General features: G+C 58.5%; 47 protein-coding genes and 6 pseudogenes (2 of these 53 running past the window's edge). 25 read left to right on the top strand and 28 right to left on the bottom strand.

Annotated features, from left to right (window positions below; translation table 11 throughout):
- Together leuC and leuD are read left to right on the top strand one after the other, a co-directional pair.
- Window positions 1–655: the 3' portion of a 3-isopropylmalate dehydratase large subunit gene (gene leuC, locus ACVWVY_RS18490; protein WP_456627711.1), read on the top strand. Its footprint begins 752 nt before the window's first position; the window shows 655 of its 1407 coding nt (coding positions 753–1407); its start codon lies beyond the left edge, outside the window; the stop codon is at window positions 653–655.
- Between the two features lie 10 nt (window positions 656–665).
- Window positions 666–1286: a 3-isopropylmalate dehydratase small subunit gene (gene leuD / locus ACVWVY_RS18485; RefSeq protein ID WP_456627710.1), complete on the top strand. Its 621-nt coding sequence runs from the start codon at window positions 666–668 to the stop codon at window positions 1284–1286.
- A 2954-nt stretch (window positions 1287–4240) separates the two neighbouring features.
- Here leuD and ACVWVY_RS18480 read toward each other — a convergent pair.
- The 4 genes from ACVWVY_RS18480 to ACVWVY_RS18465 all read right to left on the bottom strand — a co-directional run bounded on the left by ACVWVY_RS18480 (window position 4241) and on the right by ACVWVY_RS18465 (window position 7195).
- Complete coding sequence (locus ACVWVY_RS18480) at window positions 4241–4486, bottom strand: hypothetical protein (protein ID WP_456627709.1); 246 nt, start codon at window positions 4484–4486, stop codon at window positions 4241–4243.
- A gap of 1429 nt (window positions 4487–5915) precedes the next feature.
- Window positions 5916–6131 carry a hypothetical protein gene (locus ACVWVY_RS18475; RefSeq protein WP_456627708.1) on the bottom strand — a complete coding sequence of 72 codons (216 nt, stop codon included), beginning with the start codon at window positions 6129–6131 and terminating at the stop codon, window positions 5916–5918.
- A gap of 60 nt (window positions 6132–6191) precedes the next feature.
- A complete protein-coding gene (locus ACVWVY_RS18470; RefSeq protein ID WP_456627707.1) occupies window positions 6192–6470 on the bottom strand; it encodes an ATP dependent DNA ligase in 279 nt (92 codons plus the stop codon).
- A gap of 299 nt (window positions 6471–6769) precedes the next feature.
- Window positions 6770–7195 (bottom strand): hypothetical protein, encoded by a 426-nt coding sequence (locus tag ACVWVY_RS18465; RefSeq protein ID WP_456627706.1) that lies wholly within the window; start codon window positions 7193–7195, stop codon window positions 6770–6772.
- Window positions 7196–7449: 254 nt separating this feature from the next.
- Here ACVWVY_RS18465 and ACVWVY_RS18460 point away from each other — a divergent pair, with 254 nt between their 5' ends.
- From ACVWVY_RS18460 to ACVWVY_RS18445, 4 genes are all read left to right on the top strand, one after another.
- Complete coding sequence (locus tag ACVWVY_RS18460) at window positions 7450–7779, top strand: hypothetical protein (RefSeq protein WP_456627705.1); 330 nt, start codon at window positions 7450–7452, stop codon at window positions 7777–7779.
- Window positions 7780–7871: 92 nt separating this feature from the next.
- Window positions 7872–8171 (top strand): hypothetical protein, encoded by a 300-nt coding sequence (locus tag ACVWVY_RS18455; protein ID WP_456627704.1) that lies wholly within the window; start codon window positions 7872–7874, stop codon window positions 8169–8171.
- Window positions 8172–8295: 124 nt separating this feature from the next.
- The gene (locus tag ACVWVY_RS18450; RefSeq protein WP_456627703.1) at window positions 8296–8484 is read left to right on the top strand and encodes a hypothetical protein; all 189 of its coding nucleotides are present in this window, start codon (window positions 8296–8298) and stop codon (window positions 8482–8484) included.
- 178 nt (window positions 8485–8662) lie between these two features.
- A complete protein-coding gene (locus tag ACVWVY_RS18445) occupies window positions 8663–9001 on the top strand; it encodes a hypothetical protein (RefSeq protein WP_456627702.1) in 339 nt (112 codons plus the stop codon).
- 38 nt (window positions 9002–9039) lie between these two features.
- Here the strand turns inward: ACVWVY_RS18445 and ACVWVY_RS18440 are convergent, their stop codons facing one another.
- The 4 genes and pseudogenes from ACVWVY_RS18440 to ACVWVY_RS18425 all read right to left on the bottom strand — a co-directional run bounded on the left by ACVWVY_RS18440 (window position 9040) and on the right by ACVWVY_RS18425 (window position 13080).
- A complete protein-coding gene (locus ACVWVY_RS18440) occupies window positions 9040–9381 on the bottom strand; it encodes a hypothetical protein (protein ID WP_456627701.1) in 342 nt (113 codons plus the stop codon).
- Window positions 9382–9854: 473 nt separating this feature from the next.
- Window positions 9855–10349, bottom strand: a complete 495-nt coding sequence (locus ACVWVY_RS18435; protein ID WP_456627700.1) for a DUF4142 domain-containing protein — start codon at window positions 10347–10349, stop codon at window positions 9855–9857.
- A 352-nt stretch (window positions 10350–10701) separates the two neighbouring features.
- Window positions 10702–11488 (bottom strand): annotated as a pseudogene (locus tag ACVWVY_RS18430) (SDR family NAD(P)-dependent oxidoreductase).
- A gap of 257 nt (window positions 11489–11745) precedes the next feature.
- The gene (locus ACVWVY_RS18425) at window positions 11746–13080 is read right to left on the bottom strand and encodes a hypothetical protein (protein ID WP_456627699.1); all 1335 of its coding nucleotides are present in this window, start codon (window positions 13078–13080) and stop codon (window positions 11746–11748) included.
- 371 nt (window positions 13081–13451) lie between these two features.
- Between ACVWVY_RS18425 and ACVWVY_RS18420 the strand changes: the two genes are divergently transcribed.
- Window positions 13452–13658: a hypothetical protein gene (locus ACVWVY_RS18420; protein ID WP_456627698.1), complete on the top strand. Its 207-nt coding sequence runs from the start codon at window positions 13452–13454 to the stop codon at window positions 13656–13658.
- A 38-nt stretch (window positions 13659–13696) separates the two neighbouring features.
- On the opposite strand, the gene ACVWVY_RS18415 is transcribed toward ACVWVY_RS18420, so the two are convergent.
- The 5 genes from ACVWVY_RS18415 to ACVWVY_RS18395 all read right to left on the bottom strand — a co-directional run bounded on the left by ACVWVY_RS18415 (window position 13697) and on the right by ACVWVY_RS18395 (window position 18284).
- Window positions 13697–13942 (bottom strand): hypothetical protein, encoded by a 246-nt coding sequence (locus ACVWVY_RS18415; protein ID WP_456627697.1) that lies wholly within the window; start codon window positions 13940–13942, stop codon window positions 13697–13699.
- 381 nt (window positions 13943–14323) lie between these two features.
- Complete coding sequence (locus ACVWVY_RS18410; protein WP_456627696.1) at window positions 14324–14488, bottom strand: cold-shock protein; 165 nt, start codon at window positions 14486–14488, stop codon at window positions 14324–14326.
- 192 nt (window positions 14489–14680) lie between these two features.
- A complete protein-coding gene (locus ACVWVY_RS18405; protein ID WP_456627695.1) occupies window positions 14681–15088 on the bottom strand; it encodes a hypothetical protein in 408 nt (135 codons plus the stop codon).
- 135 nt (window positions 15089–15223) lie between these two features.
- A complete protein-coding gene (gene uvrA / locus ACVWVY_RS18400; protein WP_456627694.1) occupies window positions 15224–17755 on the bottom strand; it encodes an excinuclease ABC subunit UvrA in 2532 nt (843 codons plus the stop codon).
- 97 nt (window positions 17756–17852) lie between these two features.
- A complete protein-coding gene (locus ACVWVY_RS18395) occupies window positions 17853–18284 on the bottom strand; it encodes a hypothetical protein (protein ID WP_456627693.1) in 432 nt (143 codons plus the stop codon).
- 1642 nt (window positions 18285–19926) lie between these two features.
- Here ACVWVY_RS18395 and ACVWVY_RS18390 point away from each other — a divergent pair.
- Window positions 19927–21096 carry a sensor histidine kinase gene (locus ACVWVY_RS18390; RefSeq protein ID WP_456627692.1) on the top strand — a complete coding sequence of 390 codons (1170 nt, stop codon included), beginning with the start codon at window positions 19927–19929 and terminating at the stop codon, window positions 21094–21096.
- A 303-nt stretch (window positions 21097–21399) separates the two neighbouring features.
- A pseudogene (locus ACVWVY_RS18385) lies at window positions 21400–21660 on the top strand (DUF3551 domain-containing protein); the annotation flags it as partial.
- Window positions 21661–22143: 483 nt separating this feature from the next.
- Here ACVWVY_RS18385 and ACVWVY_RS18380 read toward each other — a convergent pair.
- The 4 genes and pseudogenes from ACVWVY_RS18380 to ACVWVY_RS18365 form a co-directional block, all read right to left on the bottom strand.
- Window positions 22144–22287: a hypothetical protein gene (locus ACVWVY_RS18380; RefSeq protein ID WP_456627691.1), complete on the bottom strand. Its 144-nt coding sequence runs from the start codon at window positions 22285–22287 to the stop codon at window positions 22144–22146.
- A 10-nt stretch (window positions 22288–22297) separates the two neighbouring features.
- Window positions 22298–23938: pseudogene (locus tag ACVWVY_RS18375) on the bottom strand (NAD(P)H-hydrate dehydratase).
- Between the two features lie 75 nt (window positions 23939–24013).
- Window positions 24014–24625, bottom strand: coding sequence for an HAD family hydrolase (locus ACVWVY_RS18370; RefSeq protein ID WP_456627690.1), 612 nt, complete (start codon window positions 24623–24625; stop codon window positions 24014–24016).
- A 113-nt stretch (window positions 24626–24738) separates the two neighbouring features.
- Window positions 24739–24969 carry a hypothetical protein gene (locus tag ACVWVY_RS18365; RefSeq protein WP_456627689.1) on the bottom strand — a complete coding sequence of 77 codons (231 nt, stop codon included), beginning with the start codon at window positions 24967–24969 and terminating at the stop codon, window positions 24739–24741.
- Between the two features lie 1013 nt (window positions 24970–25982).
- On the opposite strand from ACVWVY_RS18365, the gene ACVWVY_RS18360 reads away from it, so the two are divergent.
- The 8 genes and pseudogenes from ACVWVY_RS18360 to ACVWVY_RS18325 all read left to right on the top strand — a co-directional run bounded on the left by ACVWVY_RS18360 (window position 25983) and on the right by ACVWVY_RS18325 (window position 36158).
- A complete protein-coding gene (locus ACVWVY_RS18360; RefSeq protein WP_456627688.1) occupies window positions 25983–26174 on the top strand; it encodes a CsbD family protein in 192 nt (63 codons plus the stop codon).
- Between the two features lie 177 nt (window positions 26175–26351).
- A pseudogene (locus ACVWVY_RS18355) lies at window positions 26352–26724 on the top strand (ATP dependent DNA ligase); the annotation flags it as partial.
- 781 nt (window positions 26725–27505) lie between these two features.
- A protein-coding gene (locus ACVWVY_RS18350; protein WP_456627687.1) for an IS3 family transposase occupies window positions 27506–28638 on the top strand; the annotation gives its coding sequence in 2 pieces (ribosomal slippage) (window positions 27506–27761 and window positions 27761–28638; 1134 coding nt in all).
- A gap of 1593 nt (window positions 28639–30231) precedes the next feature.
- Window positions 30232–31692 (top strand): HlyD family secretion protein, encoded by a 1461-nt coding sequence (locus ACVWVY_RS18345; RefSeq protein ID WP_456627686.1) that lies wholly within the window; start codon window positions 30232–30234, stop codon window positions 31690–31692.
- Window positions 31689–32915, top strand: a complete 1227-nt coding sequence (locus ACVWVY_RS18340) for a hypothetical protein (RefSeq protein WP_456627685.1) — start codon at window positions 31689–31691, stop codon at window positions 32913–32915. Before ACVWVY_RS18345 ends, ACVWVY_RS18340 begins: the two co-directional genes overlap by 4 nt.
- Complete coding sequence (locus tag ACVWVY_RS18335) at window positions 32915–34891, top strand: glycosyltransferase family 2 protein (protein WP_456627684.1); 1977 nt, start codon at window positions 32915–32917, stop codon at window positions 34889–34891. Before ACVWVY_RS18340 ends, ACVWVY_RS18335 begins: the two co-directional genes overlap by 1 nt.
- A 406-nt stretch (window positions 34892–35297) precedes the next feature.
- Window positions 35298–35759, top strand: a complete 462-nt coding sequence (locus ACVWVY_RS18330; RefSeq protein ID WP_456627683.1) for a phasin family protein — start codon at window positions 35298–35300, stop codon at window positions 35757–35759.
- 207 nt (window positions 35760–35966) lie between these two features.
- Window positions 35967–36158 carry a hypothetical protein gene (locus ACVWVY_RS18325; RefSeq protein WP_456627682.1) on the top strand — a complete coding sequence of 64 codons (192 nt, stop codon included), beginning with the start codon at window positions 35967–35969 and terminating at the stop codon, window positions 36156–36158.
- 194 nt (window positions 36159–36352) lie between these two features.
- On the opposite strand, the gene phaP is transcribed toward ACVWVY_RS18325, so the two are convergent.
- Entirely contained in the window at window positions 36353–36991 is a 639-nt protein-coding gene (gene phaP, locus ACVWVY_RS18320; RefSeq protein ID WP_456627681.1) for a TIGR01841 family phasin, read from the bottom strand.
- 425 nt (window positions 36992–37416) lie between these two features.
- Here phaP and ACVWVY_RS18315 point away from each other — a divergent pair.
- The 3 genes and pseudogenes from ACVWVY_RS18315 to ACVWVY_RS18305 all read left to right on the top strand — a co-directional run.
- Window positions 37417–37599 (top strand): annotated as a pseudogene (locus ACVWVY_RS18315) (alpha/beta fold hydrolase); the annotation flags it as partial.
- Between the two features lie 16 nt (window positions 37600–37615).
- Window positions 37616–37986 (top strand): annotated as a pseudogene (locus ACVWVY_RS18310) (Hsp20 family protein); the annotation flags it as partial.
- A 1421-nt stretch (window positions 37987–39407) separates the two neighbouring features.
- Window positions 39408–40040: a Phasin protein gene (locus tag ACVWVY_RS18305; RefSeq protein WP_456627680.1), complete on the top strand. Its 633-nt coding sequence runs from the start codon at window positions 39408–39410 to the stop codon at window positions 40038–40040.
- A gap of 897 nt (window positions 40041–40937) precedes the next feature.
- On the opposite strand, the gene ACVWVY_RS18300 is transcribed toward ACVWVY_RS18305, so the two are convergent.
- The 5 genes from ACVWVY_RS18300 to ACVWVY_RS18280 all read right to left on the bottom strand — a co-directional run bounded on the left by ACVWVY_RS18300 (window position 40938) and on the right by ACVWVY_RS18280 (window position 47090).
- Window positions 40938–41372, bottom strand: coding sequence for a hypothetical protein (locus ACVWVY_RS18300; RefSeq protein ID WP_456627679.1), 435 nt, complete (start codon window positions 41370–41372; stop codon window positions 40938–40940).
- Between the two features lie 168 nt (window positions 41373–41540).
- A complete protein-coding gene (locus ACVWVY_RS18295) occupies window positions 41541–42014 on the bottom strand; it encodes a hypothetical protein (RefSeq protein WP_456627678.1) in 474 nt (157 codons plus the stop codon).
- 571 nt (window positions 42015–42585) lie between these two features.
- The gene (locus ACVWVY_RS18290) at window positions 42586–43044 is read right to left on the bottom strand and encodes a hypothetical protein (protein WP_456627677.1); all 459 of its coding nucleotides are present in this window, start codon (window positions 43042–43044) and stop codon (window positions 42586–42588) included.
- A gap of 47 nt (window positions 43045–43091) precedes the next feature.
- Window positions 43092–43370: a hypothetical protein gene (locus tag ACVWVY_RS18285; RefSeq protein ID WP_456627676.1), complete on the bottom strand. Its 279-nt coding sequence runs from the start codon at window positions 43368–43370 to the stop codon at window positions 43092–43094.
- A 615-nt stretch (window positions 43371–43985) separates the two neighbouring features.
- Window positions 43986–47090, bottom strand: coding sequence for a DEAD/DEAH box helicase (locus tag ACVWVY_RS18280; RefSeq protein ID WP_456632242.1), 3105 nt, complete (start codon window positions 47088–47090; stop codon window positions 43986–43988).
- A 299-nt stretch (window positions 47091–47389) separates the two neighbouring features.
- On the opposite strand from ACVWVY_RS18280, the gene ACVWVY_RS18275 reads away from it, so the two are divergent.
- Window positions 47390–47647, top strand: a complete 258-nt coding sequence (locus ACVWVY_RS18275; protein WP_456627675.1) for a hypothetical protein — start codon at window positions 47390–47392, stop codon at window positions 47645–47647.
- 952 nt (window positions 47648–48599) lie between these two features.
- Here the strand turns inward: ACVWVY_RS18275 and ACVWVY_RS18270 are convergent.
- From ACVWVY_RS18270 to ACVWVY_RS18255, 4 genes are all read right to left on the bottom strand, one after another.
- Window positions 48600–48941, bottom strand: coding sequence for a hypothetical protein (locus ACVWVY_RS18270; protein WP_456627674.1), 342 nt, complete (start codon window positions 48939–48941; stop codon window positions 48600–48602).
- On the bottom strand, window positions 48938–49105 hold the full coding sequence (locus ACVWVY_RS18265) for a hypothetical protein (RefSeq protein WP_456627673.1): 168 nt from the start codon (window positions 49103–49105) through the stop codon (window positions 48938–48940). Before ACVWVY_RS18265 ends, ACVWVY_RS18270 begins: the two co-directional genes overlap by 4 nt.
- A 334-nt stretch (window positions 49106–49439) precedes the next feature.
- Window positions 49440–50129, bottom strand: a complete 690-nt coding sequence (locus tag ACVWVY_RS18260; RefSeq protein WP_456627672.1) for an NAD(P)/FAD-dependent oxidoreductase — start codon at window positions 50127–50129, stop codon at window positions 49440–49442.
- Window positions 50126–50344, bottom strand: a complete 219-nt coding sequence (locus ACVWVY_RS18255) for an FAD-dependent oxidoreductase (RefSeq protein ID WP_456627671.1) — start codon at window positions 50342–50344, stop codon at window positions 50126–50128. The genes ACVWVY_RS18260 and ACVWVY_RS18255 overlap by 4 nt, the downstream gene beginning before the upstream one ends.
- A gap of 89 nt (window positions 50345–50433) precedes the next feature.
- On the opposite strand from ACVWVY_RS18255, the gene ACVWVY_RS18250 reads away from it, so the two are divergent.
- The 4 genes from ACVWVY_RS18250 to ACVWVY_RS18235 all read left to right on the top strand — a co-directional run bounded on the left by ACVWVY_RS18250 (window position 50434) and on the right by ACVWVY_RS18235 (window position 54838).
- Entirely contained in the window at window positions 50434–51342 is a 909-nt protein-coding gene (locus ACVWVY_RS18250) for a DUF72 domain-containing protein (protein WP_456627670.1), read from the top strand.
- Between the two features lie 66 nt (window positions 51343–51408).
- Window positions 51409–52692 carry a DUF892 family protein gene (locus ACVWVY_RS18245; protein ID WP_456627669.1) on the top strand — a complete coding sequence of 428 codons (1284 nt, stop codon included), beginning with the start codon at window positions 51409–51411 and terminating at the stop codon, window positions 52690–52692.
- A 1150-nt stretch (window positions 52693–53842) separates the two neighbouring features.
- Window positions 53843–54304, top strand: coding sequence for a low affinity iron permease family protein (locus ACVWVY_RS18240; protein ID WP_456632241.1), 462 nt, complete (start codon window positions 53843–53845; stop codon window positions 54302–54304).
- Window positions 54305–54838 carry a DUF1003 domain-containing protein gene (locus tag ACVWVY_RS18235; protein WP_456627668.1) on the top strand — a complete coding sequence of 178 codons (534 nt, stop codon included), beginning with the start codon at window positions 54305–54307 and terminating at the stop codon, window positions 54836–54838. It abuts the gene before it with no gap.
- Between the two features lie 726 nt (window positions 54839–55564).
- On the opposite strand, the gene ACVWVY_RS18230 is transcribed toward ACVWVY_RS18235, so the two are convergent.
- Window positions 55565–57671 carry the 3' portion of a LuxR C-terminal-related transcriptional regulator gene (locus ACVWVY_RS18230; RefSeq protein WP_456627667.1) on the bottom strand. 143 nt of this gene lie beyond the right edge of the window, so 2107 of the gene's 2250 nt are visible here — the last part of the coding sequence; its start codon lies beyond the right edge, outside the window; its stop codon occupies window positions 55565–55567.

The following is a 57671-nucleotide window of genomic DNA, read 5'->3' as shown; positions in this document are numbered from 1 at the left end:
GGACGGCACGCTCGACCAGGCGATGGACGATTGGAGCCAGCTGAAATCCGATCCCGGCGCGCAGTTCGACCGCGAAGTGTCGATCGACGCGACGGCGATTGCGCCGTTCGTCACCTGGGGCACCAGCCCGGAAGACGCGCTGCCGATCGACGGCAACGTTCCCGACCCCGCACGCGCGCAAAATCCGGAACGCGCGAAATATATCCAGGGCGCCGTCGACTATATGGGGCTGGAGCCCGGCAAGAAGCTCACCGAGATCCCTATCGACCGGGTGTTCATCGGCTCCTGCACCAATGCGCGCATTGAGGATCTGCGCTCGGCGGCGGCCATTCTCGCTCATCGCGTCAGCAAGGTGCCTGGCCTGGTGTCGCCGGGCTCGTCCAGCGTCAAGCGACAGGCAGAACAAGAAGGCCTCGACCGGGTATTTCGCGACGCCGGATTGGAATGGGCGGATTCCGGTTGTTCGATGTGCGTCGGAATCAACGGCGACTTGGTCGCCGCCGGCGAACGCTGCGCCTCGACCACCAATCGGAATTTTCGCGGACGCCAGGGCGTCGGCGCGCGCACCCATATCATGTCGCCGGCGATGGTGGCCGCCGCCGCGGTCTGCGGTCATCTGGCCGATATCCGATCGCTGCCGGCGCGCAAGGACTGAAGGAGAGGCGATGGAAAAATTCACCCGCGTTACGGCCGCGGCCTGTCCACTCCCGGCTGAAAATATCGACACAGACCAGATCCTGCCGGCGCGTTATCTCAAGCTGCCGCGCAAGGGCGAACACGGCAAGGTCCTGTTTCACGATTTGCGCTTCGACGCCGCCGGCAACGAACGACCGGACTTCCCGCTCAATCGGCCTGGCTGGCGTGACGCAGGGATTATCGTGGCCGGGCGCAATTTCGGCGGCGGCTCCTCGCGCGAAGCCGCGGTCTATGCGCTTTACGACTATGGCATCCGCTGTGTGATCGCACCGTCGTTCGGGGATATCTTTTCGCAGAACGCGACCAAGAACGGATTGCTGACCGCAGTCGCAAGCGAAGCCGAGACCGGCGCGCTGATGACGGCGTTGATGCGCGGAGCAGCGCCGGCGGTCACGGTCGATCTCGAATCGCAATCGATCGTGTGCGGCGAATGGCGATGTCGATTTGCGATCGACCCCGCGCGCCGAACCCGGCTGCTGAACGGCTGGGACGACTTGGATGTCACGATTTCATTTCGCGAGCAGATCAGTACGTTCAAGGCCGCCGACCGCAAGGCTCGGCCCTGGGCGGTTCCCTCGCGGGCGCCGTAGTGGCCTGAGGCGGCGGTGCTAAAGCTCGAAGCGCGAACGAAACTGTAAAATGAGCTGTAAAACGGTTCGCGGCCTTGCAGCAGCTGACGGCTAAGTCCTTGCAAGGGTGGTGGGCGCACCAGGGCTCGAACCTGGGACCCGATGATTAAGAGACATCCGCAAGCTGCTTTGATTCAATACGTATTCCGACCTGTTCACGTTTTGAGCAGCATTGAGATCACTATGGAATTTTCCTTTGTCGGAATACAAGGAAGTCGTGAAAGAGTGATCGAATTGAACCGGGGAGCTGGGGGAGTCGAGAGACCGCTACCGCCATTACCACACGGCGCAAATCTACGAATTTTCTTCGATCGTCCGCCTCGGAGCCATGACCTCCGACAGCAACCTATTGCAGACCAGCCTGACAGAACTTGAACGGCAGTTTGTCCAAAAACGCTTGACCGAAGAGCAATCAAATCTGGAGAGCTTGGCCACCTCCCTCCTTTCGCGAGCCGAAAGCCGGTCCTCCGGACAGCCGCTTGGCTTAGGCGGTCTGGGCCCGCGCATTGCAACCAATATTCCTGGTTGGCGTCAGCAAATATGACATAGCTTGCATTGCGGTCGTGATGCGCGTCGCGCTCTACGTCACGGTTCGGTTGACCTGCATACTGCTTTCCGCTGGATACCTGATAGCTCTATCGTGGTAGTGGCCTGATTTGGCATTTCCCTCCAGTGGTCAGTTTTGACCAGCGCTTTCCGTTCGTAGAGCGCACACTCAACCCATCACCGCCCCGGGCATTTATCGGTGATGAGAACGCTCGGTCGCGCTCCCGCCTTCCTCAGGAAAGGAAAGGCGCGCATATGACTTGGCCTCTTAAACACATTGCGCGGCAGGACTGGACGCACGCGCTCGCCATGGCAGCCAACATAGCCTTAGCGGGCGGCGCGATCTGCATTCTGCTGTTCGCGATGTAGACCCCGCCCCTCCATGGAGAGCTTCGAATTTCCTTCCGGGAACATTGGCGACGCGGACGGCTTGGACTTGTTGGTGCTTCGATAGCCCGGCGAGCTCAGCCATCTCTTGTCGGGTGGGGGGACGAAAGCAAAGTATGGTCGCTCTCACTTTGCTTTGCAGAATTATCCGGGCGCCCACGATGCCCTCCGGTCGCCCTCGCTCCATTTTCGTCGCAGGTTGCGACGAAATTCTCTCGGTGATCCTGACCCACTCCGCCACCTGCTCGTCGCGCTCCAGCTTGGCGAGTTCGGGCGCGGTGCAAGAAAAAGCCCTGCGCTTGGGCGGCTTGGGCGATCGCAGTCACAATCTGTGCGGCCGGATGCGTTGCGGTTCGATCGGGGATGGCCGCAGCAGGCTCACACGAGTTGCATCGAATGCCGGCCTAACTCTCAAAGCTATAAATGATGAGCGTAGGTTGAACGCTCAGACCATTTCCTATCGCATGGCGGCAACACCGCCGCGGTTTCCATCGCGGAACGGAAAACCGGACTCCTCAAGCATTATGGTTTGGATCAGTCTTTAGAAACCGGAGCCGGCGGCTCGTCATTTCATCATGGATTGGAATATTGCCCGGCTAAAGCCGCAGTGCGCCAATGCCTGCGGCTATTTATTGTCTAGCGTTACTGTCCTCGCTTCAAAATCAAAACGGCCCTGGCGCTCTTGCCACACCAGAGCCGCACCCCGGGCTCGGTCACGGGTTTTCCTCCGGCCGGATATCTAAACCGGAAGCCTGAATCGACTCCAGCAAAGCTACATCGTTCCAGAAGTCGGCCAAGCTCCGCTCGACGCTATTCTTGCGTCGCCGTTTAGGAGCTTTGGGACACCTTGAGCGTTGAAGTCTTTACCCGGGGCAGGATCGCGAAGGCTGGGAGTTTCGGATTGTGAGCGTTATTCCTCTCGACCTGCAAAGAAAGTTCGAGCAGCGGTGGGCCGCCAGGTTTTTGCGGCCACCGCCGCCTCGAGCGCAGCGGCCTGAAAGCCAGAGTAAGCAGCTTGCCGCAACCAAAATCAAAAGAAAACTCGCCAGGTTGAAGCGGCGGGTTTAGGGCATTACCGACGGGTGTGGGCGCGGAACCGAAGCCCCGCGCCCTTGTTCGCGGCAGCCGTCGGGCATGAACCTGTCCCAGCCCGCAACCGCCGAAGCGAGCATTGATCGCCAGCGGCCCTAGCTTTTCGAACGCGCGCACCTGGGAACCGGTTAGGTCACAGAAATGGCCCCAGCTCGGGGCTCAAAGCTGAGGCCATTCTCTGGGAGGAACGGTGCAGGCCCCTCCACGGCGCCCCGTTCAAAGCAAAGCCAGCATGTTTCGATGACTGAAGCTGTTCAATATTGATCATCAGAAAAATAATCTGGGGCCTATTCTGCCTTCATACCGGAGAATGGCACCGTGAAGCTGAGGAATACGGCAGCGACCAGCGCGAGATTATCAAGAAGCTTCGCAAGCATCTCAGTTGAAATAGCCGCCTCAGTTGGCGGCCCGCACACGACGTTGCCGGGGCAACACACGTCGGGCCATTGCCACTCGTCACGCATCCCGCCTTTAGGAACGGGCACGCACTGCCCACGTTGATGGAAGCGCCACGCCCCTCCGCATGGCGCATTGGAATGACGGCCCCAGCGTTCTGTCCCCCACGAGCTGGGGCCGTTTCTTATGCTGATACCAGCAGAGGCGCCAGATCGGGAAAAATAGGCAATCAATAGGAACGCGGGGCTGCGAGCGGAGTCGATTCTCAGCTTCCGGTTTTTGCCCCCGAAGAATCCCGCCGGAAGAAAAGCTCGGGGTTGGCGGCCCCAGCTGTCGGTTGAGATAGCTGGGGCCATTTTCCTTCAGAATGGCAAGTCGACCACCAGATGTTACGCCACGAGCAAGTAGGCCAAGCGTATAGGGTCGTGCCATGACCGTGCTCATCTACATTGATACGAAGAGGAAAACGGTCCTGAAGGCGTTGCGTTCGAATATCAGATTTTGGAATGAAAGCGGCCGCCAGCTGAGTTGGCATGCTTTGCTAATGGCGTCTCTTGGAGTGCCGCAGCATTGGCTAATTTATCGTATTCGAGGGCGATTCGAAGCAGCCTGAATTTCTGCTTGTCATCAATCCAAACACGGTCAGCTTGTACCATCGTTGCTGCCGCCCGGTCGCGCCAGTACTTCGAAGTCAATTTTGTGGGGGGATCGATCTGTTCGAAACGCCAGCGTGCCTGCATGACGCGCTCTTTCCGCTAGAGGAAGGCGGGAGCGCATACGGCGTTCTCAGCACCGACAAATGCCCAGAACCGCTCGGTGATGCCGCTTAACATTCAGGAAGCTGATCCGTTCCAAAGTGGCTTGGTCTATGAACCGTGGCCTTCAGAAAACGCTTTGGGCTTCCGGTTCTAAAGCCCCCAAGCCCCCATCGGAAGAAAGGCGGGCCCGGCTTTTCCCAATTAGCCCGGGCCGTCGCTCATTCAAAAGCCGCCAGCGTGACCCGGCGAGCTCTCCATCTTGGCGTCGGCCGACGCAGCGCTAGTCGCTGCTAGCTTGACGAGTATGGTGCCCTTGCTGCACCCACCTCAGCACATCCTCAAGCCATACGTCCGGCCCGGGATAGATCCGCATATTGGAACGAACCGGCTCCAGGTTAGTGCCGGGCGTTTGCTTGATGGCCCTCATCGCAGAGCGGATAAGCCGAGCTGTATATCCTCAAATCGCTCAATCTCGGCCTGCCTCTCGTGATCGAGTTGACCGACGAGCGTGTTCAACTCATCGAGCGCGCGCGCGAGCTGCACGAGCGCTCCGGCCGCGCTGATTGCTTGCGTAAATCCGATTTGCGTTTCGATCGAAAGCCGCCACTCGTCTAACAGTCTAGCGGCGAATTCCCTTTTTTCCTTGAGGTCGATGTCCTTCTCCCGGCTCCAGCTCCCGGAATTCCGCTTCCGAGGCGCTAAGTGCATCCCATATCGTGAGCAGTTGCTCTGACACGGAGCCGACTGGATCAGCCACGGCAGTAGCAGTCGGCGAGCCCATTCCGGGAGGTCGGATAAAACAACGGCCCTTTTCTATTCAGCGACAAGGCCACGCCCGCGGAATACACCGCCGGCTTGAGCTTGCGCTATCTCGCGGCTGGCTCAAATTGCATGAGAGCGGCACGTTCGTGAGGCTCACGCAAAATGGCGCGGACATGTTCGCTTAACGCACCCCTGTGCGTGTCGGGGATCGTTGGCGATCACTCCGCTCGTATTGGGTTCTTCCATTCCGTTGGCATGTTGGCACTCCCACGGCATGCCAACGCCGCATTGACAGCCAAGCTTCAGACCAAGCTCTGTTTGGATGGGTCTCGCAAACCCAGCCGATGCCAAAACAAACCTTGCACACAGATCAAGCACGTCGTGTCCGCGAAATTCTTTCGCCGCGAAGGTACTTCACGCCTTCGATGGTGAGCTTGTGCGTATTGCCGATAAGCTAGACCCGATGGAGATGGAGATGGTGGAGCCGAACAAATGGACCGACAGCCCTCTCGCAAGTCCCATCTCCGAGACAGTCCTTAAACGAGCTGCGCAGCTGAGACCTTTGGACAGAGAAAGTGCGCGGGCCTGGCTCCAAAGATCGCCAGCATACCGCGCGCCCATGACGGCCCCCTTAGAGGGATACGGCCGGCTATGCCGCTTTCTGATGATGAAGTCGTTCGTATGCGGTGATGGCGCGGTTTGAAAGCATTAGTGTACGCCGCTCACCGCTGAGGATTTGCGTCTGAATGTTCCGAAGGAGAAATTCGGCCGCTTGTTGTTGGTCGAATATTTCGCCCGACGCGCCAAGGAAGTCCCAGGCGATTTGGAGCGAGGTTTCAACGAGGCTCGGTAACGGTTGTGCCATGCGCTCTCAACGCCGGGCAGACCGCTCAGTTCCTCTTCAAGCCCTTGAATGAGCTGGCCCTCAAAAGGCCCTCGGAGGTGATGTGCGATATTCGATATCTGCGGTGAAAATAGGCTCAACCCACGTTGCTTTGGGTTTCTTGAGCGGCTTACTCAATTTACTCTTTGGACTCACGACGGTGTCGAGCGCCTTGCGGATCTGGCTTGACGTGGTGCGATTCCAGCCCGTCCCGACCTTACCTATGTAGATAGGGTCCTTCCCTTCCTTCTTGCCGAGGTAAAACGCGGCTACGCCCGTGGGATCCTTGATGAACCCGATAACCGGAAATTTTCCCGTCATCACGGTTTTGATTTTGAGCCCGGCCTCAGTCCGCTCATCGGTACGGCGCGTCCGCCGGCTTGGAGATGATGCCTTCCCAGTTCAGCCTGGCGGCGTGCTCAAATATCTCCTGTCCGTCTCCGGTCAGATGCTCTGAGTAGAGTATCGGCAGTTCAATGTTCTAGCAGCGCTTGCTTGCGCTCAATTTGAAGGACAGCACGAAGATCTCCGTTACGCCACAGAAGGTCGAAGGCGTAGTAGACCAACCGGTGCTGGGGAAACGTGGTCCTTCCTGACACCAACCATGCTGCGCTGTTCCTTCACCGCTCCTCGTCCGGATGCACCCACTTGTAAGGCGTGATCACACGCGCCTCCGTCAGTTTGATCATCCGTACCGGCGGCGCCGAGCGACCTTTCCGACATGACCTGCACTTCAGTGAGGCTTCCAGCTTCCATATGGGCGTGTCCCGCGGCCGACGGATGGTATCGAGCGGCAGGCTCGCGCGGGTCTTGCAGCGATTGCACTCGACCTCGAGCCAGCCCAGACCGCCATTGAGGCATTGCCCGATCGTCGGTGACGGCTGTGCGGGCCCGCCGTATCCCTCCATGCGAACTGACCAAGCTTCAGCCTCCGCTCTATCAGCTTCCCGACTGGCCTTCTGCGCGGCTTCCCGGGCGCCTTGGGCGCGTATCTCAGCGCCCAGGATGCGGCCGCCCCAGATTACTTCTCGGCTTTTAGTGCTCATGCCGAGCATTCCAGTCCGCTTTCCTGGCCTTTGCAAATGCCCCTAGAACGGCGCGGCCTACATTCCTTTGGTCAATGCGACGATTCGGAACGAATCGTCGGAGGTCGGCTTGACTCCCCATTCTGTAGCGTAGAGTTGCTTGAATGCGTAAGCCCAACTGGACGCCTTCCCCACTGCCCATGCGCGCGTGGTGTGACGGATGATCCACCAGGTTTCTGTCGGCACTAATGATATCAAGCGGGCGCGAGCGTTCTATGAACCGCTTGTCGCTCATCGGCTTTCGTCTTTTGAAATCATCGGACAAAGCAGTCCATTTTGGATCGTCCGATATCATGTTCAGCCTGGAATGCCGATCAATGGCTTGCCCGCCACTCCCGGCAATGGCGTCCACGTCGCATTTCAGGCCCCTGACCGGCAAACCATCGGACGCTTTCCACGAAGCCGCCATTGCCAATAGTGCAACCGACGAAGGAACGCCCGGCATTCGAGAAACTACAACGCTAACTATTATGGAGCGTTTGTCCGAGATCCTGATGGAAACAAGATTGGAGGCCGTTACCTTCACGGCAAGGGAAACATTCTAAATTCCACGCAAAGGACTCGAACCACCGTTCATCCAACGGAACTTTGCCGAGGAGGCGCGGTTTTCTCGTTGGGCACAAACGAGGAAAGACCGATGACCAGCAAAACAATTGCGTTAGTTACGGCATTCGTGCTGTCAAGCACCATGGCGCTCGCCCAGCCAAGTCAAGGCAAGGCCGGGGCGGACAACGGTCCGACGAGCAATGCGCCTACTACCTCTGGCAACATCAACCAAGACACCCCCGTTGGTGCGGCGAAAAAGAGCAAGACCACAAAAATGCAAAAAAGCACAACCGGAAGCTCCAAAGATGCGAGCACTCAGGGCGCCGGTACGGCTGGCGCGGCGCAAAAGAAGGGCGATGCGACCACGCCCGGCGGCACCATGAAGCAGTAATGATCTGAACCAATGACTGACGTTCTGAGTCCAGTGCCTTTCGGTATTGCCCAAAGGCACACAAGACACCTTCCCTCGGCCCCAGCCTTTCCCAAGGCTGGGCCGTGCATGCTGGCGCGCTCCGATGAAAGACGCTTTCGACCAATGGTGGGAATGGGCTGACAAGCCGTTCTCGGACATGGCGACCATCCCGGCCGAAATACTCCAAGCTGTCATGGCTTTGCCGCCCGAGGATCGCCACGACCGCGCAAAAGTCAACGAAGCAGTGCGGCGGCATCGACGCGACGGGTGCCTAGGCGATCGAAGCAAATAGCCCTCGAGCTTCCAAATGTGCCGGCGCGCATTCTCTCGCGCGACGCAACATTGGCGGGACATCCGCGCACGCCACCCATTGTTCATTCGCTTAGCTGGGGCGCTATCGGAGGAACGAACTAATGGCTGACCGACGCAATCCGAATGATGCCCACCGTGCGGGCCGGAGTGAAGAGGAAATGCGACGTCGCGACGATGAACTGCAGGCCGATCCCCAACTCGCCGAAGGTCCGGCCACGCGGAAGGCTCGCAATGTATGCATCGCCATCGCTGTTGTGCTGGGTGCCGTGTTCTATGGCTTGAATAATAGCAGCGTGAACCAGACGGGCACCACGTCTCCCACCCAGGCCGCGCAGCAGACCCAGCCGGCCAACCCCGCGGCGCCATTGGGCACGCGTGACGTAACGCCGGGCGCCAACACGGAGCCCGGCACGACAACGGGCGCAGTCACGACCAACCGTCCGACGCCGCCGTCACCGAACCCCACAGGTACCGAACTCGATCACAGCAAGCAGTAACGGTCGATCCTCGAAACGACGGCAGCGCGCCTATGTCGCTACTTCTTGAGAATTCCCGTGTTGGTATTGCTTAGACTTTGCGTGGCACTGTTGGCGGTGGGAGTGTCGACGGCGTTGCTGCGGGATCCGGCCGCGGGCGCGCTGTTGGTCTGCGGGGCGCCCAGATTGTTTCCCGTCGTGCCGTGATTAAGGGCGTTTGAGGTGTTAGGACCCGGTGAACCTCCTGTCCCGCTGAGGGTGCTTCCGTTCGACAGCGAGGAGCCGGCGGCCGCGCCACCTGCACCAGCGGACGATCCAGCCGAGCTGCCACCCGAACTTTGTGCGAGAGCGCAAAAGCAGGTACCGAAATAGACGCTCAATATCAGTAAAGCGATCTTCATGCAATTCCTCCTCGGATGCGCGAGCCAGCGCGTGCTGCCAGCAATATTGAACCCAACCTCGCGTGCGAGGCTTCACGTTGTGAGTTAGCGAGCATCATCTTCGGAGAAAGCAGGACTGGCATTCGCCGCAGCTTTTGCCCGCGAGCGGAGAACAGCGACACGTCCGGCGACGCCACCTGCAGACCTCCTGAGCGCGGCCGATAGAGACGCGATAGATCGACCGGCAGCGCGCATTTCAATCAACCGGCGATCATCCTCCTCGGTCCAGGGCCTATTTTGTTGTGTCGGCACGATCACATGCCTTTTTAGCAGACCCGGGATTCTCAAGTGCGGGACGGACAATCATGCCGTAGGTTTGCATCACACGATCAATTGCTGGCACGTGATTTCTCCTAGTTCGCCGAAGAGGAACTCCCGAGGTAGGTTAGCAGTTCCGCCGAAGCTCGCTGCTGCAGGAAATCTTTGGCCGGGAACTACGTGCCGGGCTTCAACGATTTTGCGGAGTCCAAATGTTTCTGCAACGTATCGATCTGGCCTGAAGCATATTGTCCGGAAGCATCCTTGATCTTGGACGCCTTCTTGTACTCGGCGATATCTTTTTGATGGTCTGCGACCATGTGCGTTGCAAACATTTTGTCAAAGCCTACGCCGGACATTTTCGACATCTTGTTGAAGTCGGCTTTTTGCTTCGCATTAGGTCCGGTTGGTGGGTTCAGTCCCAAGTCCTTGGCGGCATCCAAAGCCTTCTGGTTGGCGGCGGCATGGTCTGTGGAAAGCATTTTGCCATACGACTTGACGCCATCGCTCTGGCCATTCTTCTGCGCAAGGTCTCCCATGCTGACTTCAGCGAAATTGCCCTCGATGGCCTTCTTGAGGAATGCATCGCTTAGCTTGTCTTTCGCAGATGCGCTGGCAATCGAGATTGCTATCAGGGTTGCTGTCCCAAGCGACAAAATTATTCTATTCATGGCGTTCTCCTACTCCAATTGGAAGGTCTATCCTTGAACACGCCATCAGTCGGAGAGGTTCCAATTGGAGAGATGCGCCTGCGTCGTCTTCCGTGCCAAGGAGCCCCCGCCGCAGCCTGCTTAAAAGCGAGAAGGGCTCCAGCGACGGGGCTGGGGCCCTTCTTGGGCTGAGGTAACGCACCCGCCCCGGCGGTTGACTGCCACAGGACCGTGAGGTTTTCGGACACTCCTACCTCAGATTAGGACACCAAAAAATACGATGCGCCGGCGACGATTCGCCGCTCGAAGCACTGCCTTGTCGTCCACTTCACTCCCGCCGATGCCCGTCGCAAGGTAGGTAGCGGGAACTGCGTCACCGCTTCGCGGACCCCGGTTCAGCTTGTCGGCGATGCTGACGGGCCAGCAGTCCGGCTGGTGTCACACTGGCCGCCGCTGTCTCCACCTTGTTCTTGAATCCGGTCACAATATCACCGTCGCCTCGCATCATCGCGTCGAAGCCGGTCTTCGCGACCATGGCGGCATCGTCCTTTTCGGCGGTGCCGATCTTGGTGTCCATCATATCGGCGCGCCGGAAAAATTCCGTCTCGGTAGCGCCGGGCATCAGACAGGTGACGCTGACTTCCGTGTCGCGCAGCTCCTCGCGCATAGCGAACGAAAACGAGTCAAGAAACGCCTTGGTGCCGCTGTAGGCAGCCTGGAAACTCCCGGGAATGAAACCCGCAATGGAGCCGGTGATAAGGATGCGCCCTGCATTGCGACCCCGCATGTCATTTCCGACCTTGTGGATCAGATAAAGTGTCCCGGTGACGTTGGTGTCGATCACATGTCGTATCTGCCCAAAATCCTGATCGAGGAAGGCACGGCCAAGCCCCCGCCCCGCGTTAGCGAGCAACGCGTCGACCGGCCGCCCGATCCGTTTTAATGCATCGTAGAGCTCGTCTACGCCCGCGATGGTCGACAGATCCGTCGGCTTCGACGGCAGCGCCGAGCCCGCGCAGGCTGGCCGCGGCGGTTTCGATTTGAGGTTCGTCCGCTGCGATCAGCAGATCGAAGTTGCTTTGGGCGCAACAACTGGCGAGTTCCAGGCCTATACCCGTGGATGCGCCGGTGACGATTGCGAATTGGCGGCTGTCAGACATAGCTCGCTCCGCGATACGATGGAATGCGCTGACAACCGCGGCCGGCACCGGACGTTCCTAGGCCGTTTCGGCGGATAGTTGGGCAGGTCGGTCAGCTTTAGCATAGACGATAACGGCTACTTTCGCTTGGGTCCGTAGCACCGACTATTAGAAATGATCGACGCCGAAGGTCGCAAGCCGTTCACCTGATCATCAACCCGGGGCTCGTCTTTCAGCCAAGGACGCGACAGCTGCGTCGGATGTCCGGCATTGAAGTTTTAAGCAACGGTACCTAGGGCGCCTTGCGTAACCTTTCGGACATTCTGCGGACTCAACGTCACCCCGCGCTCGTGTGCGTTCCACCACGCAGCTACAGCCGCGATGACCTCGTGCCATAGCGAAGTTGGCAAATCGGCGACTGCGATCCTGACCACGTAGCGATCCCGGATCCTATCCATTGACCACTCCGCCGCCCCAAAATCGAACCCGAAGCTTCCCGCGTGGCGAAGAGGTAAGCCTTTACGTCCCAAGTCCGCACAGAGTTCCGCTACGACGTCACGCGCCTTGATCTCATCCAGCGTCCCTGCAGGCGCCAAGGTGACGTATAGACCGTGCGCGAAATGGAGTTCGGCATATGATCCCGCAAGCGCCCCGGAAAAATAGCGCGTTGTCCGCCGGTTATTTCGCAGCATGGCGGCGACCCGCTTGTTGGTCAGCGAACGATAGGCCGGAGCTCCCACGTACGGCGGGAAATGAGCCGGCAACGCCGCGCCACCGAATAGTCTGACAGCGTTTCGCGTCTCTGTCTGGAGGGCTTGTAGGATTTGCTGCTTAGCGCCCTTGACGTGCAGGCTGTGGACGAAAGCGGCCGACCCAAGTCGGCCGTATTCGACGCCGAGAGAGTCGAGCTTCGTATGGCTGCGGAGCAACACAATCGGAATTGCTGCACTCCGGGCCCAGTTCAACACTCGAGATATCCGGCCTGAGCCGCTCGAAAAACAAGTCGTATCGAACACGATTAAATCGAGGCGCGCTTGGGCGCATTTGAGGATCGCCTCGAACGCGCCCGCCGAGGCACAGGAGTCCAGTAACAAAATCCGGGACCGCGACCCTCGAAAATCCTTGATTTCAGCAAGTTGCGTGCCAAGTTCGACCCGTCTCAGATGCCTCCCATGACCATCGATCAGCTCGGTCGTCTCACCGTAGGAGTTCGGCATAGTAACGATGTCTGCTTCGGACAAAACGGGAGCCGTGGCCATCAGCAGGGCTGCAATGGCAGCCATTCCCGAGGCCGTATAGACGGTCTCGCTGCTTAGTTGGTTCTCCAGCGCGTAGAATGATGGACCTTTCACTTCCAGGTCGGCGCGCTGATAGTCGTATTTGAATTCAAACGGGCCCGATCTCGGCCGGTTTGAATGCGTCCAGGCTGTTTCCGTCAGGACCCAATCATGAAGCGCGTGTTCGGCTTTAAGGGCTGCAGCAAGGTGAAATTTCTGTTCGATCACCTCGGCCACCGACCTAGGAAACCGGATGTTCAAAGGATCGCCGAGAAAGCTGCTCAGCAGTTCGAGTTCTTCCTTCTTTCTAGCAAAGTATGCTTCGACGGTTTCCATGACGGCCTCTTAACCGTCACATCAACGCGACATCCAAGAATTGGGTCCTAAAGGAAGTCGTCCGCGCTCGACGACGCTTTCGGGAAATCGGTTGCAAGGCCTCCTGTGATTTGTCGGAGAGCTGCAGAGCGTGCTCGACAATAGCCATCAGGAGGTACGGAACCCCTGCGGAGGGGTCCTGATGCTGCGGCGTCGTCACGTGAAGCACACAGCTTCATTGGAAGAGCGGATGGTAGCAGGGAACGTCATGGAGCTTAGGGCCAGTCAGGCCTACACGGCCAACCATATCGCTGAGTGGCTCACGTCGCCCCGACTGCGAACGCCGAAATATAGTAGCATGTCATACTACCTCCTCTCGGTTATCCGGCGCAATGCCAGAGACTGATGCAGACCGATTCCGTCAGGAAGCGCAATGGGCGCACCAGCCGCTCGACAGCGGGCTGACTATCCCGGCCGACATTCATCACGCGGTTACGTCGCTATCGCCGGAGGCGCGGCGATACCGCGCCAAGGCCAATGAGGCCGTGCGCATGGTGCAAAAGAGCGGAGGCGGAAATACCGCGCTACACCGCCCGTAAATCCAGGATCTCAACGGCCATAGATCGCTGCATCAACACTAGGACAAACGGGCCACATTCGCTGCGACATGCTTGCGGTAGAAATCGATCACCTCGGCTGTCTGTTTGCCTCCTAAAAGCATCGAACTCGCTTCAAAAGCAGCAGCTACCTTTTCGCTGACCATCAAGCCGGTTTCTTCTGCGGCGTTCACTGTGCCAGCGGCGATACTCCGCAGGCGAATATCGATCACGTTACTGCATTCCACGGCCAACATAAGGGTCGGATACCACGGGTAAAAAAACATCTCGCTGTCTCCACACAGCGGAAATGCTGCAAATGCTAACCGTGAGGAGCAGTAATGGTTGCAGCTGTCCGACGTACGATACAAAAAGCATGTGGTCAATCTTGACCATCCCCGACTGAGTTCTGCCCGGAATTTCGCTTGTCATCGCGGATGTTGTCATGGCTTAACAAGATTGGCGACGACCTCACCAAGTCATTGTGTCGGCGCGGGGATCGCGCTCAGGCTGTCGGAAATCCTGCGCCTGCCTTCCATTCGTCTTAGCGCCGCTTACAAAATGCGCCAAAGCGACTTGACCATTTACGAGGCCTTGAACTGCCCACTAAATGGCGCAACGTTCGGCCGCATCATCTGCACCCAAAGCCCCACGGGCGGCAGCGTACATCATCTGCCTCGGTTGCTCATTTCTTCATAGCTCACCCTAGCACCCTCATTGAGGCTACTCCGGCCGGCTTTCTCCACGGCTGAAAGGTGCACGAGAACATCCTTACCGCCGCCGTCCGGCTGGATAAATCCGTACCCTCCTGCAGCATGGGCCGCCGCCCGCATTATCCCGCACGCCAGTGCTCATGATGCGGCAGCGAGCCCAAGTTCAAGTGCGCGATACGCCAGAGTGGAAGAAACACGCAGCGGACTTTAGAGCTTCCGGGGCGCGGGGCTTCGGTCATGTGCTATTACGCTGTTGACGTTCCATTTCGCTGAGCTCGGGATCGCAACCAATCGCCGACCGGAGAGTCTCCTCTAAATCTTAACAGTCGTCATTTTCATCGTGGCATCAAAGTTCTTAATCGGTCCGGATAAATCGGTAGTTAGCGCCTTCCCCAATTCCTGCATCTGTGTGACGTGCAAACGGCGAGCGACTGCCGGTTTAGTATCAGGTTGCGAGCGTTTTGACGAAGCGGAGTCAGGAATTTTCGTGTCGTCTGCCATTTTCTTCCACCACTTTGAAAGGACTTCTTGATGCCTCCGTGACAGGCTGGGGTCGTGTGCCTCGAGCGAATGCTGAAAAGCCCGGAGCGCGGCCAAAATTCCAATCAAGAAAAAACGGTAGCCGTAACCCGATAGCATCGCTCGAAGCAGGGCTTCGAACCCCACTGTGCCGATCTCCAATACATTCGATTTTGTGGCAGTGTGGGCCGCTCGGGTCATTTGCCCCTCCTCGGAAGTACGGCGGATTGCGATGCCCGACAGCGCCGGTGACGGGGTTCACATTGCCCGTCGCGCTGGAGTTGTCGCGCTGGGTGCTGTTCGGATGGCGGCGGCATAGGGCGCAAGCCTGCCGCCTCACAGCGCTCGCGCGAGATACTTGGCTGTCCGGCTCAGAGCGGTTGACGCAACCCGCTCGGGCGGCCCGGAGGCCACTATTCGTCCACCCTCGGCGCCCGCGCCCGGCCCGATATCAATGATCCAGTCGCTGGTTGCCGCGACTTCCATGTCATGCTCGACAACGATGACAGTGTTTCCGGATCCGACAAGGCCTTGGAGCTGCTTCAGCAGCTTCGCTACGTCGAACGGGTGCAAGCCTGTGGTGGGTTCATCGAGCACGTATAACGCCTGCCCTCGTTGCGAACGCTGCAATTCGGTAGCTAGCTTGATGCGCTGGGCCTCGCCCCCCGAGAGTTGCGTAGCGGCTTGCCCGAGCCGAATGTATCCCAAACCGACTTCTCGGAGAACGCCCAGGGAGCGACGAAGTGATGTATCGTTGGAGAAAAACTCGAACGCCGCGTCGACGGTCATGGCCAAGACATCAGCAATTGACCGGTCTCGAATCTTGATCTCGAGCGTTCTGGCATTGTACCGCGCTCCTTTGCAGTTCGGACAGGGTGCGTACACGCTCGGCAGAAAAAGAAGTTCCACGCATACGGACCCTTCCCCTTGGCACGTTTCACAGCGACCCTTCGCGACGTTGAATGAAAATCGGCCCGCATCGTAATGCCTGCCGCGAGCCTGCTTTGTCGCAGCGAACAGCTTGCGGACGTGATCAAAAAGCCCCGTATAGGTCGCAAGGTTCGACCGTGGCGTTCGGCCAATCGGCTTCTGGTCCACCACGACCAGCCGCTTGATTTTGTCAAGGCCTTCCGTGATCTCGCCGCCTAGCGTCTCTACAGCCCTGTCCAACCTATCGTCGTCTTCGCTGGACTCTTTGAGCTGACCCATTGCGTCGGCGACGGCCTCGACCAAAAATTGGCTTATCAGACTCGACTTCCCAGAGCCCGAAATTCCAGTGACGCTGGTAAAAACGCCCAACGGAATATCGACGTCCAAGTGGTCGAGGTTGTTGCGAGTGACCCCGCGAAGTTTCAACCAGCCGCCGTGGGGATGCCTAGCGGGGGCCCTAGCGGCTTTCTCGTTTTGCGCGAACAAATAGCGCCGCGTATGCGACTTGTGCACCTTTTCGAGACCCGATAGAGAGCCGCAATATAAGATCTCGCCCCCCTGCTCCCCTGCGTCCGGGCCGACGTCGACGATCCAGTCAGCACACCGGACAATGTCGAGTTCGTGTTCGACGACGAAAAGCGAATTTCCGGAGGCTTTCAGACGGTGCATTGCGCGGAGGAGCGCCTCGGTGTCCGCCGGGTGTAGTCCCGCTGAAGGTTCATCCAAAACGTAGACTACCCCAAAAAGGTTGGATCGGACCTGGGTTGCTAGACGAAGCCGCTGCAGCTCGCCGGGCGATAGCGTCGGCGTACTCCGCTCAGGGGTCAAATACCCCAGCCCTAGATCGAGCAGCACGTCCAGGCGCGCCAACATATCTTCCATGATCCGTTGGACGACGAGAGCTTTCTCAGGGTGACCGTCGTAAGCTTTGCTCTTGCCGTGGAGATACGGTTTCAGAAGCTGGTCAAGTTTCATCAACGGTAGTCGGGAGATTTCGGCGATATCCATACCTGCGAAGGTGACCGATAGCGGCTCCGGTCGTAGTCGCTTGCCCTTGCAAATCGGGCAGTCCGTGCTGGTAAGAAATTGTGCCACACGACGCTTCATCATCGCGCTTTGGGTGGTGGCGAAGGTTTGCAGGACATATTTGCGAGCCCCCGTGAAAGTCCCTTGGTAGCTGGGCTCTTCCTTACGTTTGAGAGCTCGCCTCGTCTCGGCCGGAGTGAACCCGGCGTAGACCGGCACCGTCGGCTGCTCCTCAGTGAAGAGAATCCAGTTACGATCCTTCTTCGGGAGCTCGCGCCATGGCTTATCGACGTCGTATCCGAGCGTCACCAAAATATCTCGAAGGTTCTGACCCTGCCAAGCAGTCGGCCACGCAGCTACTGCCCTCCCGCGAATGGTCAGTTTATCATCAGGCACTAGTGTCCGTTCAGAGACCGCGTGGACCCGGCCAATGCCATGGCAATTCGGACAAGCACCTTCGGGCGTATTCGGTGAAAACGACTCTGCATAAAGCAGCGGTTGGTTCCGCGGATAATGGCCTGCGCGCGAATATAGCATTCGCAGAAGGTTCGACAACGTGGTGACGCTGCCTACCGATGACCTGGTTGTGGGTGATCCGCGCGGCTGTTGCAGCGCGACTGCCGGCGGCAAGCCCTCGATCTCATCGACCTCAGGCACCACCATTTGGTGGAAAAGTCTGCGCGCATAAGGAGACACCGACTCAAGATAACGCCGTTGGGCTTCCGCATACAGCGTTCCAAAGGCCAAAGAGGACTTTCCGGATCCGGAAATACCTGTAAACACCACCAAGACATTGCGAGGAATGTCGAGTGCTACATTCTTCAGATTATGCTCGCGGGCGCCGCGGACGCGTACAAAGCCATCTGAATGATATGAAGCCAATTCATCGCTGTTATTTGGCCGCGCGTCCATACATTCTCCCTCCGGCGCGAGCACGAACGACTCGGCCTATTCATGAAGGAAAACCTGCGCCCCTGGGGATAGGTTCCATCCCCTGCTCGCAAGCTGGCTAATTGCCAAAGAGATGCGGACTATCGCCGCCAAAGGCCATAATGGCCGGTTCCTCGCGGCTGGCCATCTTTCTGACCTTGCGCTCGGCCTGTCTGCGGGCTGCGATTCTTGACTGGCGCTCGGCCTTTCTCAGGTCGGCCTTCTCAACCTGCGCCACGGCTACAGCTTCCTGAGCTGGCTGGACGTCCGGTTTTGCCGTCAGCATGTCTGTCTGAAACTTGTCCGGCACGGAGATAAATCCCGGCGCCGGCTCGCCATAAGCGGGCAAAATAACTCTCATGCGTGGCGCCGGTCCGGGGCCTGCGCGGTTAAGCGCCGGCCTATTGTCAAAGGCTGCCTTTGTGAATACCAATCCGCCGCTAATTCCTGCTGCGAGGATAGCGAAGGTGGTTCCCACGCCTGCAAAGAAGGCGATCGCGTTAGAAGCCATTTGAGCTTTCCCAATTAGCCGACATGAACGCATCGCAACGACCGAAGTTTCTGGTCGGGAAATATTTATGGGAAAATGTGGTAACGACAGAAGCGCCATCAAAGCAACGACCTCAGCGTGGGCCTGCTGAGCTCGACTTGGCCCAAACCGCTGATAGCGGAGACGTTCATCAGCCTTGTTCTCGCAATTCACCGCATGTGCGCGGTACAACTAGGAACCATCAGGCGTCGCTGGTCTTGGTGGCAGGATACAATATCTGAAAAGAATGAGGCTCAACGCTCATGGTGAAGAGAAAGCACGGTGTTATCATTGAAACGCCCACCGAAGCCCGGCAAGCCGAACGGGGGCCTCAGTCCTGCTTCTCCTGTCGCTCAGCATGATATTTGTGGCATTTGGAATGGCTGTTGTCTGGGCCGTCTTCTTCCGTACCTAGCGTCGCGCGGTGATTACGCCTGACCCTAGCGATCGGTCGAGGCTTTCGTTTCCGATGTCCATTGGAACCCGGCAGGCCTGCGGGACAACGTGTAGAAGCGAGCCTCGTTTGCCTGCATCCCGCAAGTCATCCTGAAAGAACGATTTCGCAAGCCTGGGTATCCGTTATTCCTGAGAAGCCGCAGGTAAGCTTGACTAGAACAATTGATTAAAAAAGGAGCTTGTTACGTACCCTATTGGGATGAGGGTCACCGCGCATGGATAGATTCTCAGTACTACTACTTTCCGCGCTTGCGACGGGTTCGGTTGCTAGCGCTGTGTCAAGCTCGGTGCGCTGGCTAAGATCGAGAGCAAGAGTTCTGCTCAACCCACGAACACTACCAGCCATGGGTCATACGGACGATGCAGGCAGCCATGAGGGCGTCGATCTCGCCCATACGGTAGTTAGGCTTGCTACTCACCTCGCATCAAGCCCTGTTTTGGCTTCGAAGCGTGGCCGGCAAGCCGGTCAGCTCGTTCATCAGTTGAGCTATTGAGAGACGCAGCAATTATGTCGACGATCGCTGGTGTGATCGATTACGGAATACTCCCGAGGCGCATGACGCCGGGATAGGAGTTAATCCTGTCGAGGAGGTCTTTTGCGGGAGCTTTTACGAGCTTGGCAATCGGCTTGCCCCTGGGCAATGGGCTCGAGACAGATGATGACGGCACGAAGAACGAACCTTAGTTAGAGGTGGAAGCCTGATCCTGCTCTGATGATGATCAAGCTCGTAACGGGCAGTGGCGGAGACTTATTCCAACCTGACGATCGTTCACAACCCCCTCCTCTAAACTGTCTTGGTGAGAATCGCGCTCGCGTACCCGGCGGACATGCATGACGAAGAACGGTACTCGGCGACGAAAATCCGGAAGTCAGCATCGGCGAAAGGAAGGCCGTCAAGAAAGTCGGTAGCGGCCGAAATGAAAAGTCAGCGGTCGCGCCCTAGTCTTAACTGGCCACACGTTCTTATTTTTTAGACCGTCTAGCTATTACTATGGAAGCCCTGCCGTTTGACAGAGGTGTAGTCGAGGGTTCTGCCGGCATGAGGACGCGAGGCTCCTTACGTTTGAAATATCGCTCCTTGCTCGGCCCTGGCTTGCACGCGTTCGCCGCACGAAACGATAGGACAAAATCTTAGGCACCATTCGGTGGGTAGGACGTTGGAATTTGATGGAGGACCGTTCGAACCAAACGAGCGAAGGCAGCGTGCTGGACAAGCTCCGGCGTCACATTCGCATTTTAGTCGATATCGGACGACTTTCAGGTGAGAATGCCGATTTAGATCACTTTTTGGATCAAACCGTTCTTCAGATCGCCCGGGGTGTAGAGATCCACCACGTAAAGGTCCTTCAATATCGTCCGGAGACTTCCGATCTCCTCCTAGTCGCGGGAGTCGGATGGAAGGAAGGTGTCGTCCGCACCGCTACGTTCCCGATCGGCCTACGTTCATCGCCCGGGCGGGCATTTCAAACGGCGGAGCCGGTCAGCATCAAACATTTCAGCGATCAAGAGGAATACGTGCGCTCCAATTTCCTGAAAGATCATGGTATCGTTGCGGTGAGCAACGTTCCTGTGCTAATCGGTGGTGCGGCATGGGGAGTGTTGGAGGTGGACAGTACCACCCCGAGAGACTTCACTGAGGATACCACCGAATTTCTCACCGCCGCTGCCGCTCTGATTGCAACCGTGCTGCGCCAAAATGCACGGCCGGATGAACAAGCACAATTGATGGCTGCCGTTGCCGAAGCTCAAAGAGGAGAGATTTTGCTTCGCGAAATGCAACATCGTGTCAAGAGCAACTTTCAGCTCGTTTTATCCTCTATCTCTATTCAAAAACGTCGGTATCACGACGCTGAGGCTCATCGGGCGCTGGATCACGTAGCGAGCCGTATCAACGCGATCTCGCTGGCACATGATCAGCTTGCTCCTCGACCAGAGGGCCAGATTGTCAGGCTGTCTTATTACATTCGCGCTCTTTGCAGCGCGATCCGACAGCAGATTGAGGAAGTCGAAATCGATGTCGAGTGCGACGAACTCGAGTTGGGTATTGACCGGGCGTTACCGGTTGGCCTCATTTTGAATGAGACTGCGATGAACAGCATCAAGCATGCGTTCGGCACGAATGGCGGCAGGATTGGAGTGAGCTTGGTAGGAGGTTTCGGCTATGGTGAGGCCCGTCTGACAGTTTCGGACAACGGACGCGGCATGCAGAACTCTAGCGAAAACGGGTCCGGCCTCAAATTGATTGCCTCTCTTGCTAGACAGATCGGCGGCACCATCGATCAGGAAAGTAACAATAAGGGCACGACAACAACGCTCACGTTTCCATTGATGACATGATCGGTCGGCGAGTTGCTGCGCTCCCGCCCGCTCGGGAATTATTTCTAAGCCGCTGTTTCAATCCAATTACGAAAATGTCATAGCGCCGGAGCTCCTTCCTCTTTAGTATCCAAGCATGCAGAGCCGACTTCGTCGCCTTAGCGCACCCAATCGGACCCACGCGAACGATCGTGTTAACCTGTATCGAGAACGTCGCGTTTGTTTCGTGCAGGAGATTGATGATGCGCAATACCATGCTAGCTTTTTGGCGCTTTCGGCCGCAACAGTCGCCACCGTGGCCGGCAGTTCGCCAGCGCGGCTTACGACTATCACTATTGCCTCCAAGGTCGGGACATCGGCGTTCCGGGAGACTGTTCATACCGCAACTATGCGCAGTGCATGGCAGCGGTCTCGGGGCGTCGGCTCTACTGCAACATCAATCCTCGCGCCGCTTATGGAAGGCAGCAGCGGCGAGTGCGGACCTATTTGAACTACTGGGAGGCTGCGGGACACCCCTCGCGCGCAAGTTCGGCTGGAAGCCTCGGAACGTACGTGCCGTGGTTCGCCGGCACGTCTTTCGGATAGCGTTCTTAATTTTTCCGGCCGGATCTTCATCATCCAGCGTGTCTTGCAACTCCTTCTTGGCTTGATGGTAGAATTCCTCGTCTTTAACCTGAAGGCTGACCAGCTTGCTGGCAATAAGCCCGCCGGACAACATCTATCTCTTTGGGTGACATCTATCTCTTTGGGTGTACCCATTGGTTTGTTCCTGAAGCCGGTCGCGTTTGACTGCAGGGACGCGAGTGCCGGGAATTCATTGGACGAAGGACTCAACATCAAACTTGTAGGCAGGTTCCTGAGGCCAGGCTTCCAGGACCGCCTTCATCGATGGCGCCGCTACTGCCCGATCGAAGAAGCTCTGCACGGCCTGGTAGATTTTAAGTTTTCTTGGCACTGCCAGCCGTCATCCTGCTCGCTCTATTGCCCGCAACGCTCGATGGTTGCTCGCGGAGCGACCAAGCCGACCCGGCCGCCGAGTTGCGGTCGTTCAAGGGCGGCGGTCTACGGTCAAAAGCGCAGTATTCCGAACATGAACAGCAGCGCGACGGTGACGAGGGCGGAGACCAGCAGCGAACCGAGACAACCTAGGCGGTTGGAAAAGAAGAAGAACATGGTGTCAAGCTCCGGGGCGTAGTCGTCCACGGTGGCCATAGTTTATGGTTCAATCGAACTCCCGCATGATCGCGGGGATCTCCCCCGGTATCTCACGGGCAATAAGACCAAGTGGCCCAACCCGGGCCGCTAACCGCCGGCCGGCTTCCGCATGCATGTATACGGCCCATGCGGTAGCGAGAAACGGAGCCGCCCCCCTCGCAACCAGGCCTGTCAAAATCCCGGCCAGCGTGTCTCCTGAACCGGATGTAGCCAGTCCGATCGTGCCGTGATTATTCAGGAGCGCTTCTCCCTGAGGCGAAACGACGTGAGTCCTAGCACCCTTCATCGCAATCACTGCCTGAAGACGGCGGGCAGCGGTGTGTGCAGCGCCCAGCGGATCCTTCTCGACGTCCTCGCGATCCAACTTCAAAAACCTTGCCATTTCTCACGAAATGGGGCGTGCAGACGATCCGTCCCTGCTGACTCCTTGGCAATTCGATATCGCGAAGCGAAGTAAAGCTGCTGCATCCAAAATGAAATGCTGCCCATCCACCTCTTCCAAGACCTTCGAACACAATTCCCCTACGGATGCCTCGTCCAGCATTCCTGGTCCGATCAAAACGGCGTCCGTGCTTGAGGCCAAATCTACGAGGCGCTGGGCGTCCTGAACGGCGATTTCACCGGCGGAGGTTTCTGCACAGCCGACCACCATCGCTTCAGGCATTGCGGCGCCTATATATTGCGCGTTTGTTCTACATGTTGCTATGCGCAGGACACCGGCCCCTGCCCTCAAGGCACCGAGACCGGCCAGAAGGGCGGCTCCGGGTACATCAAGATGGCCAGCAATTACTAAAACTCGGCCTTGGCTATGTTTGTCCCCTGATTGGTGCTTCGGAAGCGGATGAAAGTGCAAATATCGATCGTTGAGCGAATTTTCAATCATCGAGCTGCCACCTTCGCATCTGGAGCAGAGGTTGACCGGTGCTCCCTCTTCTTCGAGCGGTGCCACGAAGTTGTACCGCTGCAGTTTGAGGACGGCGTGGTCTTCATTCTTTCGCTCCAGCACGTATTCCGTTGCCGAGCAATTGGCGACGTCACCCTCCCCGTCGATCCTCAGGACCGAGGCTTCATCCAACTGTTCGATGAGGTATCGAAAACAAAGGACAACTACCTGGTGGCTGACGATGAGCACGCGCTTGTCGGAATAATGCAAGCTGATCGTATCTAGAACGCTGCGAAGGCGTAAGATGACGTCGCACCAGCTCTCACCTGCAGGAGGCCTAAAGTAAAATTTTCCCATCAACTGGCGAGCGGCTGCCAGTTTGGGATGGCGCTGTTCGATGCCGAACTTCGTAAGACGGTCCAGAACCCCGAACTCCCTTTCCCGCAATCGTTCGTCGGTGACTATTCCCTCCGCTGGTCCGTGCGAGCCCGAATTCAATGCCGCGCGGACCGCGTCTGCCGTACGTCGGGCCCGAAGGTATGGAGAACTGAGTATGACTTCCGGCCGTTCTACGTTTGACATTGATGCAAACCAGCGCCCTAGTGCGTCTGCTTGGCGGTTTCCCAACGAGCTCAACGGAACATCAACGTCGCGTGCCTCGATGGTGATATCTTCGCTGCCGATGGAGTGGGCTGCGTCGCGGGCGACGTTCCCTGCACGCTCCCCGTGCCGAACCAGCCACAGTCTGGAGGGCCAACGCTGCACGAGCACTCCTTACTCCGCGGCTTCGGAAGACGGCGGCTGATCGGCCTTTAGCCACCAAACCAGGTCGCGGATCTCTCACGTCACGGCTAAACAGCCGGCCTGCAAAAGGGCTTCTCTTGAGAATCCGCCGGTCAGGAAGCCTGCTGACGCCGTCCCGGCGCCGCTCGCAGCTTCCGCGTCATAGGGCGTATCTCCGATTACCACTGCTTGGGCAGCAGGGACTTCCAGCTTTCTCAGTGCCAACCCCACGAGCCGCGGATCCGGCTTGCCGTGTTCTACATCGTCTCCGCACGCCATAGTATCTATCAGATCGTCCGAGGCTAGCAGCGAGAGATAATGCCGCAACGCGGCGCCCTTGCAGTCGGGTGCGAGGCCGATCCTGCCGCCCTCCTTGGTTAGCGCCAGGAACACTTCGCGCACATCGGCAAATGCTTTTACGCTTGTGAGGTATTTTCTCTCGTAAAGCTTACCTTGCGCCTCCAACACCCTCTTCCGGTCAGCCTCCACCAAGTCCGGTGCAACGAGCTGCAGCGTTTGATTGCCGTCCAGGCCGGAATACGACTGCAGCTCTTCGTACGAAGCACCTATTCCGAAGGTCGCCAAAGACTCCTGCAGGCCGAGTAAATTCTGCTGCACGCTGTCAACCAATGTGCCTTCGACATCGAATATGTAACCAGAAAACCTCATGTCGCCTCCAGGAATAGGCAACGTTCAGCCACAGATAAAGTTCTTAAATTCGCCAGATTGCATCGAGTAAGGGCGTCGTCTGATCCGCTCGTCATCGGGCCGGTGGCGCAAACCTATTCCGGCCTGACAATCGTTATGACCCGCCGCTCTAGACCGTCGCGGTGAGCCTCGTACTGGTGCTGCATCTCTTCGAGGTACTCGAGGAAGAGGAGCGCGTCGAGGTTGTCGCGCCCCTGCCTGTCCAGGCGATCAATGACCTTCTGTTGATGAGCGAGGCTTTTCTCACCATCAGCCACATACTGACGTGCATCAGACAGCAGCTCTAGTGCCTCGACCAAATACATCCGCAACTCCCAGGCTCGCAAACCTGTTTGCCACATGCGACCGTCGGCGTTGAAATACCGTGGCGCTGTTGGTTAGGGCGCGCATATACGCGCTCGACCACGTCTTGTTGAGCTTCTTTCGTGCGCTTCACTGCTATATATTTCAAGCAATGATGCGGAGTTATTCATACCAGCAAGTGTAGTACGTATGCGAGCGTTCGCTGCCACTAGCTACCTCTTCGGTCGTCGCCCCGTGTCTTTGTTCAGGGGTCCTTTGCGCTCTTTCCTCAGACCCTCCGGCAACGGATAGCCCTCTTCGGGACCAGGGAGTGGTTCGGGCCGCACGTCCGCGCCCCACTGCGCTTTTTGGTGCGGGGTTTCCTTGTCTCGCACCTGCGGAGGCTGCGGGTTCCCAAATTCATTCACGGGGTCATAGGCGCCGCCCCGCGTGTCTCTGTAATCACTCATTGCCGTCTCCTTCGCGGCTTAACCAGCCACGGCTGTGGTGGGTTCCTGCCGCCATCATCCGCCCCGAATGCCCAATATCCCACGGTGTCCCACACCCCTCCCAACTCGCTGGTAAGCGTTAAGGAACTGCGATCACATGCCGACGCTTAATGAGTCGCGCGCAAGACACTACAACCATTCGCCTGATAGTGACCGAGAATGCCGCGACCGAACTGAGAAAGCCCAAGCTAGTAGCACGATGGGGGAAATCGCGAAGGACGTTCTGCCCGGCTCAGGAGTACGGACTCTGGCAATAGAGGCCCGCGATGATCTCGGGCCCGCACTTCGCGTGGTGTTGCGGTTCGAAATAGAACATGTGCGCTAGAGACCCAAAACTGAGAGGGGCTGGTCGCTTAATGGGGCCACCGGCGGGACCGTATTCCGCCCGCTCCATGCGGCTTGTTGAGAGAGTAGTCGCGGTTGCCTAGCGCGGTCTCGGCGTACTGATCGATCGCGACCGTTATCTCCGAGGAACCACAGCGCAACTCTTTCGTTGGTCCGTATCCTAGACACAAAGGAACACGATCATGGATCGCGAACATGTGAAGGGCGCTGCCGACAAGGCCAAAGGCGCCATCAAAGAAGGTGCCGGTAAGCTCAGTGGTGACAAAGACATGGAAACCGAAGGTAAGATTGATAAGGCCAAGGGATCCGCCCATAACGCCGCGGGCGACGTGAAGGACGCAGCGCGAAACGCCGCCGACGCCATCAAGAAATAAGCAAAGGGCTGACCAAGAACTAGCCGCCTCTGGGCGGCTTTTTCTTTGCCACTAAGCGCTTTGGTGCGACGATGCCTCGCCGGCTTGTCACCACCATCGCCCCGACCGGGGGCGATACCCGCGGCTTTGTCAACCAAAACTTCGCCACGCGCGAGCCGGTGCCCCCGCCCGTGATCCTCCAAGGTCCGCGCCAGCCGCTTTCTTTCCGGGCGCGGCCGGGACTGGGTCAAGAAAACCTGCGTTCAGCGCGAGACGTGACCATCGCTGGCTTTGCGCTCGACGGCAACGACTGGGACGCCAACTATGTCGGCCGCCGCAAGGGCGATAACTATGTCGGCGAGGTCGACCACGGGTTCGACAAGCAATCATCCACCGAGCTGCGCAAGCAACTGACGCCGCTGATCCACAAAACACAGCCCTACACGAAGCTGATCGCGCACAAGGGCATCTGGGTGGAGCCGGAGCTAAACGCCGAGATCGAGTCCGTACAAAATCCGCAGAGGGAAAGGTGCGGCACCCGTTCCATAAGGGCCTGCGGGAGGATCTGTGAAAGGACGCCTTCGATCGCTTTTGGCAGTGGGCGGACAGCCGCTTGAAAGTACGCTGACCATTCCCCGATATTCACCACGCGATCACGTCTCTACCGCCGGAAGCGCGGCGCGACCGCGCTAAGGTCAACGAGGCCGTTCGCCGGCCCGACGCACGACAGCAACGGCGATCGCCTGGACGTGCTGATAGCAGTGGCCCTCGCGCGTGGCCCGCTGCCGCAGCCGGCAAGCGCATCGATCCACGCCGAGTTGTCCGCACTCCTCGTCGTACCATTGGAGCGGCCGAGCCATCCACAGCTCCGGCCGCCAAGCCCACGCCTTTCGTGGGGCCGCCCCCTCCGTCTTGAGCCGTCTCGCTCGGCGCAAAGGTCTTCGATCTTTGCCAGCATTCTCCCCAAGCAAAAGGTCAGCCGATGCCGTTCCCATGCCAGCGCGCTGGCCGAACGAATTGACGACGATCCCATATCGGCCGTGTTCCAGAATTAACCTCCAACGCGGACATCAAGCTTAACACGCGAGTTTCGTTGCGGCCGATCCAAACAGGTTTAGCGTGACAGCAGGTCGCGCAGATGGCGACTAGTCCCAGCCCGTGTACTGCACGATTAGGGGACTGCTTCGTGCCCGAGAGGCGGCCCTCCCCCAAAGCGCGCGAAGGCCTCAACCATGACCACTCTCGACAATCTCCGCACCCGCAAGGTGAGAGCCGGTCCCGGAAATCTGAACAAGACGATAAGTGGAGTTTCTGCCTGACAACGGCGATAATCGCCGTGAACAGGAGAAACCATGAGCAGACGACCCCGCCGGAACCACTCACCGGCCTTCAAGGCGAAGGTGGCTCTGGCCGCCGTCAAGGGCGACCGCACAATCGCCCAGTTGGCGGAGCATTTCGACGTTCACCCCAATCAGATCACAGCCTGGAAATCGCAGCTTGAGGGCAGCGCGTCCGAGATTTTCGGATCAGGGGGCGGGACGCCGGCCATCCCCGCGATCGATGTGAAGTCGCTCCATGCCAAGATCGGAGAACTGACGCTGGAGAACGATTTTTTAGAAGGAGCGCTCACCAAGGCGGGATTGCTGAGCGCAAAGCGATGATCGACCGTGCGCACGATCTGTCGATCACCAAGCAGGCAGAGATTTTGAAGGTCAGCCGCGGCAGCGTCTACTATCTACCGCGGCCGGTTTCTTCAGCCGACCTCGAGATCATGCGGCAGCTCGATCGGCTGCACCTGGAGTATCCCTTCGCCGGTTCGCGTATGTTGCGAGGCCTGCTGGCTTTGCAGGGGTGCAAAATCGGCCGCCGGCATGTGAAGACGCTAATGCGGCGGATGGGGATAGAGGCGCTCTATCGCCGTCCGCGCACCACGAAGCCCGAGCCCGGCCACAAGATCCATCCGTATCTGCTGCGCGGCATGGCGATCACGCGGCCGAACCAGGTCTGGGCGATGGACATCACCTATATCCCCATGGAGCGCGGTTTCGTTTACCTCGCTGTCGTGCTCGATTGGGCGACCCGTCGTGTCCTGTCGTGGCGGTTGTCGATCACGATGGAGGCGGCCTTCTGCGTCGAGACGCTGGAGGATGCTCTCGCGCGTCACGGCAGGCCGGAAATCTTCAACACCGACCAAGGCTCGCAGTTCACCGGTGCGGCCTTCACCGGCGTCCTCGCCGACAACGGCATCGCCATCAGCATGGATGGCAAAGGGGCTTGGCGCGACAACGTGTTCGTTGAGAGACTGTGGAAAAGCGTCAAATACGAGGAGGTCTATCTGCGAGCCTACGAAACCGTTGGTGAGGCGCGAAGCTCGATTGGTCGATATCTCGACTTTTACAACGGGCGACGACCGCATTCGAGCCTTGACGACCACACCCCGGATCAAGCCTACTTCGATCTTCCTCCGCTCCGCGCGGCGGCCTAACCCCGGCAGAGGCTCCACTTATCGACGCGGAAATTCTGTTCAGACAACCGGGACCAGCTCTGTGCAGCTTGAGCAGCAATCAAAAGAAAGTCTGAGCGCACAGCAACGTGAGTTGGTTGAGGGGGAGCTAATTAAGATCGATATCGCACTCAGCTTGTTGGACGACTTTCCCAAAGACCTATCCCGCCGACCTCCGCTGTCGAAATAGCCGGCGGTCTCCATCTGGTTCGACGGAGTTAACCTTCATCTTTCCATCCACGCCGTTGACGCAACTGCCGCAGGAAGGCGGAATGGAGCTTTGTTGGGGGTTGAGTTATGCGTCTTTTTTCGCGCTCGCCTTTTTAAACATTCTATTCGGTTCAGCGAAGGCGGAAATTATTCAAATTACATATCAGGCGACGGTAACCGACGCCCACTACAGCAATGGTCTCAACACTGAGGCGACCAGCTTGCTTGGGCCAACAACGATCTACACAACGTTCGATACCTCTACCGGCACTTTCAAAGCACTCCGTTCGTGCTAGGTGGTCGGCAACCTAACTGATCGCATCGATAAGTGGTCCGATGAGCGCATGGGAAACCACCGCCACCATCTAAAGTGCGTCGGCATCGTGATAGTCTTAGCGGAGCCTGTCCCTGAACCTAGGCGATGCCGCTGATCGGGTTTGCCGTAGTCGGATGTGCTGCTCGACGCCGACGACGATGGTTAACTATCGCCATGAGGCGGCAGCCATACCGTATTGCTCTGGTAAGGTGACCGTCGCGGCGCTGGGCGCTGTCTGCAGTACCACCTTGCGCAACTCAACTTCCATCGTTGTTCCTTTCGTTGATCATCCAGTTCCATTTGCGTAGGAACCTTACACATTGCTCAAAATCTCGTCCTGTCTCACTGCACCCCACCACGCTTCACCCTTCCGGCAACCATTGCCAGCGACTTCAGTTTGGGTCACAGCAGCTGCTCTCAATCCATACCCTGTTTGCCCCGGTCGTCTCTCCAAATTGCGGCGGGGGCCCCTTTACTCAGGAACGCCCGACGGGCCGTAGTTCGCTCCAGTAAGAATGCGTCCAGGTGATTTCTCGAACGCCCACGCCACCGTGGCGAACAAATCCTTTCGAGCGCGCCTTTGAGACAGCTTCAGACCGTCTTGCAAACAAACACGTTGGCGTGGGCGTGCCATTCGAGGCTCCAGGTGGTCTAGGCCTCAAATGGTTGCAAGGTGGGAGCAAGGTCTGCCGACGTCCGCCCCCGCAACGGCAGCCTAACCGAGCGCTGGCTCCAAGTCCTTTAAGTGCCGCCAGAAGCAGTCCTGAGTCTAACCTGGATCAGGACAAAGTCGGGCGGGGTCGGGGCACCTGCGATGCAGGTCGGTAACCTACTGTTCAACGGACCCTCGCGCCTCCGCTCTTTCCCGACAAGACGTTCGTTACGAACGTGGCCCCGATTGCATGGAGTCGGTTCCACCCTCATTTTCTTCTGGGACTTGAACTAAATGCGCCCTGCTTTGTTGCAGTGCCACAACCGGCGACGGGAAAAACTAGCAACCAATCACCAGAGAAGCGCTTTTGGTTGCACCTCCAACGGAAAGAGAACTCATGATCGACCGATCCGAAACTGGCGCCGCTGTCCGGAAACATCCTGCAATATTGAGAGTATCTGCCCTAGTCGTCGCAGGACTGCTGTCTGTCTTGATGCTGACAGCGGTAGCGCCGCCGCTCGTCGCTGATCAATCCGATCGCGCCGTCGTTAACGCCCCTGTTACACTGCTGACTGCGCCGATCAGCGGCGAAATCGGCTTGTTGACAGTACTTCCCGGCCGAGACGTCCGCGATGGCGACACGCTGGCGCAGATCAGGAATCCAAGGCTTGATCGCGGGACGCTCATCTCGTTGCAGGAAAAGGCGTCCGACGCGCGCCAAAAGCTCGATGCAACGCGCGCGAAGCACGAATCAGACATCACTTATGTTTCGGCGCTCGATGACGAGCTCGCTAACCAGACCAATCAGCTCGAGACTCAGTTCCAGTCACAAATCGAGGAGCTTCGCGCCCGCGTTGCTCAATCCAACGCCATGAGCGGTGAAAAGAAGGCTTTGGTGGACCGGCAGAATAATATGGTGACACGCAATGCCGCGAGTATCGAGATGCTCAGGCCGACGACCCAACAATATGCTGCGGCCATGCATGGTGCGGACGCAGAGGTCGCCAAGCTGAATCAAAAGATGGCACAGCTCAATGCCCTGAGCAGGGGAATCTATGTCGGGGACGAACTGGTTGCGCTCAATAATTTGGCTCAGAAGCGTAGGGACATCGATCTGGACGCCGGGCGGATGAAAATCGAGGAAAAGCAGCAATCGGCCGTGCTTGCCGACCTGGAACAACTGATCGATGCCGAACAACAAAGGCTCGCGAGTTTAGCATCCGCCGATGTCCTTTCGCGCGGCCAGGGCAAGGTGTTGACCGTCGGCGCCGCGATGGGCCGGCATGTGAGCGCCGGTGATACCATCAGCTCCATCATCGACTGCGACAAGCGCTTTGTTGTTGCCATCTTCTCCTATCGGCAGGGCCAGAGCATGATGCCCGGCACCCGTGTTCGCATCGACGGGAGTTCGTTGCGGTCTGGCATTGTCAGCACGGTGCTGCCGAAGACCAGCGACAAGGTCGATGAGCGCTTTGCCGTTCCGTTCCCGCAAACCGAACGGCGCGAACTATACGCCATCATCACGCCGGATGGCGCGAGCGAAGATGGCGCACCAACGCAGCAAACGGGAACTGCAGACCCATCCGCTTGTCCGGTCGGCCAGTGGGTAACGGTGACGCGCGACAATGGTGTGGTCCCCTCGATGTCAGTCACCTGGCGCCGGCTCGGCCATTTCGTTGCTTCATGGATCGGGGACGACGCGGGCAACACCGCCACCGCGCAGAATTTGTCGTTGGATGCCGATACCCGCCGAGCCGGCATCGCCCGTCTGCATGATGCTTTCCGCGCTGCGGGGCCGCAGGAACTAAAGGCCGACGAAGGCTGGTTGCCCAGAACTCCGACCCTCGTATCGCGATGAGGCCTGCCATCGCGATGGTGCTGTGCGCGGCAGTCCTGGGCTTGCCGGCGGCCGCAGGCCAAAAGGCGCAAATCGCAGGCACTTTCTGCGCCGGGTTGAACAAGACGGTCGCGCCACACACGAGCGGAGCCGATGCAGTTTTCATTCGGAGTTATGAACCCGGCACGGATGAAGCGACCCTTCCCGCGGGCCTCGCCACGACAGCGTTCGTCTACGACAATGCGCTCGCCGCCATTGCACTGATTGCCTGCGGCAATGTGTCGGATGCAAGACCGATCGGCAACGCGCTGAGCCGCGCTGTCCGCAAGGACCGAAGCTTTGATGACGGCCGTGTGCGCAATGCCTATCGTGCCGGTGCGGTGAGCCAGGGTGCTCCCGATCTACCAGGCTGGTGGGATGGACATGCCAAGATCTGGGCGGAGGATTCGGCGCAGGACGGCACCTCGACCGGCAACGTTGCCTGGGCCGCATTGGCGCTGCTTACGCTTCATCAGGCGACTCAGGATCCTCAGTATCTTGCCGACGCGAGACGCCTGATCGATTGGGTCATCGACGCGACCGCTTCCCCAGATGGCTTTTACGGCGGCTTTCACGGCTACGATCCGAAGCAGGTCAGGCTCACCTGGATGTCGACCGAGCACAACGCCGATGTTCACGCGGCCGCGCGCTGGCTGTTTCGCTTGACTGGCGAACGGAAATACGACGGCGCGGCAGGGCAGGCCAGGCGGCTGCTCGATCGCGCCTTTCGCGGGGATCATTTCCTGCTTGGCACGAAGCCCGACGGAAACCTTGCGGACGAGGGTCTGCTCGCGCTCGACGCTCAGCTTTGGCCCTGGATGGCCCTTCCTGAATCGCCCGAGGCCTGGAAGACCGCGCTCGGCTTCGCGAAAGCTCAACTCGGGGTCGATGGCGGTTTCGATTTCAACGGCGACCGCGACGGCCTCTGGATCGAGGGCACGGCGCAGGCGGCACTGGCCTACCGGATCAGCGGCAACCCAAACGAGAGCGGTCGGCTGCTGGCAAACCTAAATGCGGACCAGACGCCATCTGGCCTGCTCAATGCCTCACGGCCGGCGCGACTGACAACGGGACTATCGATCGACCCGACCGGGGGCGGCGATCCCGACTTTTTCTATTACCGCCGCCCGCATCTCGGCGCGACCGCGTGGGCCGTGCTGGCCGAAACAGGCTGGAATCCGTTCACCGGGAAAAGGATACGCTGATGTTCCCGACCGCCACCGATGATTTGTCGATCCTGACCATCGACATCGGAATCCTCCTCGGGCTTCTGGTCATGGCGCGATTGCTGGATCCGCTGCGTGCCAGAGACCGTATCCTGTTCGGGGCGACGACGGCAGCCTTTCTGGTCCTTTACGTATTGTGGCGATGGAACGATACATTGCCGCCGTTTGAACTGTCGGCGCAAAGTCTTTGGCCGCGGCTTTTCATTGCGTTCGAGTTGCTCGCAATCCTGTACACGCTGATCTCGATCGTCATCCTGTTCCGCAGTATCGACCGCACCGCGCAGGCTGACGCGGCACAACAGCTTTTGTCTGCGGAAAATCGCTATCCTGCCGTCGACATCTTCATCTGCACCTATGACGAACCGCTCGAAGTCCTCGAGCGGTCGATCCTGAGCGCACTGGCGCTGGATTACGCCAATGCGACAGTCTGGGTGCTCGATGACACGAGGCGCGACTGGCTGCGGGAATATTGCGAGCGGGTTGGCGCGCGTCATCTGACGCGGCCGAACAACATGGGCGCCAAGGCAGGCAACCTCAATAGCGGGTTGACCGCGACCGCCCGCGCGACCAACGCGCCCGTCATTCTGGTGCTCGATGCGGATTTCGCGCCACGGCGGGACTTTTTGAAACGCACAGTTGGCCTGTTGCTGTCCGATCCGGAGGTTGCGATCGTGCAGACCCCGCAGTTTTACTACAACGCCGATCCGATCCAGCATAATCTGCTGGCCGAGAAGAGCTGGGTCGACGATCAACGCTTCTTCTTCGACATTTTTCAACCGGCCAAGGATGCGTGGGGCTGCGCGTTCTGCGTCGGCACCTCCTTTGTCGTTCGCCGTGACCGGCTCGACGAGATCGGCGGCTTTCCCGACCAGGCAATCTCGGAGGATATCAACCTTACCTACACCATGCTGGCGCACGGCTATCGCACGTCCTGGCTGAACGAGCCACTCAGTTTCGGACTTTCAGCCGAAGGCATCCCGGAATACATCACCCAGCGCGCGCGCTGGTGTCTCGGCACCATACAGGTCGCCCTGCTGCGTAACGGCCCGCTGCGCGGCCGCGGCTTCAGCTTCACCCAGCGCTGGCACTATTTGCACGGCGTGCTGAACTGGCTCTCCAAACCCTTCATGGTGCTGCTATTGATCGCGCCGACCATTTATTGGTTCGGCGGGCTGCCCGCATTCGAAGCCGATTATCATTCCTTCCTACGCTATGGCGTGCCGGCGCTGCTCGGGCAGATTATCTACATGGGCTGGATATCGCGCGCGCGGACGCTGCCCTTGTTCATGGAGGCCACCCACGCCGTCACCTGCTTTGCGGTGACCTCGACGCTGCTGAGCGCCATCGTCAAGCCCTTCGGCCGGCCCTTTAAAATTACCGACAAAGGCGGCGACCGATCGGCGCCGCGCGTCCACCGGAAGCTCGCCGCCATCTTTGGGCTGATCGTCGCAAGTTCTGCCGCAAGCATCATATGGGCGTTCGTCTCGCCCTACGCCGCCAGCGAGATCTCCTCGCTCGATTTTTTCAACCTGCTGTGGGCCGGCATCGCGATGCTGATCGCCTTCATCGCGTTTCTCGTATGCTTCGAATTACCTCGCCCCGGCGACATGTTCGAAACCGACGAGCCTGTCTGGCTTTCAGGCGAAGGAAAAATCCTGTCGTGCCGCCTGCTCGCAATATCGCCGACCTCCGTGCGGTTCTCGGGTGCGGCAGGCGATGCGCTCGAGCTTGCCGGCTGGCGCTACAAGATTCACCTGGAGGGGCTGGGGTGGACCGACATTTCCATGGTCTCGCGATCCCGGCACACGGTGCTGGCGCGCCTTGAGCCGAGTGCCGAACAATATCAGCGTCTGGTGGTGCGGCTCTTCAGCGCGTCCCACGGCAACATCGCTGGCGTCGCCAGCTTTCGCGGCGCGCTGGCCGGGTTGCTACGCCGCGGATTTACGGGCGTGTAACGCAAGGTCCTGGTGATAGTCATGATGGCACTAAGCCGACACCGGCGTCTGATGACCGAACGTCCGCTGTGCGCCAGACGAGAGCGGCAAGGCCCGGGGGATATGGCTATGACCGCGGCCACCGCCGGCTACGACATGGATCGCTGAGGATGCAACTCCCCCTTTGGGATATCCGAGTTATACACAGCGCTTCGCAGACATACCTTCGTTTGTGTTGACAGTCTCAAAAAGATTTTGAGCGAAAGTCGCAAAGCGAACCGACAGTCCGGCTTCTCTTAGCACAAAGTCGTATCGGGTCGGGGCTAAATCAAGGCTCATCCAAAATCTGATCGAACACAGAGCGTGAGCTCTCGTGACGCAAGCGAGCGTCGTGGAGAATGCTTTCGCTTGGGAAAGGGAATGCTGCGTGAGTGAAAGCGAAATGAAAGTGACAACGAACGGAACCAATGTTTTCGGGATGCCACTGTTGGGCTTCCCGAAGATCGCTTTGCCTGGCATTGGCGGCAACGAGCAGGTCCTTGCCCGCGCACGGGAAGGCTTCGAGAAGATGAAGGCCGCGTCGGAGGAGATGACGGAAGCGCTGCGCGAGACCTATTCAAACAACGCCAGAAGCGCGACCGACTACGGGCTGAAGGTGTTTGAATTCTCAAATGCCAATGGCGCTTCTGCGCTCGATTTCTTGATCGATCTCTGCGGCAGCAAGTCAGCGAGCGATGTTTTTACCTTGTCCACGAGGCAAACGCGCAAGGCGTTCGACACCGCTGCCGGCCAGAACAGGGAATTGTGGGCGCTTACTCAAAAGCTTGCGAGCGAAACGGGTGAGCCGATCAGGAAACGCTTCACCAAGGTTCTCCACCAAGCCGGCTAGAAGAATGGCGCTCAATTCACGTCCAAGGATCGTTTAAGGAGGGATCCGGCTGGTTGGATAGGCCCTGAGCATAAAGCCCCACTGCCCCCATGCTCGGTCAAACAAGGTGCGCGATGCCCCCAAGTAGCCGCACCGACATAAGGCGCACTCCAACCGGCCGGTGCTTTTCTGCAAATACAGTGACGACCAATCGCAAAGGAGGGCGACATGGGTATGGTTATGGTCAAATGTCCGGAAACCGGACACGCGATTTCCACCGGCATCAAAACTGATCGCGAGAGCTTTGGGCGCGGCGCAGTGTTTTTCTCGCGCACCCGTTGTCCGATCTGCCGCACCGATCACGCGTGGTTCGCGCGGGAAGCCTGGGTCGACGAGCCGGGCATCCGGATCGCGCCGTAGCGCAGGATTCCCGACATAAGCGTCGCACAGATCAAGCGAGATGATGCGAGGACGGCGCGCTGTGCGGCACGCGCCCTTTATCATACGACCGATGTGGATCTATGCGTTGGCTTGGATCAAAACCTCGCCCCCCAGCACGGCAAGAGCGGCTGACAGCAGCCGCTCCTGCTCAAAGTCCAACCTGTCCGCACGGGTTAGGCGCTGCGTCGGTTCTCTTCCATACTTTGTTTGATCTGCTTTCCGGCGTCGTCGGCCATTTTGAGCGACATGTCGGCTATCCGACGGCTGCTCTGCAGGGCGGTTTCCACGGTGTCTCGCACCATGTCACTTTGTACGGCTGCAAAGTCCTGAGGAGTTCGGCAGGACCACAACTCATTCATGTGGTCCATGTTCTTCTCGACTTGATGCCGAACCATCTGGAAGTATTCTTGAGACATTCCATCCACCATTCTGGCAGCAGCGGTACCGGTGTAAAGCAGCGTTTGCGCGTTGCGCGCCGACCGTTCCGTTGCCTTCGTTGCCTGTTGCACCCCTTCTCCTGACACGCCGAGCGTACGACCAAATTGCTCGGTAGACCGTCCCATGGCCGAGGTCGCCGCTTCCAGGCCGAAACGCCATGCGTTCTGCAACGTCTCGACGCTTTGCTTAAGCAGGTTCGCACTTGCTCGAGCCACTTCCTCCCCGGGTTCAGCAGCAGCTTGCCCGACACGCGCCGTCTGGTCAGCTGCAGCTTGTCCGATACGGGTGGTCTGCTCAGCAGCACTCTCGCCGGCGCGGCGGGCTGCGTCTTCCATGCCTTGCGTGGACTTGTCCTCCTGGCGGGGATTTGCCATCCTTGTTTCTCCTCTTCTGATTGGTAGATGACTTGCCGCATCTCCTTGGCGAGAACGCGATCTGGGTGAGACCGTTCCTAAGCCCGCCAGTCTATTCCGCCGATTTCGTTTGGAACGGCGGAGCTACATGTTCCGGTTATGCCGCAAACTGACTGTTCGCTCTCGGCTGGCTGAGGCTCAGCAAACGCTCGCTGCTGAACCACTATTTCGAGGCCAGATGTCAGGTATTGGTCCAGCATCTTACTTCATGCCGCACGTAGGCTCTGATTGATGCCCGCGGCGGGAATCTTGATACCGCGTTTTGTTTTCGCGACACCAGCTCTCAAGCTTTTTACTCGCGACCGGTGACAATTTTGCCCCGATACGAGGCGCCCGATGTAGTGGCAAGAAACAACGCCCACGTAAGTGGGTGGGGTGACTGGACTATGGTGTTCGCTCACGGCTTCGGCTGCGACCGGAATTTGTGGCGTTTCGTAGCGCCGGAATTTGAGAGCAACTACAAGGTTGCGCTATTCGATCATGTTGGCGCCGGTGGGTCCGACCTATCGGCCTACGACAAGGCCAAGTACTCGACGCTTCAAGGCTATGCCGATGGTCTGGTGGCGCTCTTTGGAGGATTTGGCTATGCGCACTTATGATTTGTCGCCGCTGTTCCGATCGACCATCGGTTTCGATCGTCTGTTCGACCTCGCCGAAATGGCTCAGCGGGCCACCGAGGGCGCCTATCCCCCGTACAACATTGAACGTCTGGCTGATGACCGGTACCAGATCTCCTTGGCAATTGCCGGCTTCTGCCTGACGAGGTTTCGATTAACGCCGAGCAGAACGTCGTCACCATCGAAGGCACCGAGACCGAAAAGGCCGAACGCGAGTTCCTCTACAAGAAGGGTATCTCGACCCAGCAGTACAAACGGCAATTCAGCCTAGCGGACTATGTGCAGGTGAAGGGCGCGACCTTCGACAGGGCTTGCCACGTCCTGAAAGCGACGCTCGTTGTAATGCGATGAATGCCACGGAGTAGGAATCATTCCGCCGCGGTGCTGAACTCCGTCGGCACAGCTGCAACCTCGCGTATGGCCGACATCACCTGGTCTGTTGCTGTCTGCTGGATCATGTGGCCGTTTCCGGCAACTTGACGAAACCTACTCTGCCGCGGATTTGAAGATGCCCGTCGTCATCATTGCGGGCGCACTCGGGAAAGCGCGTGCACGAAATCCAGATGATCCTGGGAAATGTTGCAGCTGCTAATTGAACCGGCGATAACCCGGATACGCGACCTTAAGAAAGGCGCGACGAGCCGAGGCAGCTGCCCATATGGACGAGTGGCTTAACTCCTCGGGTTTGCAACCTCCGAAGAAAGACGACACTCCGGGCCCCAATTTGCAGTGAAGCGCCGGGACGGTTCGTTTTGGCCTCTTTCCGAGGTCAGTGACCGGATTGGCCTAACTTGCAAATTCGAACCACCATTTTGGCGCGCCTCGTTCTCTGTTTAGCAGTCGATAGGAACCTCCCGTTGAGACGGTGATTGGAACGCTGATCTCTTAAAACACTTTGCGAGAAACTTCATTAGCGTTCGTCTTAGGCCTCTCGCTTCTTCTTTTCAGTGCGGCCATAGCGTCGAACTTGAGTGGTGGACACCAAGAGATGCGTGGGGCCTGGGTAGCTCGCGCAATGCGGTAAGGGCAACGCGCCGCTGCCATTGAACTGGCGCAGGTACAGTAAAGGCCTCTCGATGGGCACCGTCGACAGGTGGAACGTTTGCCGTGTCGGCCCTACGAAGATCTGCTCGTGGGAGGAATACATCAGCGTATTAAGCGCGAAGCCTTACGGGAGTACGGATGAAATCGGCAAGAGCGGAGTTGGACAGGTACTTTGAGATGATTCATCGGCGGGTGCCGATGAAGGTAGCGAGGTTCATTCGATGGCTGCGCAAGCCATCCTCATTTTGGATCCGTCTCCTTGTTGCGCTTCTGTTCGTTCTAGGAGGCGTCTTCAGTTTTTTGCCCATCCTGGGCCTTTGGATGCTGCCTCTTGGTCTCCTGTTCATCGCGCAGGACCTGCCCATCTTGCAAACACCCCTCGCTAACGCGTTGCGATGGATCGAGTCGAAGCTCAGCGCGGCGTGGAGAAAAAGAAAGTCCCGAGATGGTGTGGCGCCCCCCGCCTGCGACGAATCCGCCCGAGACCCGGGGTCCAGACGACGCCCCTTCTAAGTTGATTCGTAGCCTCCCGTGCGACAAACCGCGTTAAACCATCGCCGGAAAATCGGCGGGAATTGTTCCTAGTATCCCGCCGCCTGGTCTTGCGTCCACTCGATCCCATTATTGATTTAGCTCAACGTTCGTTAGTTGGCGTTACTACCTAAAATCACTAACGACCTCATGAGCGGCCTATAATCCCGCGTTTGGAACGCTACATGGCAAGGCTTGTTGTCTTCTCAGAAATGACCGTTGTAGTCGATCCCACATTCCCTTTGGAGCGTCAGATGAGCAAACATAAACCCGCAAAGCGTGCCCGCAGCCCAAAAATAGCCGCGCGGGCCCAGCGGAACAAGCAAGCTATTGTTAGAAGCGCGAAAGACAGCCTACTGCGCTCTGTTGCCGCAAGCCCGATTGAATCGCCTGTTGAGCTTCATGACGATTCAAAACAAAAGGCTCCTATCGTTACGGAACAAAAGGATCTCATCGTTGAGAATCGGGTGGCTGCCTTAAAAGCGGCCGCCTTAGAAGCGGCTGCCTTACCCGATGGCGGCAGTCAGATGACGAGGGATAACAATCCAAAGAAAGTGTTTGATTTTTCGTTAGCCACAGTGAGCATGCAGTCTTATCAAGCGACGCTTCTGGAGGTGGCCCAAGCCAACATGAAATTTGCTTTTGAATTCAGCCAGAGGCTTGCGACGATCAGGTCACCATTCGATTTTTTCGCCCTCATTGCAGAATTTACAAGCCGGCGGATCGACATGTTCGGGAAGCATGCAAAAGAAATGTCTGCATATCCGTTCTGGGGAATCGACTTGTCCCGAGAGCTCACATCTCTGCCGGAACGATGACTTTAAGCCGTACCGCTGCGGAAAACGGATGGACGCAATGCGGATCACGCACGCGTCGGCTGGCGAGCGCGGGTCACGGCGAGGGAGCGACATTCCAAATTGATCTCGCTCGCAAACGCCAAAGAACTTCTCCGTCGAACCGGAATTGTTCGCGTCCGCCATTGCACGCCTTTCGGACGCTGCAAAGACTGCTCTAAAGGAGCGCGCAGGCTACGACGCTGCCGACATATAGTTGCCGGGTAACGGAATTGGTAGCCAAAGTCGAAGTCTGCAGCAGTGCCCTCGGCACGGGCGCCACGTCGCGATCCTGAAACGCCGCAGCGCCAGCCCTCCGACGCAAACCCCAGGCAGGCCGCGCATTCTGCGGTGCCGATGTTGACATCGCGAGTATGGATGGGCACGTCAGGGCAGCCCGCTTCCATTTCCGAAATGGAAAGTTAGGAACCTCCCCTCCCCGCCGTGGTTTGTCAGCCATCATCTCAACGGATGGAGCATGCCATGAAGGTTCTCTTCACAAGCTGCGCAGCTTTACTGCTTAGCACAGTAATTTCGCTGGCGGGGCCGTGCAACACGACTGCAGGCAATGACGCGGGGTCGGGCCCGACCCCTGGCAACACGGCTCAAGCGACCACGGGCACCGCCAGCGCTAGCTCGCGCAGTGGCGAACATCCGCCCACAGCGACGATGAATCAAGCTGCCGGCAGCACGGCAGCATCCAGCCAAGATGCGCAGCGCCAGATGCAGGGCCAACCCACCGCTGCCCGGGAAGCCCAGGGTGCCAAAACGAAGTCAGGCAACGATTGCTGAAAACTTTCGCAGAGGAAGGCCTTGCCGCCTCGGGTACAGATGGACCCGTCAACGCGGGTGGGAGGAAAGTTTCGTCCGGGGCGGGTCGAACTAGCGCCGTCGCGCCGCGTCCCTGTCGCCCTTCCACGCCGAGAACGCCTTGAACGCTTCCAGCCTGACCTCCTCGCTTGGCGTGGCGTCGGGATGCAGGGCCTTCGCGATCAGACTGCTTGCCTTGAAGGTCAGGCCGCCCACGCTTGTGATCTCGTTGTTGTACCAGTCCCACATTTGACGAAGTCGGGATTGCAGCTCCTTGTTGTTCTCCTTGAGGCAGGCAATTTCGCTGATCGCCTTGGTCTCGGTAGACCTCGCGGCACTCTCCCGGCGAGCAAGCTCCGTCTGTAGGTCGAGTACGCGCAGGCGCAACAGGTCGTTCTCGGCGCGTGCCAGTGCCAGCTCGGCCTTGGTGGTTGCGGCACGCACTGTCTCGATCCCCGCGTCCCGCACGGTGGGCGAGCGCGCCTGCCGTTCTGCATTGCTTATCATGATGAAACCCACCGCTTGGAAATCTAACATGATGAAATTCGGGAAGCCTTTGTTTCGCTACAGGCGGGTCATGCCGCCAGCATTAACATTTGTTAGTCAGCGAGACGGCGGCACGGCCCAGCCGCTGCGTGACTGCGAGCTTGGTCGGGGTCCTCGAAAGTCTAACAATCAGGCGGCGATGGTTGCAGCGATTCTTTTCTTAAGAGTTTCGCAGACTCTGCGAACTTCGGATGTCATCAGCGAGCATTCCTCGATCTGCAAGAAATAGCGTTTGCCTTCCTCGCGATAGTTCGCCGCCAATTTCTTGATCTCGTTCACCGTGGCATGAACGCCGGCAACTGTGGCCTCGCACTTCCAGGCAGCCTCTGTCAGTTCGGCACCCAGCGCTTCGATCTCCTTTACGGCCGCATCATATTCGCGAACGACAACTTCGGCGGAAAGTCTGCCGACCTGATTAACGCCTTCCTTGTGCTCGACGTAGTCGGGCATCGGGCCTTTCGGAAGCGGATGGTCGTCGTTGGGAACGATGTGGATCGAAGGTAGTGCGGGATGGCTGATTTGAATTAAATCGCCAATTTCGCGTTCAATGTCGTCGGTTTTCGATAGAGGGGAACTGGCGAGAAGTTCTTCTGTAAAACTCATTTAGCAATGCTCCAAACTGTTGCAGGGCTAACGAAGCCCCAAAGGTCAAGCAAAATATTCTCGTTGTCCACCGTTTATGTCGGCCGACATGCATGGTGCAGCGACATTGGAACCGTCGCATTTCTGACATAATGGGCTGGATAACGCGGGCGGCCGGGCCGTCGCCGGGCAACAATCACGCGGTACCGAGTGGCGCGCAAACGCGAGCGCAACAGAACAAGAGCAATTCGGGTTCCACTTGCGAGAGGCGCTTAGGCGGCCGCTCTGATAGGTTCACAGGCCGCGTGAGGCTGATTTTGCCCGAGCTTGTGAAGCGGAAATACTTCCGCACCGAATGGAAGCTGTCGCCGAGCAGGAGCGTCAGTGGTTCGATGGCGGCCCATAGAAGCACCTACGGGCCAGCGCGCTCTCAATTTGCCGCATCACCTTTGTTCACGGTCGGACTGAGCAGTGAGCATTGCTTCGTCTTGCTGAAGTCGCACTGGGTCTCGTCGCCGTCGACGTAGGGGCAGCGTGTTAATTTTTCCGATTCCATTTGAGGGACTCCGATAGCCGCAGAATAGCGGATTGTCTATCTTCGTTTGATGACGCCGCCGGCACTCACCTCAATGAGCGCCGCCAACAGCACCATGAGCGCGATGACAATGCTGATATTCCTGGTGCTCATCAGTGGTGGCTTTTCAACCGTCGGCGTGGTCCGATGCTGCGGCAGCTCTTCATCGGGCCAGCGATTCACGATGGTCACGGTCGGCTCAGCCGTCATCGCCCCCGTGCTGTTTGCCCATGTGCGCAGCTCATCTGGCGTCAGCGTTCGCTCGGCTGGTGTTGTCGTTGGCGTCGGCACCGGGCTGGCGTCAACTATTTCGGCCATTGCTTGCGGCTTCGGTTTGGCCTTGTCTTTATTGAACACCCGCCGAGCGGCTCTTACCGTTTCGCGCGACACAGTTGGCGAGGTATCCCAACAGCGTCCGTTGCCATACCAATACAGATGCGAGGTGGGATAGACCTTGCGGGCTTCCGCCTGGGTCATGCAGTCCCTGGAGGCATGCGCTGACGTTGAGACCATCAGGCAGCAAGTTATGCAGGCAAAAGCGCCTGCGCGCGTGCGATACATTGGGATAGCTCCTTGATCGCGTCGTGGTCCATCCTTGGCAAGCCACTGGCGACCGACGCCTCGACCTCGGCGCGCGTCGCGGTGCGGCCTTCACAATACCAAGGGATGCGTTCTGGCTCGCCGAGGTCGAACAACACGCCGTTGCTGACGTTGAATGGCTTGGAGCCGCGCGTAATCCAGAGCGCCACCACGCCTGGATTTCGCGGGATCATGACGCCAGCCACGTTGCGCTCTTCCGGCAAATCCTTTTCATTGCGCCCATGCCGGGCTTAGTCAAAAATAGGCAGGCTCGCGCGGCATACTCGGCGCAATCGAGATGCGACGGTGGTTCGGACGTGACGTGATTAACAATGCACATCGGACCGATTGCGTAGGTTTGCCAAACGCCGAGTGGTTCGCCGCACAGCCAGCAGCAGCGCTGGTGAATCGCCTTGACCAATTTGCCGAGACCAATGCAGCGAAAATCAGGCAGCCCGCCGAGCCATGCCACGAACCACGGCACCGAGACCCCCCTGGGCGAGATCGGAAGTCGCCCCACGCGGCGCGGGATGGCGATGTCGCGGATCGATTCATTGGCGCAGCGATCTTACTGAGGGACGTTTCCGAAGATGTCCCCAACGACTCCGCCGTCGATGCGACCTTGAGATGCAGAAGCTACCACCTAACATCCAAGAGTTGGTGGAACGGTTCGGTGCCTAAATAGCTATATGGCAGGATCGCGGTTGTATGAGAGCGGCAAGGCGATTTCGCACGTTAGCTCTTGGTCGCGCCAATCAAAACGCATCTCACCCCTGAGTTGGCCAATCATATTTTCCATGATGCGTGTGCCGAACCCCCGGTGGAACGGCTCTAGCCAACTACTCGTCCAGCAACTCAAGGAAGTCACTTATTCGTTCGAACGGCTTCGCATTGCGATTGCCAATATTGACCACGCGATCGCCTTCGCGCTCCAGCGACTTCGCTTTCAACTTGCGAAGCCGACCAGGGAGGAACGTCGCCGCAACAGCCTCGGGGCCGACGTCGAGCCTCATAATGCCGCGCCGCTTGCAATCGAGCCTGAGCCTTGCGGCCGCGAAAAACTCGCGCGCTTCCGGCGGCAGCCTGCCGAAACGACGTGCGGTTTCGTCCTCCAAATCCTCGAGATCATCCTCGGTGAGGCATTTGGCAATACGGCCATAGATTTCCAGGCGAACAGCGTCCGACTGTACGTAGCCCGTGGGCAGCATGTTGGCGATCGGCAGGTTCAGATCAGGCACCCACAGATCGGCGCCACCGTCGGCGCCCTTCTCCGACGCTCGCTTGAGAAGATGGCTATAGAGCATTGGCCCGAATACCTGCAGATGGCCAGACTGCTGTTCGGAGAACAGGTCTCCGGCGCCCCGGAGATCCAGATCACGCTCGCTGATGGCAAAGCCGGCGCCGGGCTTGCTGAACTCTTCCAGCACGGCCAAACGTTTCTCGGATTGTTCGGAGTTCGACTCGGTCAACAAATACGCGAAGGCACGCGTGCCGCCTCGTCCGACGCGCCCCCTTAGCTGATGGAGCTGGGACAGACCAAACTTCTCCGGCCAGCAGACGACGATGGTGTTCGCCCGGGGAATATCGAGGCCGCTCTCCACGATATTGGTCGCGAGGAGCACGTCCGCCTCACCTTCGACGAAGCTCATCATTCGATTGTCGATATCCTCGGCAGGCAACCGGCCGTGGAGACATACGATGCGAAGGTCCGGCGCCGTCGACTTCACCCTTGCCAGCACCGGCTCCAGATCCTGGATACGGGGGCAAATCAGAAAACTCTGCCCGTGGCGTCGCTGCTCACGCATCAAAGCCGCGGCGATCGCGGCGTCCGATAGCGGAGCAACCCTGGTGACGATCGGCAGCCGATGAACCGGCGGCGTAGCAATAACGCTGAGGTCCCTGAATCCTGCAAGACCCGCCGCCAGAGTGCGCGGTATCGGCGTAGCGCTCATCCAAAGGGCATGGACGCCCTTCGCAAGGCCTGAAAGTTTCGCCTTCTCCGCCGCACCAAAATGCTGCTCCTCATCGATGATGACGAGACCGAGGTCGGCAAACCTCACGTCAGCCGAGGCGAGAGCCTGTGTGCCAACAACGACTTTCAGTTTGCCGCGACGAAGTTTTTCTTTCGTATCTCTTATCTCCGCTGCCCTTGCCGCCCGCGACAAATTCGCCACTTCGATTCCAAAGGGGCCGAACCGCTTGCGAAACGTCTCGACATGCTGTCTGGCCAAGACGGTGGTCGGAACCGCAACAGCGACCTGTTTTCCCGACAACGCGACAGCCGCCGCCGCCCGCAAGGCGACCTCGGTCTTGCCGAAGCCGACATCACCGCAGACCACCCGATCCATCGGGTGACCAGCCGCCAGATCGTCCAGCACGTCCCGGACAGCCTTGGCCTGATCAGCCGTCGTGAACCAGGGAAAGCGCGCGACGAACCTTTCATAGGCCGCCCCCGGAGCGATGAGCTTGGGAGCACGCCGGCGCCGTCGTTGGGCGATATGTTTCGCAAGCTGCTTGGCCGCTGCTTCGATTTCCTGCTCGGCCTCGCCACGTCTGTTCCACCACGTGCTGCCATCGGCTTTGTCTAACGTGAGCTTACCGGGTTCTACAGCGTAGGGCCAGATCAAGGCGAGATCGGCAGGCGGAACAAGCGCAGCATCATCGCCGGCGAATTCGAGCCTGATCATTTCGCGGCTGGTACCGTTCCCCATGTCGAGGGTCTGCAAACGATCAAGTAAAGCCAAGCCACGCTGGAGATGAACGACGGCCGCGCCGCGCTCGGGAATATCCGGGTGATTGAAGGCGACTGTCCAGGCTTTGGCCATCGGTTGCGGATGATGGGCACGGCTACCGAGCACGTCAGTCGCGGTCACAACCAAGGTCTGCTTTTTGCCGGGAGCGGAAAAGCCCGCGTCGAAGTCGGCCAACAGCGCGCCCTCGCGTCTTCTAGCCTCCGCCGCCTCGTCCCAGTTGGCGAAACGCTCCGCCCTGATCCCACTCATGCGCTCCATCACGCGCAGATCGTCTTCGACCGCGGCGACGAAGAGCAGACGAGATCCGGCGCGTTCCGCACTGGCCACGAACGCGCGAAGCGCTTTCCTCGGCGCCGCAACCTTCGAGAAGTCGGGCGTGGCCACAAACGCCGTCTTAGCAGGAAGCACACTCATGCGCTTCATCAGCTTCTTCCAATCCGCTCGCCCCAGATACTCGCGCTCCGAATCCCTGCGGCCGGCCGCCTCCTCGATCGTGCTCAGCCAGCTGTCAGCGTGGGCCAGAACTCTTGTATCCGCGATCCAACGTGCGCGATCGCAATAGTCCGGGAAGGTAGCCCGCTGCGCCCGGTCGCCGGCTAGCGCGAGGCGTTCCGACATCGGATCGATAATCAGTTCCTTGAAATCGGATATGACGTCATGCTCATTCGGGTCGACAGCAACAATTCTGCGGATCGCACCGGCGGAATGCTCGATCCGGTACGGCCCGAGAGCACCGGCCGGGAAGATCTCGAATGTCGCGCCGTGAAAGAGCGCGGTGCCCGGATATTCTGCCTCTTCGTCGAGATCGTAGCCCAATTCCTCAATGCGTGCCTTGAGGTCCTGCTCGGCATACGACGCTAGCACCTTGAGGCCTAGGCTGATGCGCGACCAACTCGCCGGCGAAGGCAGCCGCTCCATGATCGCCTCTGCCGTCGAGACGAGCAGAATCGGCTTCTTTCTTCTGGCAAGACGGCGCAAGACCGAACTCCGCCTGCCAGCGATCTCGCGCGACGGTTCCAGCCCATCGAAGGGCAACGTATTCAATCTAGGGAAGACGAGAACATCGAGCGATGGATCGAGCGCATGGATGATGCCACCGAGCCGTTCGGCCCTGTTCTCGTCTTCAGCGAGAAACACCAATCCATCGCGAGCGGATTTTTTCCACTGCTCGCGAAGATAGAGCGCCAACATGCCGAGGGGCGAGGACGTCGAGATCGCGGAACTCGCGGCTTTTCGGCCTTTCTTGGTCGCGCCTTTCCTGGTCGCGCTGCGGGCGCTGACCTTCTTGTTTTTTTTCACGGAACTTCCATCGTCATTCACTCAAACTGGCGCATTGAGGTGGTTTTTTCGCGGGCACTTCGTGACTACATCCTCGTGCCTATCCTCGATGCAATTCTGCACCGCAAATCCTACTCTGAGATCACCCGGGAAGCCATTCCGACGATCGAATCATCGGCGTATGGGACACCGTTGCTGCCTACGGCCTACCGATGGATGAGATGACCCGCGGCATTAGCAACTGGATGTGGCCACTGGAGCTTCCCAATAGGATTCAAAACGAGCGAGTAAAAACCGCTCGGCATGCATTGGCGCTAGACGAGCTAACCATCCCGTGCTGTGGACCGAACGGCAGCCGGGCCACCCTGCGCAGCCGGTTCTCACAACGATCGATGGCCAGAAGCTTGTCAACGTCTGGTTCGTTGGCATGCACTTCGCTCAATCGGCGACCGCCGGGCGCCCGTCTTTGAATTCGGTGTCCCCCCGCCGCGCCCACGACGGCCTGCAGTTTGCCAATGCTGCAAAAAGCCCAATTCCCTCAGGACGAGCCAATACGGCAATTTGCCAAGCTAAATGTATGAGATAGAGCGTTTTGTTAGTTCTGCCGGGATCGATGATCCAGGGATAGCGGTCGGGGCGAACTGGACAAGCTGCCGCCGCGCTATGGTGCTGCCTTCCAGAACCCTATCGAGAACAGAACCCTATGGAGAGGTGCGCGTAACGGCTCGGGCTCGGCTTGAGAAGGTAATCTTCTTGGCCCCAGCCACGATCCCTATTTGGCTAAGGACAAGCTAATCCGCGTGACAATAGCATCCCATTGGCGTTCCTCCACCGCTGGATAATTGATCAAGACGCAGTTCATGAAGCCGTTCGCGCGGTTGCACCGATTGTACCAAGTGTGACCGTTTCGAACACTGGAAACGGCGAAAAACTTAGGAGTCACTCTTCTGTATTGTATATCAGCTGGCGGCCGCATCTTTTCCAGAAAAACGGCTGGGGAATCGTTGTCGGGATTAGGAAACGACTTGATCGTCAGGTTGGCCCGGTAATCCTTCGTAAAAAGATGGCGGCCAAGTGTCCCTTCTGTTGCGCCCGCGTCCTCATCGAAAATCGATATTGGGACATCTACGCTCAGTCCGGTGGCGGGAATTGCGTACCTTCGCCATTCCAAGCTGGCCGCAGTAGCCTCCGCTAAGGGCATAATGCTGAGAAGAACAATAGCAGCGAGCGGCCGACGCGAGCACATGTCGAGATCCTACATCCTTTAACTCAAGCACCAGCCGCCCGCGTTGCCAGGGGTTTCTAAACGGCTGGCAAAACGTTCAACGATCTGATGGCGTTCACGTTCCGCGATCACGCTTACCGGACGCCTCCGGAAACAAGGTCGGCTAAAAAAAATCGCTTATGAAAATTTCAGGAGACCTATGTGTAACCCACCAGAACCAGGGTTTTGAGAAGCCGTGCCGCAGAAAAAACCCCTAGTTGTGAGGCCGGAGTCGAATTCTTCTTAGCTGCAATCACGACCTTTTCACAGGGGTCGTTGCCTTCCGCCTCGAGACGGCCGAGAGGGTTGCCGCGCAACGGGCGTGCGAGGTAGATCTGCAACTCTGACGAATGGTAGTCTTGCCCTTCGGGTGTGGTGATGTGAATGTCGTAACACCCAGTTTGCGACATTTCGCGAGCCTTCTTCAGCGCAGCCTCGGGAGTCTTCCTCCGATGCAGGATTTCGCCGTCCTTGCACTTCGCCTTTATCGAGAATCTCATTTCTTCTTTTTCTTGTTCTTTTTGTTCTTCTTTATAATTTCGGCCTGGGTTCTGAAGGCCTGAGCCAAAGTCTTCATCTGATTAGCCACAAACGCGTCAGCCGAAGTCGCCGCTACCTGTTCTGCGGTGAGCGCCTGCTCTCGGATTGCTTTGGCCATTTTCATGAGAGTTCAATTGCCAGCCCAGCGCGCGGTTCCAAGCAGAATCGGCTTTCGGTCCCGGAACGGACGGTCGAGTAGCCGAGCCGGCTCACGGGAGTTGCATCGAATGCCAACCTAACCCTCAGTGGTACAAATGGTGAGCGTAGGTTGAACGCTGAGATCATTTCCTATCGCACGGCGGCAATGCGCAGTTCCGTTGGCGAAACGGAAAACAAGACTCCTCAGATATCCATGTTTGAAGCAGTTTCTAGGAGCCGAGCCGGCGGTTCGTCTTTTCACCATGGATTGGAATATTTGCCCGGTAAAGCCGCAGTGCGCCAATGCCTGCGGCGGACTTCTATTCCACAAGGCGAAGAGTCCGGCGCCTTTTCATTCGATCGAGAGCGTGGACAACCTCATCTCTATCCCCTATGGCAACCGCGACCAGCAGGACATCCCGCGATACGTCGCCCGCGACATACACGCCGGGCACACTGGTCTCTTCTGTCAGAGGATCGGTGATGACGCCTCCCTTCTCGCCGCGCTTGTAGCCGAGCCGCATTGAGAGGTTCGACGCCTGATGGCAGCCTGTTGAGAAAAACAGGCCCGCCCGCCCAAGATCAGGTCCGTTCTCGAACTTTATTGTGAGTTCACTCTTTTCGCAGCCGAGCGCGAGAATGCGTTCGCTGCGCAGCCCGATACCCTGCCGCTTGAGTTTCTCGCGAGCTTCGTCGCTTACCTCGGTCCCGTCGCTGCAAGCTACGACATCGCTTATCCAGTGCTTCATCATGACTGCAAGTTCAGCGCCCTTGTGCTCTTTGCCATAGGCGGCGACCGGCTTGCCTGCGTATTCATACCCGTCGCAGTAAAGGCAGTGATGGACGGAAACCCCGTAAAGCTTTTCGATGCCCGGCAGTTCAGGAAGCTCGTCGACAAGCCCGGTGGCGAGAAGAATCTTTGCGGCGACGCCTTGCGTTCCGTCGGCGCAGGCAAAGATGAACCTGCCATCGGCGGGAGTGATTTCGGTGACACGCGTCCTGCAAATCAAGACGGACTCATGACGGGTAAGTTCGTCCCTCGCGTCCTGAAGGAATTGCTCGGGGGACCGGCCGTTCGACCCAGCAGCCCGTGAATCTCATGCGAGGCACGGTTGCGCTGCTTCTGGTCATCGCAAAGAAAGACCTTCCGATGGCATCTCCCCAAAATCAGCGCGGCGCTTAAACCTGCCGCGCCGCCCCCGACGATCAGTACGTCAACACGCATGGTTCCCTCTGGCACGGGTTGGATCGCCTCTGTCCAACAAGGAACCTACAGCGCCCGTTCCTGAGTTAGTATCGTGGAAAGTAGGCCGCATGGCACGTGCAAATACGATCATTCAGACGGAAAAGCTGACGCTCGAAGAATGGCGCGAGCGGCGCCGGCTTCGGCGCGAGAAGCAGCGCGATAATAATGTTCTCCGGGCCGCGAAGATGCATAAAGCCAAGCTCAAGGCGGAAGCTGAAAAGCCCGATGCGTCGCCGAACCTGAAGCGGACCGTCTATGTCGGCTGCTCGGGCTGGCGCTACTGGAAATGGCGCGACACGTTTTATGAGGGCGTGCCGCAACCTGGGTGGTTCGAGCATTACGCAGGAGTATTTGACACTGTTGAGATCAATGCCTCATTTTACTCATGGCCGACCGTCGCGGGCGTTCAGGCATGGCGGCGTCAGCCGGGCGGCAAGGACATCGTCTATACGGTGAAGGTCTGCGAGCTCATCACGCATATCAAGAAGTTCAAAGGCACGAAAACGCTCATCCGGGACTTTGGCATGATCGCCGATATTCTTGGCGAGCAGATGGGTTGCTTCCTATTCCAGCTGCCGCCGAGCTTTCGCTATACAAGAGCACGCTTGAATTTGATCGTGAGCCAGCTCGCCCCGGCGCGCCGCAATGTTGTGGAGTTCAGGCACAGGAGCTGGTGGAACGACGAGGTCTATTCAGCCTTTAAGGAAGCCGGCATCATCTTCTGCTCCTGCAGCGGCCCGCGCCTGCCAGACGAACTTGTCCGAACGGCAGAGGAAGTCTACGTGCGGCTTCACGGTCCGACGCGCTGGTACAGGCACGATTATACGGATGAGGAACTCAAGGTTTGGGCGGAACGGATCAGGGCAAGCGGCGCGAAAAGGGCCTGGGTCTATTTCAACAACGACTATGCCGCCCATGCCCCCAAGAACGCAAAAACTTTGCTCGCTATGCTACCCCAGCGCTGTCGAAGCCCGTGAATAGGAACCCTTGCCGGCAGAGGTGATTAACGACGGTCATCCCGCACCAATCCCCGGAGACCGTCCATGTACCACCACGTCAAAAAGCTTATGTACACCGTCCGGGTCGACGAGCCCGATCCTGCATTCGGCAATATGCTGCTTGAGCAGTTCGGCGGCGCCAACGGCGAGCTCGCGGCGGCCATGCAGTACTCCATTCAAGGCCTGAATTGCGAAGATCCCGACCGCAAAGACCTCCTGATGGATATCGGCACGGAGGAACTTAGCCATCTAGAAGTGGTCGGTTGCCTTGCCCGGCTTCATCTGAAACCCACGAAGTTTGATCGGGAAAGGGCAGAAGCCGATCCGCTTATAGCCATCGCGGGAGGCGGCGGCGTCAATCTGTTCAACTCGCAGGGCAATCCCTGGACGGCTGACTATCTCAAGATCACAGGCGAGCTCGATGTAGACCTTCGCAGCAACATCGCCGCCGAAGCGCGGGCGAAGATCGTCTACGAACGTCTGATCAATTTCTGTGACGACGCAGGAACAAAGGACGCGCTCCAGTTCCTGATGACGCGCGAAATCACCCACATGAAGGCGTTCGCCGCTGCGCTGGAAAGTATGAAGAAGCCGGCTTTCTCCATCGGGAAGATCGCGCCTACGCCGGGCCTCGTGAACCAGTTCTTCAATGACTCCACCGGCTCTGGCGATGAAGGCGAGATCGACACCCGGGGACCGTGGAATGAGGGCGGCGACTGGGAGTTTGTGCAATCCCCTGCGCTGTCCGCTCCCACTGGTGGCGCAGAAGCGCCCATCAGGACCGAGAGCTCGCCACCGACCGCGCCGGAAGGCATAAACGATCTTTTGCTCGATGAGCTGCGGGACATCCTTCACGCCGAGAAGCAGCTGACGAAAGCGCTTCCCAAGATGGCGAAAGCGGCACGGTTCGACCGGTTGCGTGAGTGCTTCGAAGAGCATCTCACCGAAACTGAGGGGCAGATCGAACGGCTTAACGAGTGCTTCTCCTTGCTTGGGGAAACGGCACGCACCAAGCCTTGCAAGGGAATGATGGGCCTTGTCGAGGAAGGCCAGGAAGTGATGGAAGAAGGCAAGGAGAAGGAAGACGCGCTCGCGGACCTCGCATTGATCGGCGCCGCGCAGCGTGTCGAGCACTACGAAATCTCCGGCTACACCACCGCGAAGAACCTTGCCCAGCAGCTCCGCCACAGCGCCGTCGTTGCGCTGCTGTCAAAATCGCTGGCGGAAGAAGAGAACGCCGATCAGCTTCTGAACCAAATTGGACGGAGCCTGATGTCGGTTGCGAAGATGCCCGAGGCGATCGAGCAGAGCTCGGAAGAAGAAGCCTGATGTTGTGTTGATGGGCCGTCCCGACGGGGCGGCCCCTTTTTTGGAGTGAGTGAATGCTTGTTTGGTCGATGATGACGTTAATGGCAGATGCGCTGCAGGTGATTGATTTCAGGCTGCGGGCAAATAGCGACAGGCCAGGGCACACCCGACGAGATGTTCTTGATGGTTGCTGAAAAGATTGATGCTGCGGCGGAAGCCCGCACTATCTTCTTGCGCAGCGGCGACTGCAATGAGGTAGTAGACCACTATCGAAAGGTCGTTGCAGCAAATGTGCATAGATTGTGGGGCAGCTAGTCTAGAACTTTTGCCGCGCGTCCGAATGGTGGGAGCGGGAACAGGCGATGTCCGGTAACGGTACAAGTGGCGCCGCAGGACGTGATTTCCGCTTGCCTAATCGAACGGGCTCAACCGAAGTGCGGCTTGTTCGCTCGGGCCAGACGTCGCTTCTGCCAATACTGTACCGGTTCAGACACTCGCCTCTAAGACGCGTCCGCGAAGGCACAGCGTTGCGACTCGAAGGCGACGTCGTCGGCGCCATCGCCTAAGTGGGCGCGTCTTCATCTCGTCGGGAAGAACGGACCTCCTGGGGTTTGATTGGCCGTAGTTTTGACGGAGTCGGCCGACTTCTCTTGCCTGCATCAGAAGGAACTCCTCGGTGCCCTCCTCCCGAAATCTCGTAGCACTAATCCTTGATATGCGCAGAGAATTAGCCGCGGTTTGCGTTGGGCAGCGGACCATTCCAATTTGATAATGCTCGGGGCTACCCCCGCCGACGACAGGCCTGAGCCGCCGAGAGAGCTATCATCCCGCCTTGGGGCGCGAGTTCCTGGAATATATATCCCGGGCCCTCGAACGGATTAGGGCGTTGGGATAGCAACGCTCGCAGAGGGAGCCGTCCTGTTAAGGATTTTTCTGCGTTCAATCTCTCCGAGTTATTCACGCCGTAGCCGTGGCGATTCAGGGTATGTTGCCCGGCTGCGGAACGCTGTCGACGAGCGTCCCTGCGACGTCGAAGATAATTGTACGAACAAAAGGCCACTCCCGCCCCGAACTTTCCATGACCGGAATGATCCGGCTCTCCACCCACATTCAATTGCCGCGCTGCAAAGGAACTTTGCGAGTTCCGCCCGGTTACCATCGCGTGAGTGCCATGAGCGCAAAGAAGCACGCAACTGAGAAAGAGAGCGGCATCGCCAAGTTTTTCGGCGAATTCGCAAGTAAGACATCGCAGGCCGCCGGGCGCGCCTCGACCTTCGCACTTGCTGCCGCCGTCGTCGTCATCTGGGCGGTGACGGGCCCGTTGTTCGGGTTCTCCGACACATGGCAGCTCGTCATCAACACCGGCACGACGATCGTCACGTTCCTCATGGTCTTTCTGATCCAGAATTCTCAGAACCGCGACAGCGCGGCGATGCAGGTCAAACTCGACGAGCTGATCCGCGTCGGCGCCGCGCGAAACTCCCTCGTCGGCATCGAACATCTGACCGATGACGAACTGGAGGAACTGCGCACCAAGTGCGAGTCACGCGCGAAGGCGGAGAAAGCGGGCGAGGCCAGCGTCAAGGCGACCGGACGCAGGGCAAGGCGCGCGGCTGAAAAGGCGGCGGACTAGGTGGCGGAAAAGGCACCATCCGGCCGGTCGACCGGCGCAGCGGCCCGCAATATCGAGTCGATCCTACGTCTTGAAAAAGAAGAGGAGAAAAAGCTTCTTCTGCATCATCGCGCGCTCCATGCCGTCGGGCGTTTTGTCGGCACGCCGTTTTTCTTCGCCGTCCAGTGTCTTGGCGTCACCGCATGGATCTGGATCAATATGCGGGCGGAGCCCAGCTGGCGGTTCGACGAATACCCCTTCCCCCTGCTGTCCGGTGCCCTCGCGCTGGAAGCCGTGCTCCTGACTTCCTGCGTCCTCATCAGGCAAAATACTTCGGACCAAGCCTTCGAGCGGCGCAATCATCTTGAGCTGCAAATCAATCTGCTTGCGGAACGGGAGTCCACAGTCGCCCTCGCCATGCTGCAGCGCATTGCGGCGCACCTGAAATGCCCCTTGGAAAAAAACGCACAGAGCGAACAGCTCGCGGACGAGACGCAAATTGACGAAATCGCGGAAGATCTCAGGGCGCGCGAGGAATCCGAACAGAAAGCTTAAAATCCTCGGGCGGTGAGCTCCGGTCTGGGGCGTCTCCTTCGAGGAGTTCATCGGCCCGCACGTCGTCCGCTTGGCGTAGGGTTGCGTCTATCGGATCGGCGATTTCAGACGCTTCTGCAGGTCGGCTACGGAGGCCTTGTCGAAAGCCGTGATCGACCTTGCCGGCGTAAACGATCGTTGCCCTTGCGACGGCCAATATAAATGCCATCCTACTTGGTTCCATCCAGGGCGAAGCCGGCGAGCGACCGAGACACCATTATGAATGCCAGTGATTGGGCTCAGATGGCGCGTTCCGATGCCGACGGCCAAGGGGGCAACGGCGGCAACCCGAGCACCTCGCGGACGGGACGCGCCTCGAGACGGGGCGGTCGGCTCCGTTTGATTGCCTCAACCGAGCGATCCGTCGCAGTTGAGCTTTCCGCCGCCTAAGCGCAGAATTTCTGCTTCCGTCGGCCACTCAATGATGGCAACTTGAAACGCCGCGGGTGCTACACTGCGGTGCTACACCGTCCACTTCCGGCACATTGAGAAACATCTGATTTTGAAGGATTTTTCCGCCTGAAGACGTGGTGGCGGAGAGAGTGGGACTCTCATCCGCAAAGCGCCGTATGCGCGAAAACAAGCCGAAAAACAAGGATTCCCGAAAAGCCCGGAATGCAGGGACGCCCATGCTGCCGGTTACGCAATACACAAAAAGCGCGGCCCGGCCATTCGATCAGTAAATTGCTACACAATCAAATCGTGAGTCGCATGGTGATTGGCGTGCCATGAGTGATCGTGGTGCGCATCTGAAATATCAATCCCGTCAGCATCCTGGACAGGCTCCGGCCCCTCGCGTGCAACAGCATGCTGACCCTCTCCATAGGCTTTTCCATTTCCGTGGCTCAGTTGCTGAAGGTCATACAGGTCTGAAGACGTATTGTCGGCGCCACTCTTAAAATGAAAGGAATCGCCAAGTTCGGTGCCAACCGCTGATTTGGCCTGATCTGCGTTGTCGGAAGAAGTCCCGCCCTTTCCTGCAGTTTTAATCTTCAATGCCGAATGCGCGTCGTTGGCCGAATTTTCGGACGCCGTTGGTATATCCTGCTGCGGTTTGCCAGTGTCTAAATCACCCGCCTGTGGATGCTGTGCGAGTTGCTTGCCGGCCGCGGAGCCGTCTTGAAAAGTCTGCAAATCGCCGTGCACCTGTCCGCGATTCGAATCTTCTCCCGGGGCCTCATGCGTGGCGTGCCCCTTGCCGGCTCCGGAGCCGTTGTCGGACTCATGCAGGGCCTTCTGCGATTGACCGTGATTTGAACCGTCTCCCGAGGCCTCATGCTTGGTGTGCCCCTTGCCGGCTCCGGAGCCGTTGTCGGACTCATGCAGGGCCTTCTGCGATTGACCGTGATTTAAACCGTCTCCCGCGGCCTCATGCTTGGCGTGCCCCTTGGCGACTCCGTAGCCGTTGTCGGACTCATGCAGGGCCTTCTGCGATTGACCGTGATTTAAACCGTCTCCCGCGGCCTCATGCTTGGCGTGCCCCTTGGCGGCTCCGGAGCTGTGGTCCGACTCATGTAGGGTCTTCTGCAATTGACGGTGATTGAAATCGTCTCCCGCGGCCTCACGCTTAGCGGCTTCGGCGCTGTTGTCGGAAGCGCGCAAATCGGATTGCGATTGACGCTGATTTGACCCGTTATCCCAGCCTGTCTGCGTTAAGTCACGCTGCGAGGCTTCGTTCGCGGCCGCCGCAACAACATCAACGGTCCCGGAACCTCGGAGAATAGGAATTTCTCGGTCAGAACCGCCATCCTCTGCATGGACGTTGCCGACATAAAGCTCGCTGCCGTCTGTGGCGATTGTACCGCCTTGAGCGAACTCGAATGCGAACGCCCCATCGTACACGGCCGTGCCGCCGAAATTTGCGAAGCCGGGAAGTGCGGATGCCAGTCTGTTGGCGTCGCTTGCGGTAGATGAAGTGACGATGTCATCGCCGAAATCAAACGCCTGCACGGCGTGGTTGGCACCATCGAGCTCGTAGATCAAGGCGGCGAAAGCTGCAACCATGAAGATGCTGTAGCCGCTCGAACCCGGCCTCGGCGCGTTGAGTGCTGCCTGCGCAAATAGGCTCGCGGTAATCTCGGCCACGGGGTCGACGAGTTTGCCGGTCGGCGATGATGTCCCAGTTGCGGTGCCGGCGCGGTCCTTGCTCGCGCCTCTGGCCGGGGTGCCACCTGATACTGCTTCCTTGCAACTGATTTTGATGGTGACGACCTCCGCGCAGCCATTTGCGGCCATGACCGTGAAACTTTCGGCTGCGGCGTGACCGTGCGAATCGTCCAACGCTGCCAGGATAGCAGCTGCCAGGATACTCATCGCGCCATAACGGCGCGACAGTGCCAGCGCGGCGAGCTCCGCCCGGCTATTGATTCCGAGCTTCTGTCGCGCGTGGTCGATGTGAATCCTAACGATCTCCAAGGAGACACCGAACACCCGAGCAATTTCACTGTCCGACAAACCTTCGGCGACGAGATCCATGATCGTCCGCTCGTTGACGGTCAGAACCGCCAGAACATTATTGCCGAACGAGGCGATTCCCTTAGCTTCGTTACCGATCCTCGCCAGGTCTGACCCCGGTTTTTCCAGCCTCAGGGACTGCACCAACGCTTCTGGTTTGGCGTTCATCGAAATCGCGCCGCAAGCACCGGTCGCCAGTGCCCTGGCAAGATCGCCGCAGGTGACAGTAGCAGTGAAGAACACCAGCCGGGAGGAAAGGCCTTCGTCGTCCACGATGGCGAGGATGTCGGAGGCGGTTACATCGGTGAACCCATCCTCCAGTAACACCACATCGGGCGTC

This window comes from Bradyrhizobium sp. URHC0002 (genome assembly GCF_054059515.1).
This window is presented reverse-complemented; position numbering and strand designations above follow the sequence as displayed.

What these genes read in the sequence shown, in the direction of transcription:
- leuD (WP_456627710.1), top strand. Translation starts at nt 666, where the DNA reads ATGGAAAAATTCACCCGCGTTACGGCCGCGGCCTGTCCACTCCCGGCT.
- ACVWVY_RS18480 (WP_456627709.1), bottom strand. Translation starts at nt 4,486, where the DNA reads ATGCAGGCACGCTGGCGTTTCGAACAGATCGATCCCCCCACAAAATTG.
- ACVWVY_RS18475 (WP_456627708.1), bottom strand. Translation starts at nt 6,131, where the DNA reads ATGGCACAACCGTTACCGAGCCTCGTTGAAACCTCGCTCCAAATCGCC.
- ACVWVY_RS18470 (WP_456627707.1), bottom strand. Translation starts at nt 6,470, where the DNA reads ATGACGGGAAAATTTCCGGTTATCGGGTTCATCAAGGATCCCACGGGC.
- ACVWVY_RS18465 (WP_456627706.1), bottom strand. Translation starts at nt 7,195, where the DNA reads ATGAGCACTAAAAGCCGAGAAGTAATCTGGGGCGGCCGCATCCTGGGC.
- ACVWVY_RS18460 (WP_456627705.1), top strand. Translation starts at nt 7,450, where the DNA reads ATGAACCGCTTGTCGCTCATCGGCTTTCGTCTTTTGAAATCATCGGAC.
- ACVWVY_RS18455 (WP_456627704.1), top strand. Translation starts at nt 7,872, where the DNA reads ATGACCAGCAAAACAATTGCGTTAGTTACGGCATTCGTGCTGTCAAGC.
- ACVWVY_RS18450 (WP_456627703.1), top strand. Translation starts at nt 8,296, where the DNA reads ATGAAAGACGCTTTCGACCAATGGTGGGAATGGGCTGACAAGCCGTTC.
- ACVWVY_RS18445 (WP_456627702.1), top strand. Translation starts at nt 8,663, where the DNA reads ATGCGACGTCGCGACGATGAACTGCAGGCCGATCCCCAACTCGCCGAA.
- ACVWVY_RS18440 (WP_456627701.1), bottom strand. Translation starts at nt 9,381, where the DNA reads ATGAAGATCGCTTTACTGATATTGAGCGTCTATTTCGGTACCTGCTTT.
- ACVWVY_RS18435 (WP_456627700.1), bottom strand. Translation starts at nt 10,349, where the DNA reads ATGAATAGAATAATTTTGTCGCTTGGGACAGCAACCCTGATAGCAATC.
- ACVWVY_RS18425 (WP_456627699.1), bottom strand. Translation starts at nt 13,080, where the DNA reads ATGGAAACCGTCGAAGCATACTTTGCTAGAAAGAAGGAAGAACTCGAA.
- ACVWVY_RS18420 (WP_456627698.1), top strand. Translation starts at nt 13,452, where the DNA reads ATGCCAGAGACTGATGCAGACCGATTCCGTCAGGAAGCGCAATGGGCG.
- ACVWVY_RS18415 (WP_456627697.1), bottom strand. Translation starts at nt 13,942, where the DNA reads ATGTTTTTTTACCCGTGGTATCCGACCCTTATGTTGGCCGTGGAATGC.
- ACVWVY_RS18410 (WP_456627696.1), bottom strand. Translation starts at nt 14,488, where the DNA reads ATGCGGGCGGCGGCCCATGCTGCAGGAGGGTACGGATTTATCCAGCCG.
- ACVWVY_RS18405 (WP_456627695.1), bottom strand. Translation starts at nt 15,088, where the DNA reads ATGACCCGAGCGGCCCACACTGCCACAAAATCGAATGTATTGGAGATC.
- uvrA (WP_456627694.1), bottom strand. Translation starts at nt 17,755, where the DNA reads ATGGACGCGCGGCCAAATAACAGCGATGAATTGGCTTCATATCATTCA.
- ACVWVY_RS18395 (WP_456627693.1), bottom strand. Translation starts at nt 18,284, where the DNA reads ATGGCTTCTAACGCGATCGCCTTCTTTGCAGGCGTGGGAACCACCTTC.
- ACVWVY_RS18390 (WP_456627692.1), top strand. Translation starts at nt 19,927, where the DNA reads ATGGAGGACCGTTCGAACCAAACGAGCGAAGGCAGCGTGCTGGACAAG.
- ACVWVY_RS18380 (WP_456627691.1), bottom strand. Translation starts at nt 22,287, where the DNA reads ATGGCCACCGTGGACGACTACGCCCCGGAGCTTGACACCATGTTCTTC.
- ACVWVY_RS18370 (WP_456627690.1), bottom strand. Translation starts at nt 24,625, where the DNA reads ATGAGGTTTTCTGGTTACATATTCGATGTCGAAGGCACATTGGTTGAC.
- ACVWVY_RS18365 (WP_456627689.1), bottom strand. Translation starts at nt 24,969, where the DNA reads ATGTATTTGGTCGAGGCACTAGAGCTGCTGTCTGATGCACGTCAGTAT.
- ACVWVY_RS18360 (WP_456627688.1), top strand. Translation starts at nt 25,983, where the DNA reads ATGGATCGCGAACATGTGAAGGGCGCTGCCGACAAGGCCAAAGGCGCC.
- ACVWVY_RS18345 (WP_456627686.1), top strand. Translation starts at nt 30,232, where the DNA reads ATGATCGACCGATCCGAAACTGGCGCCGCTGTCCGGAAACATCCTGCA.
- ACVWVY_RS18340 (WP_456627685.1), top strand. Translation starts at nt 31,689, where the DNA reads ATGAGGCCTGCCATCGCGATGGTGCTGTGCGCGGCAGTCCTGGGCTTG.
- ACVWVY_RS18335 (WP_456627684.1), top strand. Translation starts at nt 32,915, where the DNA reads ATGTTCCCGACCGCCACCGATGATTTGTCGATCCTGACCATCGACATC.
- ACVWVY_RS18325 (WP_456627682.1), top strand. Translation starts at nt 35,967, where the DNA reads ATGGGTATGGTTATGGTCAAATGTCCGGAAACCGGACACGCGATTTCC.
- phaP (WP_456627681.1), bottom strand. Translation starts at nt 36,991, where the DNA reads ATGGCAAATCCCCGCCAGGAGGACAAGTCCACGCAAGGCATGGAAGAC.
- ACVWVY_RS18305 (WP_456627680.1), top strand. Translation starts at nt 39,408, where the DNA reads ATGGCAAGGCTTGTTGTCTTCTCAGAAATGACCGTTGTAGTCGATCCC.
- ACVWVY_RS18300 (WP_456627679.1), bottom strand. Translation starts at nt 41,372, where the DNA reads ATGATAAGCAATGCAGAACGGCAGGCGCGCTCGCCCACCGTGCGGGAC.
- ACVWVY_RS18295 (WP_456627678.1), bottom strand. Translation starts at nt 42,014, where the DNA reads ATGAGTTTTACAGAAGAACTTCTCGCCAGTTCCCCTCTATCGAAAACC.
- ACVWVY_RS18290 (WP_456627677.1), bottom strand. Translation starts at nt 43,044, where the DNA reads ATGACCCAGGCGGAAGCCCGCAAGGTCTATCCCACCTCGCATCTGTAT.
- ACVWVY_RS18280 (WP_456632242.1), bottom strand. Translation starts at nt 47,090, where the DNA reads ATGTTGGCGCTCTATCTTCGCGAGCAGTGGAAAAAATCCGCTCGCGAT.
- ACVWVY_RS18275 (WP_456627675.1), top strand. Translation starts at nt 47,390, where the DNA reads ATGGATGAGATGACCCGCGGCATTAGCAACTGGATGTGGCCACTGGAG.
- ACVWVY_RS18270 (WP_456627674.1), bottom strand. Translation starts at nt 48,941, where the DNA reads ATGAGATTCTCGATAAAGGCGAAGTGCAAGGACGGCGAAATCCTGCAT.
- ACVWVY_RS18265 (WP_456627673.1), bottom strand. Translation starts at nt 49,105, where the DNA reads ATGAAAATGGCCAAAGCAATCCGAGAGCAGGCGCTCACCGCAGAACAG.
- ACVWVY_RS18255 (WP_456627671.1), bottom strand. Translation starts at nt 50,344, where the DNA reads ATGCGTGTTGACGTACTGATCGTCGGGGGCGGCGCGGCAGGTTTAAGC.
- ACVWVY_RS18250 (WP_456627670.1), top strand. Translation starts at nt 50,434, where the DNA reads ATGGCACGTGCAAATACGATCATTCAGACGGAAAAGCTGACGCTCGAA.
- ACVWVY_RS18245 (WP_456627669.1), top strand. Translation starts at nt 51,409, where the DNA reads ATGTACCACCACGTCAAAAAGCTTATGTACACCGTCCGGGTCGACGAG.
- ACVWVY_RS18240 (WP_456632241.1), top strand. Translation starts at nt 53,843, where the DNA reads ATGAGCGCAAAGAAGCACGCAACTGAGAAAGAGAGCGGCATCGCCAAG.